Consider the following 57,671-nt stretch of genomic DNA (forward strand, 5'->3'; position numbering starts at 1 on the left):
TGCACACCTACATAAATAGTTTGCATGTTTGGTACAACGTTAGTATACGGACTCACTAATGGGTTTGCTTGTGCATCTGCATCAGCTTGCGTAAAGTAATACGTTACAGCGTATGCTGGATTACCGCCTGAAATTTCGTTGTTTTTTAGGGTTAAATCAAACTCATTAATGCCATCTGGTGTTGTGTCATCGCAGATTTCTAATGGAGTAGGGATAACAAATTCGGGATTGATGTTTACTATTATTTCAAAGTTAATAGTAGTAATGGTACAACCAGTAGTATTGTTTTCAACTCTAACAAAAATAGATTGTGGGTTATTTGAGTTTGTATATGGGCTTGTTAATGCATTCGTGTTATTGTCTGCATTAGTTTGTGTTTCAAAATAATTAATTGTAAAATTCGTTGCATTCTGAGTTCCTAATACTTCAGCATTAAATTGTGTTAAATCTATATTTGTAAGCGTTGGAGTATCGCTACAAACTTCAAGATTATTTACAGTATTGTTTTGTGGTAGAGGGTCTACAGTGATATTCATGTTTGCAATACCAAAACAATCATTAGCGTTTTCTACACGAATAAAAATAGTTTGTGTAAAAGGAACCGTATTAGTATATAAGTCTGGTAATTGATTGATTTCTAATTGTGCATCATTTGCTGTTTCATAATAAGCGACAGTTAAACCTGGAGGTAAAGTAGCTAATATTGTTGCATCAGCATTAGAAAGAGTGAATTGAGCAAAACCATCGTAATCGTCATCACAGATGTTTAATCCCGCATTATTAATATCTGTAGCAGTAACTTCTAAAACATATTCTGCAGTACGAAAACATCCTGTAGTAGTATTTTCTACACGAACATAAATGGTTTGAGGATTTGATGTATTTGTAAATGGACTAGGATTTACAGAATTTACTGCAGCTTGTGCATCTGCAAAAGTTAAATGATGTGTATAGGTAAAGTCTGAAGTATTACCATTAACCATTACGTTTTCATTTGCTTCATTTAAATTATATTCAGTAAAACCATCAGGAATACCATCTTCGTCACATTGTACTAAAGTTGCATTTTGCACTTCCGGTAAATCGTCTACAACAATATTAAATTGTGTTACAGTAAAACAGTCTGCTGCCGAACCTTCTAAACGAACAAAAATTGGTTGTCCATTAACAGTTGTATTTGTAAAAGTAGTAGGTGCTGCTATTGGGTTTGTGTTGTTTTGCGCATCTATTAAGTTTTCAAAATAGGTAGCAGTTGTATTTGCTTGTCCATTAATTAATGCTGCGTTTTGTGTTGTTAAATCGAATATTGTAAATCCATTTGTATCATCACCATCTGTATTATTATCGCAAATACTGTAATCTTGAATTGGTGTTGCTATGGGTTGTGCTTGTGCTATAATATTAAAAGATGTTGTTGTAAAGCAAGTACTTGTTGTGTTTTCTAATCTCACAAAAATTTCCTGTATATTAACATCTGTATTTGTGTATGTTCCTGGGTTTGGAATAGCATTGTTATTTGCTATAGCATCTGTTTGATTCAAGAAATAAGAAACTATAACATTAGTTTGCCCATTTATTAAGGCGGTATCTTGTGTAGTTAAATTAAATTCAGCAAAACCATCTCCATCGGCATCGCAAATTCCATAATCAGGAATAGCTGTTGCTTGTGGTTGAGAATTAACTATTAAGTTAAAAGGTGTTGAAGAAAACACATAACAGCTGTTGTTAACAGCAGTTGGTGTTACACGAATAAATATTTCGTCTGGATTTGTAATATTTAGAAAAGGACTTACTAAGGCATTATTTCCAGAATCTGCATCTGCAGCAGTTTCGTGATAAGAAACTGAGAAGTCTGCAGGATCTTGTGTGCCTAAAATAGTGTTAGTTTGAGAGTCTAAATTAAAAAGTTCTATTTGATCGTTTAAGTCGTCATCACATACTTCAATGTTTGGAGGCATGTTTATTATTGGTGTTGGATCCAAAAATAAGTTGAAATCTTGAATTGTAAAGCAGCCAGTATTTGTGTTTGTAATAGTTGCATATATAATTTGTCCATTAGTTAAGTTTGAATATGGACTTGTTATAGCATTTATACCAATGTTTGCATCACTTTCATTTTCGTAATAGAATACTTCTACATCTGTTTGTGAACCAATAATAAGAGGTGTGTTTTGTTCTAAATTAAATGAAGAAGAATTACCTGTATTACAAATAGTAATGTCTAAAGCATCTCCTATTGGATCTGTTTCACTAGTTGGAGCTTCACTAAACTGTGCTGTTCCTGTCCAATCTAAACTAAAAGGGCTATTACCTACAGGTCGATCTATAACTATGAAATAGGATTCTCCTGTAGTTGCATTAATTGCACTTACAAAACTATTTCCAGTTGCTCCTGGACCTTCTGTTACATCAGTTTCAGCGGTACTTAGGCCTGTTAAGTTATTTCCTTGCCCTGAGGCTTGTGGATTTGTGGTAGAGCATCTAATTGCAGCTCCCAAACTTCCGCAAACAGGATTTGGTCCAAAAATAAAAAAATCATAATCTTCAGTTATTGCCGTACTATTTGGAGATAATGTAAAGGCTAATGTTCCACTGGTTACAACGGTTACTTCTAACCAAAGACTATTGTTTTCATTACTACTACATGAGTCTGGGAATTCATTACTGTTATTTCCTGCTCCGTTAACATCTAAAACAACATCTGAATCACCACAAACAACAAGAGCATTAGCGCAATCGTTTGGTTGTTGTGCTAATACAGTAGTATATTGAAATAATAAAACAAGAGTAAGTAGTACTTTAAAGGTATTCTTTAACATTTAGTTTTTTTTAAATTTTGAGTGATAGTTTGTCAGGAAATAATATACTTGCTGAAAGCAAATTTACTATTATTATAACAATTGAAACTAACAAAGCCCTAACATATAGTATATAGGGCTTTGTTATTAAATAAGATTAAGGTGATAACTAACGTTTTAAAGTGAAATGGCTTTTAAATTCACGGCCATCTTCTAAGGTTACAGAAAACCAATAGTCGCTTTGCGGTAAAGGAATGCCGTTAAATGTGCCATCCCAGCCTCTACTATTTGGTTTTATTTGTGTTATAAGTTTTCCGTAACGGTTGTAAATGTATATAAGAGATTTGGGTTGGAAATCTTTTGAAATCCCATAAACTTGCCAGAAATCATTTATAGTATCTCCATTAGGTGTAAAATAATCTGGAAAATCGATAATTGAAAACTGTGCTTCGGTTGTACCGCAGTAGTTTACATCTTTTACATAAACGGTATGAATTCCTGGGCTAATATTAACAAATACATTGTTAGCTTGATAAGGTAAATTAGGGTTATCTAAAGTATATTCATAATTTCCTAAGCCAGTAGTAAATATTGTAGCAGTTGTTCCTGATGTTTCAATATTTGTAATTGTAGCAACTCCAGAAGAGTTTACTTGTACAATACGTTCTGCAAAACATCCTTCTGGATTTATAGTTGTTATAGACGAATTTAGAGTAATACGTACCGTGTAACTACCTTCTTGGTTTACTTGAATTTGTGGTGTTGTTTCGTTGGAGTCTATCCATAAAAAACTGTAACTACTTAATGGAAAAGTAAGGTTTCCAATATCTATTATTGTTTGTGCATTGTCGTCATTGTCACAAAAGGAAACTTCTTCGTAAGGTTCTATAGATGGTTTACTAATAACGGATAGTTCCATTTGACTAATACTATAACAATTTCCATTAGCATTATTTATTTTTAAGAAAACAGATTGATTATTAGAGTTAGGCGAATAGTTTATAGGGAATGAAATACTATTCTCGTTGTTATTCGCATCATCTAATGTTTCGAAAAAAGACAGAAAATAGTCAGGATTGTTTAAAATAGTATTAGGTATGTTACTTGTTAAATCAAAAATTATATTTGGATCTTCGGTTTCACAAGTTGTTAGTGTTTCTATATTTAAAATAGGAGGTTGTTCTGCAATTGTTAAAGTTCTGTATACAACTTGTGTTTCTCCTTGAGTATCAATTGTAATGGTAATATTGTAGGTTCCAGGAGCAGAGTATACGTGAGTTGCATTTACATTAGAAGAATTATTGTTAATACCTGATTCTGGATCTCCAAAATTCCAATTAATATTATCAATAATAGTAGAAGTATCTATGGAAAATAATGTAGTTTCTCCAAAACAAGTGTTCTCAAAAAGATTAGTTGCAAAAAAGTAGGATTGAATAAAAGGAGGAAGTCCTAAACGAGAAATTCTACCTCCTAATGAAATAGTTTCAGATTCGTACTCACAACTAAGACCTATTTCGTTAGGTTTTTTTATTACACAAATACTTGTTGCATTAGATTTTGCTACATAAATCCTTCCGTCTAATGCTTGTTGAAGTGCTCCTAAAAGGCCTGCTTCTTGAGCTATTATTACATCAGAATTTATTATATTTTGCTGTGTACCTAAAGTAAGATTGTACTGGTGAATTTTAGAATAGTCTGCATTATCTCTAATTATTTCTGTAATGTAAAGTAGCTTACTATCTGGAGAGAACTCGCATCCGTAAGGGCCTAAGTTTTCTGAAGTAAAATTATCTATAGTAATAGGATTTGTAATTGCTCCAGTTGCCGCATTAAAATCGAAAACCTGTACTTCGTTATTTGTATAAGATTTTACACAAGCTATTTTTTCTCTATTAGGAGATGCTTTTAAATAGCCTATAGTATTATTAATATCTCCAGAGTATACCGATCCAACAGCGCTAGTAACAGGTGTGGTATTTACTCCAGTATCATCAACCAAATAAGATTGAAATTCATTACTCTCCCATTTATGAGCAATAACCCAAATGCTTTCTCCATCTGCATTTTCTACTGCTGTTATTTTTTCGGTAGTTAAAGCTTCTAGAAGAATGTTTTTGTTTGAAGTTACTCTCCCTAAACCATTAGCTAAATTCATATCTACTTCAGAATACCTAAGTCCATATTCACCAGCTCTAGCATCTACTGTAAAAATGTAATATATATTAGTGCTATTTGGTTTTGGTATAATTATAGCAGATTGTGTGCTCGAATCGTCACCTGTTAAATCGTTTCCATTCACCATTACAAGGTGGTTTTTATTCCAAACTGTAACTCCATCTGTATAGAATAATAATTGACCTTGACTATTTGATATGGTAGAGCAGCCTTCTGATGTAGATATTTCGCCATTAGAATCTATTACTGGGAAGCCGCTATTAAAAGTTAAACCTGCTTTTTCTCCAAAAAACCAATTTGCTGTTTGGTTTTGAGCCTTGGCACTTAAAACCATAATAAAGCATAATAATATGAATGATTTCTTAAGCATAAAATGGTATTAGATAATTTATCGTTTTAAGGTGAAATGTTTTTTGTACTGTCGACCATCTTGTAAAGTTACTGAAAACCAATAATCACTTTGTGGTAAAGGTATGCCTTTAAATGTGCCATCCCAGCCTTTACTATTTGGTTTTATTTGAGCAATAAGTTTACCAAAGCGATCGAAAATTAGTATTTCGGAATTTGGCTGAAATAAATTTGAAACACCATAAACCTGCCAGGTATCGTTAATTGTATCTCCGTTTGGAGTGAAAAACAATGGAAAACCAATTACAGAAATATCTTGATTAATTTCACCGCAATAGTTTTTTATATCTCTAATACTTGCGTTGTAGATTCCTGGTTTTAAATTAATAAAAATATTACTAGTTTGATAAGGTGATGTAATTCCTTCTTGATTTGTTAGAGCATACTGGTATTCTCCTTCTCCGCTAGTTAAGATGGCAATACTGTTATTGTTTAGACTACCATCAATAATTTCAATATTTTCTATTGTTGCTATATTAGATGGTTCAACAATAATAGTTCTTGTGCTACTACAAAGAGTAGTGTTGTTAGAAACAGTAACTGTATAAGTACCTATTGTATTTATATCTATTGTTTCGGTACTTTCTGAATTAGACCAACTAAAACTATAATTTGTAGCATTATCGTTTAATCCAGCATCTAATGTAATAGTGTTTGGAAAATTGTTTAAGCAATAGAATATAGTTTCATTATTTGCTAATTCTGGTCTAGGAATAACAGTTAAATATACTTCGTTTATTCCATAACACGCATTATCGTTTTCAACACGAACGTAAATAGTTTGTGCATATGGAGTCGTATTCTCGTAAAGTGAATTTAGAGGATTGTTTTCTAAAAGTGCATCATTAGCATTTTCATAATATGCAATGTCTAATCCAGTTGGTAAGCCTGCTAGTATATCTATTGAGAAAGTGTCTAGGTTAAAAGTGTTTAAACCATCTTCACTCGCTAATTCGTCACAAGCAGGTGGTGCTGTGTAGTTATTAATTTGCGTGTCACTAGTTTCTAATATAAGTTCACTATAGTTAAAACAACCGGTTAAATTATCTTTAACTCTAACAAATATGGTTTGTGGGTTTGTGATATTAGTATAAGAATTAGCGTTTAACTCATTGCTGTTGTTTTGAGCATTGTTAAGTGTAGTATAAAATTGTATCGTTCTATCTGAAGTATTTCCGGTAATATCATCATTTGCTTGTGTAAGGTTAAAAACTGTAAATCCATCAACAGTTCCATCTTCGTCACATTGGTAAATATCTGTGTTAATGGCTTCTGGAATGGGATTAATTATTAAATTAATGCTTCCAGTAACAAAACAATTTAAATTATTGTTGTTTTCAACTCTAATAAAAAGTGTTTCGTTTATAGGTGTTTGGTTTATGTAATTATTAGGATAGTTATTTGTAGCTGTGTCTGCATCTATTTGAGTTTCATAATATGTAATAGTGAATTGATTTGGGTCTTGTGAGTCAAGAATACTAGTATCATAATCTGATAAAGTTAATGCAGTTTGTCCATCCATAGGATTAGCATCATTATCACAAATATTTATTGTATTATCAGCCGATAATATAGGAGTTTCAAATACCCTAATTTCAAAAGAGGTAACATCAAAACAATCGCTATTATTGTTATTGTATATTCTTGCGTATATAATTTGCGGGTTACTAGTGTTTTGATAAATAGCATTAATAGCATTGGTATTACTTGTTGCATCAGCCATAGATGTATAATACTTTACATTAAAAACTGTAGCGTCTTGACTGTCTATAATATTGGTTGTTTGTGCAGAGAAATCAAAATCCGAAACACCATCATTATTATCATCACAAATATTAATATTTCCAGGTTGAGTAGCTACAGGGATATCAAAATATGTAACAATAGCTTCTCCTTCAAGTAGGCCACAGTTATCTCCATTAGCTTCAATTTCTACCTTGTATATGCCATTACTTGAGACTATTAGGTCAAAATCGCTTTCAGCTAAAGGTAAGCCGTCTTTAGTCCAGGTGTATATAGCTCCAGGAATATCATCTGCTATTAAGGTGTAAGTGTCACCTGTGCATAATGCTAAATTAGTAGAGCTAGTACCATTTTGGATAATATCTATATCTTCACTAAAAAAAGAAGTAATAAAAGGAGGTAAACCTTGTCTAGAATCGTTTGTTAGAGTAATTGCATTGTGTTGATAATTACAAGCTAAACCAGGTTGATTAGGGTTGTTTACTACAGATAAAAAAGGATTTCCATTACTATATGAGTTGCTCATGGAACGATATAATCTTCCGTCTGGCCCCAATTGTAAACCACCTCTATAGGTTTGTCTTTCGTCAATTATAATTTGAGAGACTCCAATGTTTGTTGCGTTTAAATCGTATTGCAAAAGTGCACCATATTGGTTTGCAAAACTATTTGCATCTGTATTGTTATTAAAAGCAGAAACATATAGTAAATTATTATTTGGAGAAAATTCCACTCCGTACGAACGTAGTTGTGTTCCACTTGGAGAACTTATGTTGGTGCCAATAATTTGAGAATTACTAACAATCCCGGTGTCTGTATCAAAATCATAAAGAAATAGACCTTGTCCAACATTTGCGCTTACCAATTTTTCTCCATTTGGTGAGAATTTTAAGTAACCTCTTGCTTCGCTAATACTATTTCCTATTGTGGTTGATACAGGTGTGGTATTAACTCCTGTGCTTGTTACTTCGTATGCATGAAAAGTGTTGTTATTATCAGAAGTTCCATTAGCATTTGCATAAGTAATTACCCAAACGTCCTGTGTTTGACAATCTTTTAAAACAGCACTTAATTTTTCTGATGTATTGGAAAGTAATTGTGTGCCATTGTTATTTACAACATCACCTAAACCACCGTCTAATGTTAGGTCTACTTCGTAGAAATTAAAACCATAATCTATATTATCTAATGAAGGAGAATCTACCGTAAAAATATAATATATATTAGGATCGTTTGGTTTTGGTATTATAATAGCAGACTGTGTACTTGATGCATCTCCTTTTAAGCCATTACCATTTGGCATTATGTTATGGTTAGCATTATAAACAGTTCTTCCGTCTGTATATAAAAGTAAATTGCCGTTAGAATCTGAGATACTAGTACAACCTTCTTCAGTCGATAGTTGACCGTTATTGACAGCAGAAACAGTATTTGTGTCTAAATTAAAGTTTACACCAGCATTATCGCCAAAATACCAATTAGCGGCTTCTTTTTGGGCATTAGAGAATGCACAACAGAAAAATGTGGTTAGTAGTAATACAATCTTTTTCATTTTAACATATAAGCAATAGCTATCAAAGATATTGTAAAAAGCTTAACATATCTATAGCTTATATGTTAAAATAAAGCAGATTATAAATCTCTTTTTAATAATAGTTTATAAGAAAAGTAGATAAAAATAGCAGACCACCCCAGCACAATAGCAATCTCATACCAATGTACAGCATAATCGTAACTTAAGTCCTGTCCAGCTACACTTGCTATTTCTTTAACCGCACCTAATCTAGAGCCAGGCTCGTCTATTAAATTCCAAAGTGATTTAAAAGGTAGAAAGTTGTAAATGTTATCTACAATATCAGATTCTCTGTAAAATCCTTTAAATATTAGGTAACTAAAAAACTCAACAAAAAAGTAAACAACAATGGCACCTATTGCAAAAGCCGAACGCTTAATTAACATTCCTGCAAATAAACCTAAACAGAAGAAGCCAAAGAGCTTAATAAAAAAGGCTAATAGGTATTCTAAATCTGAAAAAATAATATTTGGTTCTGTATAACTTGAAAAAATAAGTCCTAAAATTAATGAGATAACAAATACAAATACGGTAGAAATTAAGGCGAAAACAATTACTGTGTAGACTTTGGATAATATCCATTCTTTTTTACTTAAACCATCAATTAAATTTTGCTTAATGGTTTTGTTACTGTACTCGTTTGCAACCATAGACACGATTACAATTAGTAAGAAAAACTTTAATAACCCAGCAACAAATGTGTTAAAATGCCAAATGTACGGGAAGTTAAAAATACCTTGTTCTGCTAAATGGAATTTAAACATTCCGAAATCGAATTTTATAGCAGAAATTAATGCAATAGAGGATAAAAGAATAAAATATGCTAGTATTAATACCTTACTTGCTTTATTATTCCACAGTTTTATAAATTCTATATTTAAAAGTCTAAACATGATCTTTTGGTTTTATACTGAAATAATTTCAGTGATGGTTTTTGGTGCTGAAATAGATTCAGCAAAATGGATTAGTTTTTAGTTGTTGTCTGTAAGCTGAAGAAATTGCTCTTCTAAACTTTCTTTTCGCATCACTAAATGAGAAATATATATACCGCTTTCTACTAATTGTTTATTAAATTCTGAAGCAGATAAAGGAGCATTTAAAAAAGCAGTAATTAAGCCATCCTTTTCTATGGTTTTTTCTATTGATTGATGTTGCTCTAAAAACTGAAGTAGTTTGGCTTCATTTTCACATTTTAATTCAAAGAAACCTTCGCTAGAAATCATTTCGTCTACACGACCAGAGTATAACTTTTCTCCTTTTCTAAGTACTACAACATGGGTACAAACTTTTTCAACTTCATCTAATAAATGCGAAGCTAAAAGTATAGTTGTACCTTGACTTGCAATTTGTTTTATAATCGCTCTAATTTGATGAATACCTTGAGGGTCTAATCCGTTTGTTGGTTCATCTAAAATTAAAATTTCTGGATCGTTAAGTAGGGCAGAAGCAATAGCTAAACGTTGTTTCATACCTAGAGAGTAGGTTTTAAACTTACTGTGTTTTCTTTCCGTAAGCCCAACAACTTCTAGTTTCTCGTCTATTTTAGAATAGTCTATGCCTTTAATTTTACAAACCAATTGGAGGTTTTTGTAGGCCGACATGTATGGGTAAAAATTTGGTCGCTCGATAATAGCTCCAACTTTTTTTAATGCTTCATGCGTGGAAATAGTACCATCAAACCATTTAAAATCTCCACTGGTTTTATTTACAACATTTAGTGTAATCCCTAAGGTTGTAGATTTTCCACTTCCGTTTGGGCCTAAAATGCCGTAAACATTACCTTTTTTAATGGTGAAAGAAAGATTTTTTACAGCAGTTAAATTGCCGTATTTTTTAGTAAGATTGCTAATTTGAAGGATGGTTTCCAAGATGATTGATTTTAGATACTAAACTGTATTTAAATAAAGGCTTAGTATAGATGGTTTTAAAGTAAGACGAAGCTAGGAAACTTTTGTTACAACATAAGTATTAATTTTCTAAATTTGAGAATTCTTAAAGTTATGAAAGATTTAAAAATTTCCAGAAAAAAACCGTCTTATCCAATTAATAAAAGATTGCATGGTTATTTAGACGAGTATAATAGAAACACACGTGCTTCTATGGATTATGATGACCTTTTAAGGTTTCAAGGTTCTATTACTGTTTACGATAAAGATGATAATGATACACTTTGGATTCGTGTGTATTATAGTGATTCAGATAGAGCAGAAATAGATTTAAGTCTTAAACGCGTGTATACAAAATTGCATAGTGATGGTAACGAAAAGACTATTCCGTTTTTAAATGTAGATGCTGTAGATTATTGCACTTTTGGTAATTCTAAACCTTTTCGAGTAAAAGTTAGAAACATATTAAACGATAATTACACCTATTTTTATGTTAAGAAAGCTGATGCTTCTCGTATTTATGGTTTAGAATTAGAGCACATGTTATCGCCTTATAATCTTAATTTTATGGTGTATAAAGATACGCTTATAGAAGAACATATTACAGGAATTCCTGGCGATGAATTTATAGAAAAAAAACTATCAAGTTGTACTCCAGCAGAGAAGTCGCAAATAGCGAAAGAGTTTGTAAAGTTTAACGAACGTTGTATGATTAGGTTACTTGGCGATATGCGAGCTTATAATTACGTTATTGTACCAACACATGATTTCGATCAGGTTATTTACAATATTCGTGCTATAGATTTCGATCAACAATGTTACGAAGGCAAGTTTAACGTTTATAGGCCACAGTTTTTTAAAGAGAATTTAAAAATGGTGCAATTGGTTTCTGGTAGATTTCAAAAAGAATCTATAGACCAATATAAAATGGAAGAGCGCTCTATAATAGCTAAAAGATTAATAAGCTTTCACGATAGAATAGATGCGCTTTTAGATTGTATGATAAACGATACTATTTCTACGCAAGATAATATAGAGTTACTTAAAAGTAAAATATACGATCATACGTTAGACGTAAAGTTTAAGAATAGTGATAATATGGGACACATTCTAAAAAGTGCTTTGCAGTTTGTAAAGCGTAATTATGAAGATGTGAACCTAAAAGATCTTTAGTTCCAGTTTTCGTCGAAATCTAAGTTATCGTAATCGTTAACATCGAAATCGTCATCAAATTCGTCTTTTTCTGCTTCAAATATTTTATCTGGAGCATCGTCAGGTACTTGACCTTGAACAAACATTAAGTTCGGGTAGTCTACACCTTCATCTTCTTCGGCAATATCAGCAAGTTCTACATAAAATGTCCACATGCTTAAAAAGTCGTAAACATAAATAAGTTTTGTTTGCGCTTCATGAACAGTGTCCGATAAAGACGTTTCGTTCATTAAACGCACTTCGTTCATGCCTTCGCTCATGTCAAAAAGAGAAATTTCTTCACCTTGATTCCATTGGTCGTCACTTAAATAAAAGGATGCCATTTCTGTACCATCAAAACCAAAAGACTGCGTAATAGTATTATGCAAATCTTCCATTGTATCTGTCTCTTTAATCTCTAAATCGCGGAAGATATCTTCTTCTGTATCGTTGTCTAAAATGACTCTAAATCTGTAAATCATGATTATATAAAATAGGTTTGCAAAGGTATGCGTTTTTATACTTACTTGCTAAATCTGTGTAAAGTAAATGTCATGGCGCTTAATAAGAAAAAAGCACCAATTTGGTGTGCTACACCTAACCATAAAGGGACTTGGTATATAATAGTTAAAACACCTAATAAAAATTGAAAACCAACTAGTATTAGTAATGCGTTAACTCCTTTTATTTGGTGATTTGTACGTGTTAATTTTTTAGATTGAACCCAAATAATTAGTATTATAATTACTACAAGGTAGGCAAATGTTCTGTGTACAAACTGAATACCACTTGGGTTTTCTATAAGGTTTTTATAAAAAGGACTAAGTACATAAACAGTTTCGTGCATAAATTTACTTTCGTTCATTAAAGGCCAATGGTTATGTAATAATCCCGCTTTTAAACCTGCAACAAAAGCACCATAAATAATTTGAAAAACTAATATAATATAACCAACAATTATAAGGTTTCTAAACTTTTTGTCGATAGCCTTTCTTTCTGGGAATATTAAATCTAGCGCAACCCATAGTGTTGCAGCAAACGTTAAGAATGCCGTTGTTAGGTGTGCTGCTAATCTAAAATGACTTACATCTGGTTTGTCTACCAATCCGCTTTTTACCATATACCAGCCTAAAAAGCCTTGAAAACCGCCAAGAAAAAGAAGGACGATACATTTTTTAATTGTCTTTCTTGTGAGTTGTTTAGTCGCTAAAAAGTATAAAAATGGAATGATAAAAACCATACCAATTAATCTACCAATAACTCTGTGTAGCCACTCCCAAAAATAGATACTTTTAAAATCTTCTATAGTAAAATGGGCATGCAATTTTTGAAACTCAGGATATTGTTGATACAATGCAAAAGCTTCTTGCCATTCTACTTCTCCAATAGGAGGAATGGTGCCTGTTATTAATTTGTAATTAGAAATAGATAAACCAGAATCTGTGAGTCTAGTAATACCTCCAACAATTACCATGATAAAGATTAAAATACAGCCAGTAAAAAGCCAGTAAATTACTTTTTTGTTATCCTTTTTCATATTAATCTAATATTTTTTTAAAGCACAAACTATTTTCCATGTCTTTGTATTGTCCGTAATTAGGAATAATACTGTACTCACAATTTTTATAAAATGAAACAGCTTCAACTTGTCGAGTTCCTGTTTCTAAAACTAAAGCTGAAAAACCACTTTCTTTAGCCCAAAGCTCTAATGTTTTTAGAATGTTGCGAGCAATACCTTGTCCTCTATAATTATGAACTGTAAACATGCGTTTAATTTCGGCAGTGTTATTATCGTTAAAAGCTTTAAAAGCACCACATCCAACAGGGATATTATCCTTGTAAGCAATAACAACATGTTTTAAAACGTCTATATTATTAAACTGATTATAAAAATCATGCTCATCACCATCAGTAATTTTTAAGTAACTGTCGAGTGCTTTTACTAGAGCAATAAAATCTGGATTTTCAGAATCTGTTTTTATAATATTCAGCATAATTAATCTGAAATTTTTAAACCTAAAGCTTTTCCTTTTTCTAACATTAAATTAAAAGCGGCTTCGTGTTCGTTTGGTATGTCTCCTTCTAAAATAGCTTCTTTTATAGCTTCTTTAATAAGGCCTATTTCTCTTGAAGGTTTTATGTTAAAAGTTTCCATAATTTCTTCACCAGAAACTGGTGGTTGAAAATTACGAACGCTATCTTTCTCTTCAACTTCAACTATTTTCTCTCTAACAATTTTAAAATTGTTATGATACTTGTTAAATTTCTTTGGGTTTTTTGTAGTAATATCAGCCTCGCAAAGCGTCATTAAGTCTTCTACATAATCACCAGCATCGAACACTAAACGTCTCACGGCAGAATCTGTTACAATATCTTGAGCTAAGACAATTGGTCGCGAGCTCATAAATACTAATTTTTGTACAAATTTCATTTTTTCATTAAGCGGCATTTTTAAACGCTTAAATAAATGATACACCATTTTAGAGCCTTCAAATTCATGAGCATGAAATGTCCAACCTACTTTTTTGCTAAATCTTTTTGTTGGTGCTTTTCCAATATCATGGAGTAGTGCAGCCCAACGTAACCAAACATCGTTTGTGTGTTTTGCAATATTATCTACAACTTCTAAAGTGTGGTAAAAGTTGTCTTTATGTTTTTGTCCTTCAACTTCATCAATGCCTTTTAAGGCTGTTAATTCTGGAAGAATATATTTTAATAATCCTGTTTCTTCTAAAAGTAAAAAGCCAATAGAAGGTGTTTTGCTTTCTAAAATTTTATTAAGCTCTACAACAATACGTTCGTTAGTAATTATCTTAATACGTTCGTTATTTCTTGTAATAGCATCAAGCGATTCTTTTTCAATTGTGAATCCTAATTGTGTTGCAAACCTTATAGCTCTCATCATACGAAGCGGATCGTCGCTATACGTAATATCTGGATCTAAAGGCGTACGAATTATTTTGTACTCTAAATCTTGAACACCATTAAACGGATCTAACAAATCACCAAAATTTGCTTCAGATAAATCGAGAGCTAATGCATTAATGCTAAAATCGCGACGGTTTTGGTCGTCTTGTAATGTGCCGTTTTCTACTACAGGATTTCTGCTGTTCTCGTTATAAGATTCTTTTCGTGCTCCAACAAATTCGACTTCTATATCGTTAAGTTTTAGCATTGCAGTTCCGTACGTTTTAAAAACTTGAACTTTTGGTTTGTTGGGAAGGTTTTTAGCTACTTGTTTTGCTAAAGCAATTCCGCTTCCAATGGCAACTACATCTATATCTTTTGCATCACCACGTTTTAATAAATAATCGCGAACAAAACCTCCAATAACATAACTGTCCAAGTTTAATTCGGCAGCAGATTTGGAAATTGTTTTAAAAATAGTGTGGTTTAGTGCTTCTTTGTAATTCATTTTATTTTTACTAACTAGCTATTCACGAATAATTTTTACACCACCACTATTACTTAATTTTATAATAGTTGAAGGGTTTCCTCCATTCTTTTGTCTATGCAAATTTACCACATAATCTACACCTTTTAAAATCACTTCATCTATTTCTTTAAAGGATTTAGGTGTCGGTTTTCCTGCAAGATTTGCAGATGTAGAAACTATTGGTCTCCCTAAATATCTAATCATTCTTTTGCAAAAATCGTGATCTACAATTCTTATTGCTAAAGTGTTATCATCTGCTACTAAATTTTCAGCAATTCCAGCTGGAGCATCGTAAATAACTGTGGTAGGTTTATCTGCAATATCTAAAATAGTATATGCCATTTTAGGTACATTATCAACATGTCTTTCTAACATGCTGTAGTTATTCACTAAACAAATTAGTGCCTTATTATCTGCTCTTTGTTTTAGTTTATATATTTTCTGTACCGCTTCAGCGTTTGTCGCATCGCAACCAATTCCCCAAACAGTATCTGTTGGATATAAAATTAGTCCACCGCGTTTTAAAACTTCTAAAGCTTTTTCTATTTCTTCTTTCATTATTTCTTGAGACATATTGGCCTTAATTTTGGAGTATGCAAAGATAATAAATATATGAGCGTTTATGTTTTGAATACTAATGATTTCGCCATATAATAAAAAAAATTATGTAGTTTTGTTTATACTATTTTATGGATCGATAAATATAAATGGAGAACGAAAGAATTAATGTTACCAAAACTTTTTTGCCTAAGCAAAGCGAGTATCAAAAAATACTTAGTAGGTCTTGGGATAAAAGTTGGATAACCAATAGAGGCGAATTGGTTTTAGAATTAGAAAATAAAATTAAAAGCCAATATAACATCACTAATATTCTTGCTACCACAAATGGAACGTTGCCATTACAAATAGCTATTAAATGTTTAGGTTTAAAAGGAGATATTATTACAACTCCTTTTAGTTATGTTGCAACCACCTCTAGTATTATTTGGGAAGGTTGCACTCCTGTATTTGTAGATATAGATATCGATACGTTTAATATAGATCCCTTAAAAATAGAAAGTGCAATAACTCCAGATACCTCTGCAATACTAGCTACACATGTTTTTGGGAATCCTTGCGATATCGATGCTATAGAAAAAATAGCAAAAAAGCATAATTTAAAAGTTATTTACGATGCTGCACATTGCTTTGGTGTAAGCTATAAAGGGCAATCTATTTTCGAGTACGGCGATGTAAGTACGTGTAGTTTTCATGCTACTAAAATATTTCATACTGGTGAAGGCGGTGCTTTATTTGCAAAAAATAAAGCCTTGTTTGATAAGTTATACTATCATCATAATTTTGGACATAAAGGAGCTACAGATTTTCATGGATTGGGTGTAAATGCTAAAATTAGTGAGCTGCAAGCAGCAATGGGATTAGCTGTTTTTCCTTATATAGATTCTATTTTCGAAAGAAGAGAGACGCTTTATAAATTATACAAAAAAGAATTAAAAGGAAAAGTTAAGTTTCAAAAAATAGAAAGTAATTGCGACTATAACTATTCTTATATACCAGTAGTTTTAAAGTCTGAAGAGCAATTACTTCAGGTTATAAAAGAGCTGAATAATAACAATATATTTCCAAGACGTTACTTTAATCCTTCATTAAATACAATCGATTACGTTAATGGCGATGTTATGCCAATTTCCGAAGATATTTCTAATAGAATAATGTGTTTGCCACTTTATTATGATTTAAAAGAATCTCAGGTAAAGTCTATTGTTTTTAAAATGCTAAACGTACTATAAAATGAAATTAGATCAAATTATAAGTTTTTTAGAAACGAATAGTATTCCATTTCAAGTAAATTCTACAAATACTATTACATCTTACAAGCCAGCAAGCTTAAAGAATGTAATAGAAAACGGAATATATTTTATTATGGGAGATATTAATATTTCTAATATTAATAACAGTATAATCTTTACTTCGGAAGCAAAAAACGAATCTATAAACGCTACCAACATTAGTATTTCGGTAACTAATCCGCAATTAACACATTATAAGTTGTGTGGAGTATTTGCAGAAAAGAGAAAAACTAATATTCATGAAACAGCAATTATTGATAAAGATGCTGTAATAGGAAATAATGTATATATAGGTCCTTATTGTGTTTTAGAAAAATGTGTTATTGGAGATAATGTGGTTTTAAATAGTCATGTTGTAATTTATAACAATACAGAAATAAACGATAAAGTGTTTATAGATAGCAATAGTTGTATTGGTGCAAGTGGTTTGGCTTGGATTTGGGATGAAGATGGAAATAGAATTATGCAACCACAATTAGGAGGCGTAATTGTAGAAGCAGATTGCCATATTGCAACAGATGTTACTATTGTAAAAGGTTCTTTGTCTGAAAACACATGCATAGGTAAAGGCACTGTTATTGCCCATGGTACTAAAATAGGACATGGTGCACAAGTTGGTACAAATGTGCATATGGCGAATAATGTTAGTTTGGCAGGTAATGCAGAAATTGGTGATAGAACTTTTTTGGGAAGTGCGTCTATAATATCATCAAACATTAAAATCCCTCATAATACTATCGTTGGCGCAGGAGCCATGGTAAACAAAAACTTTGATGAAGAATTTTGTACTTTAGCGGGCATACCAGCTAAAGTTCTTAAAAGAGAAAATTATAAAAATAAACCTAAAGGAGCTCCAAAGCCTTTTAATTAAATAATATGAATACAAGTTATATATCTAAAAGTAGTAAAATAGGAAAGAATGTTCAAATAGGATTCTTTTGTGTTATTGAAGACAACGTAGAAATTGGAGATAATACAATTATCGAAAACTATGCAATGGTTTTAAATAATTCTAAAATAGGATCTAATACTAAAATAGGTACCTATACAAAAGTAGGTAAGAATGCTGTAGTTGGTGATAATTGTAGTTTTACATCTTATTGCGAAATTAGAGATAATTGTAAATTAGGAAACAATGTTTCTATGGGAAGCCGTTGTACATTATCTGCAAATACAATTGTAGAAGATGATGTTATTATGAAATACGGTTTTGTAGTAACAGATACTCCAAACCTTAACCAAAACGAGACTAAGAAAACTGGTGTATTAAAACGCAATAGTAAATTTGGAGCAAATGTAGTTATTATGCCAGCTGTTACTATTGGTGCTAATGTAGAAATTGGAGCTTGTTCTCAGGTTAGACATGATGTGCCAGATGATGAAATATGGTACGGAAGTCCTGCTAAATTTTACAGAAAAGTATAGTCTTAAAATGTACTAATAATGACATTAAATTAAACATTTTCTTTTTTAATCTTTATTAAGCAAAATACATTTCTAATGGATGATAAAGAGATTTATTTAATAGGAGTAGGGAACTATACAGAAGTTATTATAGAGTTAGCCATAGATTGTGGTTACACTATAAAAGGTTTGTATCATTATAATAATGATAGAACAGGAGAACTGGTTATGGACATAACTATTATTGGTAGTATTGAAGATTTATATAAATCGAATTTAAAAGGAAAGCAATTTGCTGTTACAATAGGTGAAAACCAATTACGAAATAAAGTTGCCACAAAAATAAGAAACCTAAAAGGTGATACCCCAAACTTAATCCATCCCTCTGCCGTTATTAGTAAATCGGCAACCTTAGGTCTAGGCTGTTTTATTCATTTTAATGCAGTAGTTTGGACTAAAGCAAGTTTGGGTAACGATTGTTTGATAAGTCCAAATACTATGGTTGCGCATCATGCAACAATGAGTGATGCTTGCTCTGTAGCTTCATTCTCTGTAGTGGGAGCTTACTGTACAATAGGAAAGCGCGTACTTTTTGGAGTTAATTCTATCGTTTTGCCTAAAGCATTAACCATTGGCGATGATTGTATTGTTGGCGCTAAAGCAAATGTTACAAAATCGTTTCCAGCTAATTGTTTGCTTGTAGGAAATCCAGCAATAAAAATTAAAGATTTAAATTAAATGACGCCATTACTAAGTATTTGTTGCACAACATATAATCAGGAAAAATATATTGCACAAACTATAGATGGATTTCTAAATCAAAAAACCGATTTCCCTATAGAAATAATAATTCATGACGATGCTTCTACAGATGGCACTCAAAAAATTATTAAAGCTTACGCTGAAAAGGATGCAAGAATAAAATTAATTCTCCAAAAGAAAAATCAGTACTCTCAAAATATAAAGCCTTTACCTAATTTTTGTTTCCCAAAAGCTGAAGGTAAATATATTGCTTTGTGCGAAGGTGACGATTATTGGATAGACGATTTAAAACTACAAAAACAAGTGCGTTTTCTGGAAGCTAATCCAGACTATGTAGTGTCTTGGACTAATTATAAAATTCTAAAAAATAACGAAATTATTGAAAATGATTTTAGTTATGATGAAGCTGAGGTAACCATAGATTACAACAATTTATTTACGCCATATTCTACTTACACTTTAACAACGGTATTTAAAAAAGAAGCATTAGATATAGAGTTGTATAAAACATTAAAACATTCAAAAGACAACTCGTTATATATTATGTTTTTGCAAAAAGGAAAAGGGATTTTTCTTAATTTTTATGGAGCAGTATATAGAATACATGATGGAGGTGTGTATTCTTTAAAATCAGATTTCTTTAAACATTATTCTTCATATTTAAATATAAATGAGATTACCAAAGTAATTCCAGAATCTCAAACTAAAAATATTAAAAAAGTTCTTAAATCGTTAGCTAATGGCGCTGCATTTTCAGCTTTAAAAGCAACATATACTGGAGAAAAACTAACCGAAGTTCAGGCGCAGTTTATGGAAAATCATTTTAAAAATGTGCCATTTAAAACAAAGTTTAAATACTATAAAAGAATTTTTAAATACAAGTTTTTAAAATAAACATTTAAAAAAGAGAACAATAGCATCAAGAGTTGGGATTTTATAAAAATAACCCGAATCGTTTTTAATAAATTTATAGTAAGCCCTACTGTTTTCTTTACAGTTTCTAATAGTTCTTATCATTACCTTATCTATATGGGCAATAAATAACTCTTGATTGTAAACTTTTTTATCAGCGTTTAAAGCTATAATTTTTTTGGAGGCTTCAACAGTTTTGATTATTTCATCCTTAGTTAATCCTCTAGTTAAATTAACAGCTTTTAAATAAGAATCAATATTTGCATCGTTATAAGAAATTCCCAAATTAAGGAGTTGTTTTTTCTTAATAATAACCTCAGATTTTTTTAAATTCTCAGCCTTTGTTTGGCTAATATTATTAGGGTGCCATCTGTACTTTAATAATGATTCTGGAATATTATAAAACTTAGTTTCAGCTATTAACTGACTCCAAAGCCCGTAATCTTCTGCAGGGACATATTCGTTTTCGAAACGTAATTCGCCTAAATGAGATTTTTTAAACATTACTGTAGGATTACCAATACAGCAGTTGTTTAACATTTGTATTTTCATCTTGTCATGAGTTTCTTCATGCTTAACGGTTTTGTTCTCTTTGTCTCCAAAAAAGGTAAACCATGTACCACAAACACCATAATCTGGATTACTTTTTAAAAAGCTTAATTGTTTTTCAAAACGTTTAGGTAATGCAATATCATCAGCATCAAGCAAAGCAATATATTCTGTTTCTGCAAGTGTTATACCTTCGTTTCTTAAATTTGCCGGACCAGCATTTTTAGACTTGGTAATTACTGTTATTCTAGAATCTCTTTTTTTATAATCTTCAAGAATAGAAGCGGTTTCATCTTGAGAATTATCATTTAAAATTAATAACCTAAAATTGGAAAAAGTTTGATTTAAAACACTGTCAATTGACTCTGCTATAAATTTTTCGCCATTGTAAACTGGCATAATTACTGTAAGTTCAGTCATAATTATTTAAATAAAAATTTTAATTGCTGAGCAATGTTTTTTCCGAAAATAAAAGATTTAGAGACTTCTTTGTCTTTAAAGTTTTTTATAATTTCATTAAAGTTCTTGCCTTCAATGTATTCAAGAGTTGGCCATTCTTTTTTATCAAAAGGATGAAAATCTTTATGGTCTTTGTAATTGTCTTTGTTTATAGATTTCCAAAATTCAAAAAAGGAATCGACATCAAAATCGATGTTATGTCCCCAATTATCTAATTTAAATTTTAGTTCTTTTTCGTCTCTACTCCAAGATTGGTGTATAGAGATAAATGGAACGTACCATTTTTCTTGATCCTTGTTTTTTCTAGCTCTAGTAAAGTTAGCTTTTGTTGTACCTAAATAATAATTAGTGTACGTTGGGCAGTATAAAATACCATCGTCAAGAACTTTGTAAACATCAACCATGAAAGAACAAATTTGAACAGGTTTTCTTCCTGTTAATTTCTTTTCATTTTTTCTTAAATAGGCTGTAAATCCTTCAAAATCTACAAAATATTCATCGGCATCTATTTGAATACAAATACCATCTCCCATTTTATCAGCAAGCATATTTCGCTCTCTGGTGTCATTCTCCATAGCATTAAGAGAAGCATCATAAAAATCGTCTTCGTAAATGGTAATCTTATTGTCGGTATCAAACTCTTTAACCCATTCAAAAAAGCTTGGATCTACTGTAAACGTGTTTCCAGACCAAGTTTGTCTATTAATATCTAGCGCCAAAGTAATAGCATTTGTATGCTTGTAAACTAAGGGAATAGAGATTTTTAAAAGTTCATAATCGTATGCTACTAAGAAACCAACGTTTATTTTCATAATTTTTATTAAAGTACGAATATAAATAATTTTAGAATTTGTAAGTTGCAAAAAGTCAATTAATACCTTTTATGCAAACTAAATTAGTAACCGTAGTCATTCCTATTTATAAAACGAATTTAAAGGATTGGGAGCAAATGTCGTTAAACCAATGTTTTAAGGTTTTAGGAGCATTTGATATTGTCTTTGCGCATCCAGAAAATTTAGACGTATCGTCCTTAAATACAGATAACAAAGCGAGAACAGAAGCTTTTCCAGATCATTATTTTAAAACTGTTTTTGGTTATAATAGTTTAATGTTATCTCAAGAGTTTTACCAACGTTTTTTAGATTTTAAATACATGTTAGTCTATCAATTAGACGCTTTTGTTTTTAAAAATGAATTGTTAGAATGGTGCGAAAAAGGATACGATTATATTGGTGCACCTTGGATAGCATCGCCAAATACGCCATTAAAGAAAGTATTAAGCCTATTCGATTCTAAAAAGAAAAAAGAACGTGCTAAAATATTTTTTAAAGTTGGTAATGGTGGATTTTCATTAAGAAACGTTACTAAAAGCTATGAAATAGCTAAAGCATTAAAAGCAGAAATTGAAGTTAATTTAAAACGCGAACAAAACGATTTTTATATAATGGAAGATGTTTTTTGGTCTATAACCGTACCAAAACATTATCCAGATTTTAAAATTCCTGAGTATAAAGAAGCCTTAGATTTTGCTATGGATAGAAAACCGGATTTAGCTTTAAAATTAAATAATAATAAATTACCGTTTGGATGTCATGGTTTCGATAAGCCGAAGGTTGAAGCCTTTTGGAAAGATATCTTAGCTTCAAATTATGTAGGTTAGAAATTTGCAATATATTTGTTTAAGTTCCAAAAATTAAAGACTTCTATATTTGTTTAGCACATGCGTAAAGTAATAAATTCAACATATACAAAACATACTAAAACTCTAGACGACCTTATATTAAATTATGAGACTAGAGGAGAGGCTTTTGGTAATCAAGATAGAAATAGTCTGCGTCTTTTTAAATTAGAAGACAAAACATTAAATGTAAAGTCTTTTAAAAAACCAAATGTTGTAAATAAAGTAGTCTATAAATTTTTTAGAAAAAGTAAAGCGCAGCGTTCTTTTGAGTATGCTAATAAGCTAAAAGAATTATCTGTAGGTACACCAGAACCAGTAGCTTTTTACGAAATTAATTCAGGGATATTATTCGGTAAAAGCTATTATATAAGCGAACAATTAAACGACGATATTACCTATAGAGAATTAACATCAGATTTTAATATTCCTAATTATGAAGAGATCTTAAGAGCCTTTACAAGGTTTACATTCGATTTACACGAAAAAGGAATTAATTTCTTAGATCATTCTCCTGGAAACACATTAATTAAATATAATAACGGTGATTATAAATTTTATTTGGTGGATTTAAACCGAATGAATTTTGAAAATATGACCTTCGAAAAGCGTATTAAAAACTTCGCAAAGCTTACAATTCATAAGAGTATGATTGAAATAATGAGTGATGAGTATGCTAAATTAATTAATGAGGATTACGAAAAAGTATTCAATTTAATGTGGCATGAAACACAAGGGTTTCAAGAGTCTTTTCATAGACGTAGAAGAATAAAGCAAAAAATTAAGTTCTGGAAAAAATACGATTAAGTTCTGTTTTTTCTAAGCAACCACAATTTTACATAGCGCATAAATACAACATAACCTTGCACGTAGCCAATGGTTAAGCCCACAACACCATCGCGAAAACCACTTTGTATAAAGTAGTGTTTTACAAAACCCCAAAAAGGTTTTATAACAAAATGATAAGGAGTTAAACTTCCTGTTTTTTTGTCGTAATCTTTAGCTTGTAATGTAGCATAGTTATCCATTTTTTGCATGTACTGGTTAAAGCTACGGTAAGAATAATGTAAGAATTTTTGTTTTAGTTGTCCAACACTTCCATTAACAATAAGTGCTTCGTGTACATGGCGATTATCGTATTTACAAACGTCTCTTTTAAAAAGTCTAATAACACTATCGTTTCTCCAACCGCTATAATTAACGCGCTCTCCCATAAAATGGTTTATGCGTTTTATATTAAAAGCATCGTGTTCAATTTTATCTTGATTTAAAATAGAAAGCACCTCGGTTTTTAATTCTGGAGTAACACGCTCGTCTGCATCAACTAATAAAATCCACTCGTGTTTGGCTTGAGTAATAGCATGGTTTTTTTGAGTGCCATAAAAATCAAACTTACGTTGTATAACCTTTGTTGCTAAAGCGCTTGCTTTTTCAAACGTACCATCATCACTAAAACTATCAATAACCAAAATCTCGTCCGCGAAATCTACCGATGCTATAACTGCTTCAATATTATCAATTTCATTTTTAGTTGGTATTATAGCTGTTAGCTTCTGCATTTAATGGTTTGTAGTTTGTTGTAAAAATAGATTTAATTTGTCATCAAAAAAGTCTGGAGAAAATTGTTGGTAAAGCTCTAAAGCTTCTTTTTTCATTTCCTTTTCTGTAGTATTGCTATAAATTCCTGGCTTATAATCTTTTAAATGCACAGAGACGTTTTGTTTATCGTCTTCAAAAAGACTCCAATCATCTTTACTAATCCAAGGCGAAAAGATTGCAAATGTTTTTATATCTAGCGCTTTTGCCATATTTACAGCACCACCCTCGTTACCAATTAAAGCATCACAATGTTTGGTAATCGCTAAAAATTCACGAAGGTTTTTTCCAAAGACATTAAAGAAAATAAGTTTTTGCGTTTCAGGTTTGCATAAATCATAAATAGCCTGAGCTTGTGCTTTCTGGTTAGGAATATAATTAAAGAGTAACTGACCTCCAGTTTGTTTGGCAATACGATCTATAACCTTTGCCATAAAAGTAAAAGGATAGGTTTTGTTAGTGCCACTTCCTAAAACACTAATCATGTAAAGCGGCTTACTAAAATCTATATCATGGTCTTTTAAAAACTGTTTACTATTGGCAACCTCTTCAGGAGTTAAATATATTTTAGGTTTCGCTTGGGTAGTTTCAATACCTAACGGATTTAATAATTGTAAACGGTTTACAATAGCTAAACCAGACTTAGATTCTGTTTTGTTAAGCCTTTTAATATTGAAATTGTATACAAACGTAGTATAATGCTTGTAGTAAGAAATCTTTGTTTTTGCACCAGAAAAAAGAGTGATAATATTGCTGGAAATTTTAGAATAAACATCTATTATAACATCATATTTTTTCTGCTTTAAAGCTTTAGCAAATTTTAAAAGTGCAAGTTTACTGTTTTCTTCAGCTTTAGTAAACAAAACAAAATTATCAATGTTTTTATTATTTTCAACAACAGCTAATGTATGAGAATTGATAAGGTAATCTAACTGAGCCTCTGGATATTTTGCACGTAAAGCTTCAAATAATATGCTTGTGGTAAGCACATCACCAATCATTTTTTGTTGAATAACTAATATTTTCATCTTTTTTAAGGCCTTAACATTCAGTAGTTAGTTTGCAGTCTTTAGTCAAATGTATTTACTATTAACTAAAGACCACCTACTAATTTACTTACTAATTAAACAGCAACGTTATATTCACGAAGTGCATCGTTTAAAGAAGTTTTCTTGTTAGTACTCTCTTTACGCTTTCCAATAATTAAAGCACAAGGTACTTGAAACTCTCCTGCAGGAAACTTTTTAGTATAACTTCCCGGAATTACTACAGAACGCGCAGGTACAACACCTTTAGTTTCTACAGGCTCATCACCAGTAACATCTATAATTTTAGTACTCATTGTTAAAACAACATTAGCACCCAAAACAGCTTCTTTTTCTACTTTTACACCTTCTACAACAATACAACGCGATCCAATAAAAGCACCATCTTCAATAATAACTGGAGCAGCTTGTAATGGCTCTAAAACACCACCAATACCAACACCACCAGATAAGTGTACATTTTTACCAATTTGTGCACAAGAGCCAACAGTAGCCCAAGTATCTACCATAGTACCTTCGTCTACATAAGCGCCAATATTTACATAACTAGGCATTAAAATGGTGCCAGCAGAAATATAAGCACCATGTCTTGCAACCGCATTTGGTACCACACGAATTCCTTTTTCTTTGTAACCCTTTTTTAATGGAATTTTATCATGATATTCAAAAATACCAACCTCTAAAGTTTCCATTTTCTGAATAGGGAAATACAACACTACAGCTTTCTTAACCCACTCGTTTACCTGCCAACCATCCGTAGTCGGTTCTGCAACGCGTAAAGTACCTTCATCAAGTAAACCCACTACTTTTCTAATAGCAGCCTGTGTAGCATCTTCAGTTAATAAATCTCGGTTATCCCAAGCAGATTCTATAATTTGTTGTAAATCTTTCATCAAAAAATGTTTTGTTTCCGTAAAAACGGTAATTCATATTAAATTTAATTCTTTGGGCGTGCCCTAAAGGTCAGGCTTTCCGCTATATCTTTTTTGCTTTTAATGGCAAAAAAGGATGCCGCTTCAATCCTTCACGCAAATATAACCTCTATTTATAATTTGGCATAATATTTATGTATGTAGTATAGAATAACTAAATTTGCATAAAAATTAACAATGGCTCAAATTCTAGCAATAGATTATGGTAAAGTAAGAACAGGATTAGCAGTTACAGACGATATGCAAATTATTGCCTCTGGACTAACTACAGTGCCTACAGGAGAGTTGTTAGATTTTATAAAAAAATATACTAAAAAAGAAAACGTAGAGTTGTTTTTAGTGGGCGAGCCCAAACAAATGAACAACGAAGCCAGCGAAAGCGAAGTTTTAATAGCTCCTTTTATAAGTAAGCTAAGAACTTTTTTTCCAGATATCCCAGTTAAACGTGTAGACGAACGTTTCACTTCTAAAATGGCAGTACAAACCATGATTGATAGCGGATTAAAGAAAAAACAAAGACAAAACAAAGCATTGGTCGATGAGATTAGTGCAACAATAATATTACAAAGTTACCTTTACAATAAATAATAATATGGTATTACCAATAGTCGCTTATGGCGATCCAGTTTTAAAAGTAAAAGCGAAAGAAATCGCAAAAGATTATCCTAATTTAAAGGAGTTAATAGCAAATATGCATGAAACAATGCATGGTGCTTTTGGTGTTGGTTTAGCAGCACCACAAATAGGTTTACCTATACGTATGTTTTTGGTAGATGCCTCTCCTTTTGCAGATGATGATATTCTTGACGATCAAGAGCGTGCTTTCTTAGAAACGTTTAAACACACCTTTATAAATCCTGTTATTCTTGAGGAATCGGGAGACGAGTGGGCTTTTAACGAAGGCTGTTTAAGTATTCCAGATGTTCGCGAAGATGTGTTTAGAAAACCAAACATTAAAGTAGAGTTTTTAGACGAAGATTTTAAAAAACACACTATGGAATTAGATGGTTTGGCTGCAAGAGTGTTCCAGCATGAGTACGACCATATCGAAGGTGTACTGTTTACAGATAAATTATCTAGCCTAAAAAAACGTTTAATAAAAGGAAAGTTACTTAACATTTCTAAAGGGAAAATTGCTGTAGATTACAGAATGAAATTCCCTAACATGAAAAAGAAGCGTTAAAAACTTGCAAAACAAAATCGAGTACAAGATATTTGCGCTCCTTAATAAAAAACAAATATGGCATTAGATAAAATATTAGCAATTTCAGGAAAACCAGGTTTATACGAATTAATCACTCAAACTAGAGGTGGTTTTATTGCAAAATCTTTATTAGATAATCGTAAAATTTCTGTTGGAATCCAACAAAACGTTAGTATACTAAGCGAAATAGCTATTTATACTTTAACAGAAGAAGTGCCATTACGCGAGGTTTTAGGTAAAATTAAAGCTAAAGAAAATGGAGAGCAAACTTCTGTAAGTCATAAAGAATCTAAAGATAAATTAGAAGAGTATTTCTTCGAGGTTTTACCAGATTACGATGAAGATAGAGTTTACGCAAGCGATATCAAAAAAGTAATACAATGGTATAACATGCTTCAAAAAAATGATTTATTAGATTTAGAAGCACCTAAAAAATCTGACGAAGAAGAATAGAAATTCTACTTCAATACTATAAATTAAAATCCAGCTTTCTAGTTGGATTTTTTTTGTTTTAAATATCTTTACAAAAACACTTTTTATATGAATTCTAGAGCCAATCAATTAAAAGCATTCGATCGTTTATTAACTATTATGGATGAGCTTCGTGAGCAATGTCCTTGGGATAAGAAACAAACCATGGAAACCTTACGTCATCTAACGATAGAGGAGACTTACGAGCTTGGTGATGCTATTTTAGATAATGATTTAGAGGAAGTTAAAAAAGAAGTTGGCGATTTACTATTGCACCTTGTATTCTATGCGAAAATTGGAAGTGAAACCAACAGTTTCGATATTGCAGATGTATGTAATTCTATTTGCGAAAAACTAATACATAGGCATCCACATATTTATGGAGATGTAAAAGTAGAGGATGAACAAGAGGTAAAACGTAATTGGGAAAAACTAAAACTAAAAGAAGGAAGAACAAGTGTTTTAGAAGGTGTACCTAAAATTTTACCAGCTTTGGTAAAAGCAAGCCGTATTCAAGAAAAAGTTTCAGGAGTTGGTTTCGATTGGGAAAAGCCAGAACAAGTTTGGGAAAAAGTAGAGGAGGAGCTTGAGGAGTTTAAAGTAGAGGTTGCTAAAAACGATACAGATGCTATGGAAAGCGAATTTGGAGATGTTTTATTCTCATTAGTTAATTATGCGCGTTATAAAAATATAAACCCTGAAAACGCTTTAGAAAGAACCAACAAAAAATTCACAAAACGATTTCAATACCTAGAATCTAAGGCAAAAATTCTAAACAAAGATTTAAAAGACATGACACTTGCTGAAATGGATGTTTTTTGGGAGGAAGCCAAAAAACTATAATTAGAAAAATCTATTTTCATGATTTTTCAAATACTCACTTTTGGGAGGAAGCCAAAAAACTGTAATTAAATATTTTTTTATTCAGGTAAATTTTATACCTGTTTTTCTTCTGTAATAGGCTTTTTGGACTTTTAAGATATTATTCTACCTCATAAAATAAAACTTTTTTCACTCTTCGTGATCCAAAAGAGAAATGTCTGCGTATATAATACAAATGGTCTATACCTTTCATAGGAAAATTGGTTAATAGCGTAAACTTTTTAATAGATCATTTTATAAAAAAAAATTATTTCTAGTAAGCGAAATAGAAATAATTGGTTAGTTTAGTTAGGAGCCAAAATCCTGTTTGATTTATAATCGAGCAGGATTTGGTTTTTAAAATAGTTTTGTAAAATAAAAAAAGTGCTCATTTGTAATGAGCACTTTTTTATGAATTTTTATGAATGAAATTAAAATCGATAACCAATACGTAAATGTAGATTTACACCAACATCTGCTTCATCTAAAAAAGTGTTTTCTTCTTCAAAATATTTAATGTAACCAATACCAATTGCGGTTTCGTAATTAAAGTGTTTACCAATATTTCTCCTAATTCCCCAAGTGGGTATTATTGTAAGATCACTAATGAAATTATAATTAGAGTTTATAGATGTAAGTAGTAAATCTGGATGGTAATTTGTTTTAATAGAAACAAAATTTCCACTATTACCATCTATTCGTTTAGACTTGCTAACTCTTTTGTTTAAATTATAATACCACCTTGGTTCTATAGTTATTGATGGCACTGCAAATGCACCAGAACCTTTAACGAGACTGCTACTATAAAAACCAATTTCTACTCCTATTTCTGAGCGTAAAGCAATAGAATTAGATAATCTAGCTTCATTATGTCCCCAAATACCTAATATTCCTATTTGCGCACCAAATACCGATTTTTCAACGCTTGCGTCTTGTGCTTTTACTGTTGATAAAGCAAAAAAGAATGCAAAAACGATTACAATTTTTTTAATCATTTATTCGGTTTCTGTTTCTTGTTCTGCAGCCTCAGTAGCGGCTTTTTCTTCAGCTTCAGCTTTCGCTTTAGCATTTTCCATAACCTTGATTTTTTTCAGCTTAGCTTTCCAAATTTTTAAAGATTCAGTATGCTTTTTAATATTATCGAAAACAGACTTTACAAGCGGATTTTTCTCGTCTGGGTGTTTGAAAAATAATAAATTGTTTTCCAATTGGTTTATTTCACCATTAATTTCGCTAATTTTCTGACGAATAAAGTTGTATTCATTTTCTAAAGCTCTTTGGTCTTTAGCAGAAGATAAATCTTGAAGTTTGTTTTCAAATTTCATCATTTCAACTTCATTTTTATTCATATCTAAAGCGCCAAATAAAGTGTCTAATGCTTTATTAAAATCACTTTCAATTTTCCTTTTATTTCCAGGAACGCGACCAATAGTTTTCCATTTTGCAATGTAATCTTTAATGATAGCTAAATCTGCTTTTTGCTCTCCAGACAATTTTGTTTCTGTAACGGTTTTTAAAAAAGCTTCTTTTTCAGTGTATGCTTTTTCTTCCTCAGCACTTGCTTCATTTTTTTTAGCATGAATACGATCGAAATAATGGTTACAAGCAGCTCTAAATTTCTTCCAAATTTTATCGCTATCCTTTCTTGGTACATGACCAATTTTTTTCCAATCGCCTTGTATTTTTTTCATTAACTGCGTTGTAGCCTCAAAATCGTCACTGTCTTTATTAGCTTCTGCAATTTTAATTAACTCTAGTTTTTTATCTAGGTTATCGTATTGGTCTTTCTTTAAACTCTTGTAATACGAGTTTTTTTTGTGGTTAAATTCGCGTACAGCAACTTTAAATTTAGTCCAAGTTGCCTCGTTAACTTTAAGTGGTACTTTACCAGCTTTAAAAAATTCTTCACGAAGCATTTCTACTTCTTTTATCTTTTTTTGCCAGTCTTTATGCGAGTTTCCTGGATCATTGGTTTTTTCTTCAATAATTGCAATAATACCATGTTTAAACTCTAAATTCTTCTCGTAAAGGCTATCTAAGTGGTTGTAATATTCTTGACGTTTGTCATTAATAATCTTTGTAGCTTCTTTAAAACGATCCCAGATTGGTTCTCTATGTTCTCTTGCAACAGGACCTAATTCTTCTTTCCACATTTTGTGTAAAGCTTGTAGTTCTCTAAATGCACGATTGTTATTTTCTTCTTTTGCTAATTCTTCGGCACGCTCAATAATTTTGGTTTTCTTTTCAAGATTATGTTCAAAATCTTTATCGCGTAAATCTCTATCTAAGTGTAATAAATCGTAAAAACGTTCTACATTAAAATGGTAGCTATTCCAAGCATTATTATACTTGTCTCTAGGTATAGAACCTGCAGCTTTCCATTGGTCTTGTAGTTCTTTAAATTGCTTATACTTTGTGTTCATAGTTTCGTCAAGGTCCGTAAGGGCCTTAATGTCTTCTATAATTTGAAGTCTCGTAGATAAATTATCTTTTAAGCCTTTTTCTAGACTTTTAAAGTGTGCTTTTATTTTCTGACGATACTCTTTGTAAACATCATTAAAACTACGTTTTACTGGTATAGTGTAATGAAAATCTATTTCGTTACCACCTTGATCTAAAAACTCTAACTTTTTCTCTTCTACAAGAGCATTGAACTTTTCGTTAAATTCGTTCTTTATGGCTTCTACATGCTTTTTTATAGCTTGTATTTTTTGGTTTTCAACCAGTTTTTCTAGCTCGATAACTAAAGCATCCAAAGACATTTCACTGTAGTCTTTATCTTCGATATTGTGACGGTCGCTTGTACCTTCATCTTCTGCATCTTCAGCATTAGAATCATCAATTTCGTTAATTACATCATCGTCAGTACTCTCTTTTTGAGTCTCTTGTGATTCTGTTGTTTCTTCAGCGACCTCTTCGGTTGTTGCTTCAACGTTCTCAATAGATGTGTTTTCTAGTGCTTTGTTTTCTTCGTTTCCGTCTGCTTTATGCAGGTTATCTTGCTCTGACATTTTATAAAATGTTATTTGTTAAATATAATTTTGACTTTAAAGATACTAAAACTTGAGTTTTAATATGGCTTTCAAGTTGTTTTTTGGTTAAAACGCTTTCTTTTATTTGTTCCAAATTTGCCAAGATTTCTCAGCTTGTAATTCTAACATCTTTTCTCCATTAATAATAGACGCTTTATTTTGCCTGCCTAATCGTAGAAATTTTGTTTCTGAAGGATTATAAATTAAATCGAATAAAATGTATTTTTCATTAAGTGCTTGATATGGAATGTTAGGACAAACATCAACATTCGGAAAAGTACCTAATGGTGTGCAGTTAATAATTATTTGATACGAATTAATAATGGTATCGGTAAGATCGTTATAAGTAAATTTGGCTCTTTCTGAAGCTGTTCTCGATACAAAACAATACTCAATATCAAGAGTCTTTAAAGCATATGCAATAGCTTTACTTGCGCCACCTGTACCTAAAATTAATGCTTTTTTATGATGTGCTTTTAGTAAAGGTTTTAACGATTTTTTAAAACCATAATAATCTGTGTTATAGCCAACGTAATTTCCTTTTTTTGTAATTTTTATAGTGTTTACCGCACCAATAGCTTTAGCTGTTTTATTCAGTTTGTCTATAAAAGGCATGATGCTTTCTTTATAGGGAATAGTAACGTTAAAGCCTTTTATGTCTTTTTCTTGTTTTAGTTTTTCTTGAAATAAAATAATGTTTTCTAAATCGAAATTCTCGTAGCTTGTATTCTCAATACTTTCTATTTCAAATTTATTTTTAAAATAATTTTTCGAAAATGAATATGAAATATCTTTTCCTATTAAACCAAATCTACGCATATGTGTGTCTTGTTTTTCTGCCATACCATTCTAAACCTAAAACAACTGCAACGCCAACAATAACATAAAATATGGCAATGTATGTTTCTGTATTAAGTTCTGGAATAAAACGGCTATAGTTTTCAATAATATGTTTTCCTCGAGTATCTAAAATTTCTGCACCATAACTGTCAGTTTTAAAAACAGTTTCTTTCCATGGCCAAACAACGCCTAGAGAACCTACAATAAAACCAATAATTGAAGCCGTTGTAACGCTTTTGTAATGTTTTAAAATATAACTGAGTATATGTGAGAATGTAACGAGGCCAACAATAGAACCTAAAGTAAAAACACTAAGAACCTTAAGCATTCGTAAACGTTCTATATTTGCCGTAAAGCTGAAATTTCCTATAATAATTTCGGAAAAAGTATCAAAAAGCGCATTTACAGAATCTACCAAAAGCAATACATAGTTTCCTAAAAGAATTAAGATGAAGGAACCCGAAAAACCAGGTAAAGTCATCCCAGAAACACTAATAATTCCACACATGAATACAAACCAAAGATTATCGTTTTCCATTGCTGGATCTAGAAAACTGATGCTAATACCTATAATTGTTCCAATAATTAGCGATAAATATGTAGTGATTTTCCAGTCTTTAAAATCTTTGCTAATGTAATAAATGGAGCCGATAATCATTCCGAAGAAAATACTCCAAACATAGAGTTCGTAATGTTTTATAAAGTAATCTAATATTTTAGAAACACTAAAATAACTCACTAACATTCCTAAGAATAAAAGGCTTAAAAATCTACCATTTATATAGTTAAAGAACACTTTAAATCTACCGCTAAACAACAGTTTAAAAGCAGTGATGTTTACACGTTTTAGTGAGTGAATAAACTCTTCGTAAAATCCTGCGACAAAAGCAACAACACCTCCAGACACACCAGGAACTTTATTGGCAGCTCCCATTCCTAGTCCTTTTAAGATTAAGAAAAGTTTATCTTTAAATGTTCGTGTGCTTTGCATTATCCTTTTTTTGAACCTACTTTTTCTAAAATAAAAATGGTTAAGAATCCAGCAATCATTAATCCTATAGACAATTGTAATTGCGGATTAATACCATTAATTTCTGAATATAAATTAGGTGAAATACTATCTTCTAATACTGTTTTATAACTTTCGAAATTATTAGTGTTTTTCTGAAAAACAGAAAGTGTACCAAGATCTGATATTGATTCGAATGGAACAATTGTTCCTGTTTGGTCATTCATAACAGATGTTGTTTTTTTCCAAGGCCACATTTTGTTTAGAGAGCCTAAAATAAAACCTGTTAATAAGGCTAAAGTTGTATTGTGGTAGTTTTTAAATAACCATTTTAATAAACGACTAAAACTTAGTAAACCAACAACAGCACCAACTGCAAAAATCGCTATTTTTTTTAAATCCCAATCGTGTACAGCATTACTTAATGCTTTATAGGCACCCAAAATAATTAAAATAAAAGATCCTGAAATTCCTGGTAAAATCATTGCACAAATAGCAATGGCTCCTGCAAAAAATAAAAACCAAGGATTATTGTTTACTGCAAGTGATGGTAAACTAGTAATATAAAATGCGAGTGCTGCACCTAAAATTAATGTTACAATAGTACCTATATTCCATTTGGTAATTTGTTTTCCTACAAAATAAATGCTGACTACAATAAGACCAAAAAAGAACGACCATATTAAAACAGGATGTTGCTCTATTAAATATTTTGCTAATCTCATAAAAGAGGCAAAACTTATTATAATTCCTGTAAGTAAAGCAAGTATAAAGTTTCCGTTGGCTTGAGTCCAAAAGGCTTTTAATCCGTCTTGTTTTAGCGTTTTAAAAAGTGCTAAATTAATATTACTAATAGAGGATATTAACTCTTCATAGATGCCCGAAATAAACGCAATTGTACCTCCAGAAACACCTGGAACTGCATCTGCAGCTCCCATTGCAACACCTTTAAGTGCGATTATAAAATAATCTTTAAAATTTCTTTGCATGTTTTAATTTTCTATCAAATCAAAGGTATGCAAATATTTAGGCTTTTGTAAATGCTATTGTTTCTTTTTTAATAAGTTTTTTACAAGTTTAGAGTTGTAAATTTCTGGAAATAACTCTTCTAGAATAATAATATGTTTAGCATCAAAACGCATAGCATTTCTAAAATGATAAGTTGCTTTTTCTGTTTCAAATAACTGAAAGTATAAACCTGTTAATCTAAATTCTATTTCAGCATTTTCTGGAAAAAAGTCCTGAGCTTGAATTAAATTTAATGCAGCTGCTTCTGCTTCTCCTAATTCTGCTAATAAATCACTTCTAACTAACCACGATTCTAATTCGTAATGTTCTAACTCTAATACTTCTTTGTAGCCACGTTCTGCTTCTTCAAGAAAATTTAACTTGTGGTTTATTTTGGCATAGTAATTCCAGTAAGTTACATTTTCACCATCAATATTTATAGCTTTATTTATGTAATGTAATGCTTTTTCGTAGTTTTCTTGTTTACAACAAAACTTGGTTATTGCAATCCAACCTTTATCTAAAAGAGGATCTTCATGTACTGTTTTGTAGTAGTAATGTAAAGCTAAATCATCGTTGCCTAATTTTTCATGACAACTAGCAATTCTAAGTAAAGCAAAAGATGTTGGATCTTCTAAAGAGAGTGTAATGCTGTAGTTCTCAATAGCTTCATTGTGTAAGTTGAGTTTTTCTAAAACTTTCCCTTTTTCTATATATGCTCCAACAAAAGTATCGTCCGAAATAATAGCAAAATCGTAAGCATTTAATGCTTTTTCGTATTCTTTAAGCTCATAATATTGACGACCAAGTTGGTGCCAAGCTACTTCGCAATATGGGTTTTTGTCTAAATAAGTATTTAGGTATTCTATGGCTTCGCTGTTTTTGTCTAAAAAATCGAAGCAATAAATAATATTATAAAGCGATGCGTAATCTTCTGGATTAGAATTTAAACACTTCATAAAACTATCTCTAGCCTTATCGAATTGGTCTAAAAATAAATATTCCATTCCTATAAGTGAGTATAAATCTGCTGTATCTTCGGCAAGACTTAATGCACGTTTTAAAACATCTATAGCTTCGTCGTGTTTGTTTTCTTTAGAGAAAATATTGGCTTTTTGAATATAAATTTCTTCGTTTGAAGGCTCAAGAATATAGAGCTCGTTTAAAAGTGAATTAGCTTTTCCTAATTCATTTTCAAAAACAAAAATTTCAACTTTAAAAAGTTTTAAACTTACAGAGCTAGGGTGCTGTTGTAAACCTAGTTTTATTGCTTTTTTTGCAAGAGCAACTTTACCTTGATTAAGGTAATGATGAATAATATTTTCGAACTCACTAGAGTCAAAAAACAAAACATTGTTTGTTTTAAGCATAGACTCAAATTTAGTAAGCGATACGTTATTATTTTCTTCTTCTTGACTAAAATCCATAGGCATTAATTTAACGCATTTAATAAAATAAAAGTAACGCTCAAAGCGCTATTTTTAATGGGTTGCAAACAAATGTTTTTAACAAAGTAATGAACAACCATTAGGTGTTGCGTGATTTTTATTGCTTTATCATTGATAATTAATAGGTTGCTATTGCCTATTTAACTAGTATGCTATTTAATACTTCAATAATAATGCCACAGCCTTTTATAATTTCATCGTTGCTAATGGTAAGTGGAGGAGTAATTCTAATGGCTTTTGGTTCGAATAATAGCCAAAAAAGAATTAAGCCGTTATCTTGTGCGTTTAATATCAGTTGATTAACTATTTCTGCGGAAGGTAACATAGCAGCTAGCATTAATCCTTTTCCTCTAATCTCATTTATTAAAGGATGTTTTAAGTGTGTTCTAATTAACTGCTCTTTTTCTAGAGTTTGTGACATTAAGTCACTTTCTATTATTTCTTGTAATGTGACTAAAGCAGCCGAAGCTATAACAGGATTACCTCCAAAAGTAGTAATATGTCCTAGTTTAGGATTGTCCTTTAAAGTTTCCATTAATTTGGTTGAAGCGGTGAATGCTCCAATAGGTAAGCCACCTCCTAGGCCTTTTCCTGTTACTAGAATATCTGGAATACAATTGTAGTTTTCGAAGCCAAATAATTTACCTGTTCTACCTATTCCTGGCTGAATTTCGTCTAATATTAATAATGCGCCAACCTCGTTACAGCGTTCTCTAACTTTTTGTAGATAGTTGTTTTTAGGTTCAATAAATCCAGCACCACCTTGTATGGTTTCTAAAATTACACAAGCTGTTTTTGTAGTAATGTGTTTTAAATGTGCTTCGTTATTAAAAGTAATATGACTAATTTCTGGAAGTAATGGTCTAAAAGGAGCTTTGCGTTCCTCAAAATCCATTAAACTTAGCGAACCCATTGTATTACCATGGTAAGCACTATGTGCTGCAATTATTTCGGTTCTGCCAGTTGCACGTCGTGCTAGTTTTAATGCACCTTCGATAGCTTCTGTTCCAGAGTTTACTAAATATGTTTTTTCTAAAGAATTGGGTAGGTTTTTTGCTAATAACTCGCAGAGATCTACAGCTGGTTTTTGGATGTATTCTCCATAAACCATAACATGTAAATACTTATCTATTTGAGTTTTTATTGCTGAAACTACTCTTGGGTGTGAATGTCCTAAAGGGCAAGCAGAAACACCTGCAACAAAATCTAAATAGGGTTTATTGTTGGTGTCGTATATATACGATCCTTTGGCATGAGAAATCTCCATGGCCAAAGGATGTGGTGTTGTTTGTGCTTGGTATTTAAAGAAATCGTCTTTCATTATTCCTTTTCTAATTCTAATATTTTTCCAACTGAAGGTTTTACGTTTTTTGGCTTCGTTTGTTTTGGAAGGTTCCTTTTTAGTTCCTCTTTTTTTACTTGTTTACTAGGAAGTTGTCTTGATGCTTTTAAAGGTTTATCATCGCGATCATCTCCAAAACGGACTTTTGGCTTGCTTTCTTGGTCGGCCAAATCAATACGGTTTAATAAATTTTCATCAAAAAATTCTTCATCAGGAACAGCCGGCGCTAAGCCTTTTATTATCGGTAATTCTAAAGGTGGATCATCTTTAAATAAATCTTCAACGCTTAATGGTCTTTCATCTTCTCGCCAATCGAAATCTTTTAATCTTAATGCTCCTTTTAATATATCTTCTTCAGGATATGTGTTCGCTTCAGGAGCAATTAGTCGTTTGTAATAATAAATATCTCCAGCTTCAAAATAGATTTCAATATTTGCAGAACGTGCTTTGTCTAAGCCAATAAATTCATCTTCTTCATTTCTAAGAATAAAAACGGATTCTGCATTTTTATAGATGTTAACCTGTTTCATTTGGTTGTTATCATCAAATAAGCTAACAAGTCGCTTTCCCTTTATTTGGCTATAATAATCTGTGCTTAATGTGTCTTTGCTAATAATAAACGCATTTTCGAAAACAATTAATGAATCGATTTTTTCGGTTTCGGTATTAGATTTTAAATGAATAGTATCACCTGTAATTTGGTTTGTTAAATTCCAGAGAATAGGTCTTCTTTTTACAGCAAATGCATCTTTAGCATCTAAACGCGATAGATTAATTAGTTGCGTTAAACCTGTTTGATGATTAAGATGTATAGAATCTGATTTTCCACTAATATCAGATTTAAACAATTTTGCATTTCTAAAAGCTCTAGTTATTCTATTATCTTCTTTTCCGGTAATCATTAAAGTATCAGAATGAATATAAATGGAATCGTTGTCTTGAACCGAAATCGCTAATGCACGTTTAGTAACAAAAGCGGAATCTTTAGATTTGTAAACTTCTGCATAATGACCTTTAATAATACTATTATTTATGGTGTCTGTAATTGTAATATTGTTTGATGCCGATGCAAAATCTTTATTTCTATCAAAAAACATACTATCTCCAACAACTACACGATTATCGTAGTCTATTCTTGAGTTTTTTGTAAAGTAACCAGTGTCGTTGTTAGTGTTGTAAAAACCACGTTCGCAATAAACAGTACTTGTTTCTCCTACAATTTTTGAAGGTCCATACATATAAGCATGTCCTGTTTCCGAAAAGAAATCTAATTGGTTTGTAGTTAGTACGTATTCCGGATTTACTAGTTTTACAGTATTTAGAAAACGGTATTTTTTTTGAGACATATAGTAACGACCAACAGTACTTGTAATTGTTCCTGAAGAATCTCTAACCACCATTCCTTCTTCATTATAAAAGGCTTCTTGTTTAGCACGATCGAAAAAGAGCTTGTCTGTAGTTAATACAGAGCTAGGTTCTGTTAAAACAACATCACCTTTAGCATAAGCTAGTTGTGTTTTTCCGCTATATTCAGCATATCTAGCAACCATAGTAATGGTGTCTCCTTGTATCATTTTTACGTTTCCGTAAGCTTCTACAAAATTTTCCTTACCATATAAAACAGCTTGATCGCAATACATATCTATACCATCATGGTATACGTGTACTTGTCCGGCATCGCTACGCGTTAGGATTCTTGCGCCAGGATAATTTTTTTCGTCTATTTCTCCAAAAGCTCCAGAGTCTTTAATTTCTATGTTTTTGCGTTGTTGAGCAAAACTATTGAAAGAGATTAGACTAAGTATAAATACTATTATTAAGTTTTTAAACATCTTGTAATTAGTGTTTCAGCAAAAATAACGATTAATATGAGTTCGCATTCTCTATTAGGAAAATTTTAATATGAAAAAACCTGTCTAAGTATTAACTTAAACAGGTTTTAAAATGCTATTATAGATTGAAATTAATCTCTAAAAATGGTTTGTTTTCTATCTGGTCCAACAGAAACAATTGTAATAGGAATTTCTAATTCTTTTTCAAGAAACTCTATATATTCGTTTAATGCCTTTGGTAGTTGAGAGTACTCAGTCATTCCTGTTAAGTCTTCACTCCAACCATTAAATTCAGTATAAACTGGCTCTACATTTTCTGGCTCGATATTAAACGGTAAATGTTCAATAGTTTCACCTTTATATTTATAAGCAGTGGCTACTTTTAAGGTTTTAAAACCAGAAAGCACATCACTTTTCATCATCATTAATTGTGTAACACCATTAACACGACATGTGTATTTTAAGGCTACTAAATCTAACCAACCACAACGTCTTGCTCTACCTGTTACTGCTCCAAATTCTTGACCAACTCTAGCCATTTCTTCACCATCTGCATCAAAAAGCTCAGTAGGAAAAGGTCCAGAGCCAACACGAGTAGTGTAAGCTTTAAAAATACCAAAAACTTCTTTTATTTGGTTTGGTGCAATACCTAAACCTGTACAAGCTCCAGCTGCTGTTGTGTTTGAAGATGTAACAAATGGATACGTTCCAAAGTCAATATCTAAAAGAGAACCTTGTGCTCCTTCTGCTAAAATAGTTTTTCCATCTTTTAACGATTGGTGTAAATAGGCTTCACTATCTATAAATTGTAATTCTTTTAATCTTTCTATAGACTCAAAGAATTCAACTTCCATTTCTTCTAAATCATACTGTATTTTTACATTGTGAAAAGCAATCATAGCTTCGTGCTTGTTTGCTAATTCTCTGTATTTTTCTTTCCAGTCTGGCATCTCTAAATCACCAACACGAATACCGTTTCTACCGGTTTTATCCATATAAGTTGGACCAATACCTTTTAAAGTAGAACCAATTTTGGCTTTTCCTTTAGAGGCTTCACTTGCAGCATCTAATAAACGATGCGTTGGTAAAATTAAATGTGCTTTACGTGATACAATTAGTTTTGCTTTGTAGTCAATATTAAACTGATCTAAGCCTTCTAATTCTTTAATAAATACTACAGGATCGACAACAACGCCATTTCCGATAATATTCATTGAATCTTTATGAAAAATCCCAGAAGGAATCGTTCTAAGTACATGTTTTATACCATCAAATTTAAGAGTATGTCCTGCATTTGGACCACCTTGAAATCGTGCGATAATGTTGTAATTCTTGGTTAATACATCAACAATTTTTCCTTTGCCTTCGTCTCCCCATTGTAAACCTAGTAGTAAATCTACTGCCATTGTAGTAAGTTTTTTTAGTTGTCTTCTATTTTGTTTTTTGTACCATAAAAATAGAGTGAGTGGTTTGTGATTGTGATATCAAAAACTTCTTCTATTGTTTTTTTTATGGATTGTATTCTAGGATCGCAAAACTCGATAACTTCACCGGTGTCTGTTAAAATAACATGATCGTGTTGTTTATCGAAATACGATTTTTCGTAATGTGCTTGATTTTTTCCAAATTGGTGTTTACGCACCAAACCACAGTCTAAAAGTAATTCTATGGTATTATAAAGTGTAGCGCGACTTACACGATATTTTTTGTTTTTCATTTTTAAATACAAAGATTCAATATCAAAATGTTCTTTGTTATTATAAATTTCTTGAAGTATAGCGTAACGTTCAGGTGTTTTTCTGTGACCATTACCTTCTAAAAAAGCTGTAAAAACATTTTTTACAATCTCTTGATTTTTTGTGTCTGTATTTGCGCTCATAATTTAAACGACAAATTTACGTATTTTTTTGGGGTAATTCTACAATTTTAAGAGATAGAATAACGTGTTATTAAGCAGTTATTAACAAGAATGATTTTATGCTCGTGAAACCTTCTCGATACCGTTAATTTTTTTTAGGTTATCCATTAATTTTTTAAGCAAGGCTTTGTTTTTAACACTCACATTAATTTTACCAGAAAACACACCGTGATTACTTTGAAAACTAATACTAGTCATGTTTACATGCATGTTTTCTGAAATGACCTTAGTAATATCGTTTACTAAACCTAAATTATCTATTCCAGAAAGGTTAATATTGGCATAGTATTCCTGTTTAGAGGAGTCAATCCACTTAGCAAGCATAATTCTATAGGCGTAATTAGACTGCATGCTTAATGCATTAGGGCAGTTTTTTTTATGCACTTTTATGCCATCATTAATAGTAAGGAATCCAAAAACGGGATCGCCAGGAATAGGATTACAACAAGTCGCTAATTTATAATCTAGGGTTTCTTCTTCTTTACCAAAAACAAGCATATCGTAACTGCTTGTAATTTCGTCTTTTTCTAATTCTTCTTTTGAAATCGAATTTTTTCGATTCATTTTATTCTTAATAAAACTAACCAAGGCATTACTTCTCGATGCCGCATAGTCTTTAAGCATTGGATTACTTATAGTACCAATACCAACACGGTAGAATAAATCTAAGCTGGTTTTAAGTTTAAAGTGGCTAACCATTTCATTAACCGATTTTTCATCAAGAGATATTTTAAGTTGTTTTAGTTTTCTACGTAAAATCTCTTTACCATCTTCGGCAATAAGCTTTTCGTCTTCACGCAATAGCGATTTTATTTTACCTCTAGCTCGAGAGGTTGTAGCATAATCTAGCCAGTTTGAATTTGGTTTTATATTTTCACTTGTTAAAATATCGACTTGATCTCCGCTATTAAGTTCATGACTTAGTGGTACTAGTTTTCCATTTACTTTTGCGCCACGTGTTTTCATACCTATTTCTGTATGAATACTGAATGCAAAATCTAAAGGTGTTGCACCTTTTGGGAGCGATTTTAAATCTCCTTTAGGTGTAAAAACAAATATTTCTTTAGAGTAGAGGTTAAGTTTAAATTGTTCTACAAAATCAACAGCGTTTGTAGAGTGGTTTTCTAGTGCTTCTTGAAGCCTATTAATCCACATATCTAAATTATCTTCTTTATCGTCGTTATTTTTGTATTTGTAGTGCGCCGCATAACCTTTTTCGGCAATCTCGTTCATGCGCTCACTTCTAATTTGTACTTCTACCCAACGTCCTTTAGGACCCATTACTGTAATATGTAACGCTTCGTAACCTGTAGATTTTGGAGAAGAAATCCAATCTCGTAATCGTGTTGGATTTGGTCTAAAGTGATCTGTAACGACTGAGTATATTTTCCAAGCTAAGAATTTTTCATTTTCCTTATCGGATTTATAAATAATTCTAACAGCAAACTTATCGTATACCTCATCATAGGAAACGCCTTGTTTCTCCATTTTTCGTTTAATAGAAAAAATAGATTTTGGACGCCCTTTTATTTCATAATTTAAACTTTCTTTATCTAAAGATGTTTTTATAACGCTATTAAATTCTTGAATGTAAGCATCTTGCTCTTGCTTGCTTTCTTTTGTTTTATGCAGAATCTCGTTATAGATTTCTGGCTCTGTATACTTTAAACTTAAATCTTCAAGTTCTGTTTTAATATTATAAAGACCAATTCTATGCGCTAAAGGCGCATAAATGTATAAGGTTTCGCTTGCAATTTTCTCCTGCTTGTCTGGACGCATGGAATCCATGGTTTGCATGTTGTGGAGTCTGTCGGCTATTTTAATAATAATAACACGTACATCATCATTAAGTGTAAGCAGCATTTTTCTAAAATTCTCTGCTTGAAGCGACACGTCCATGTCTTTCTCCTTACTTAAAGATGAAATTTTAGTTAAACCATCTACAATTCTTGCAACGGTTTCACCAAATAGTTTTTCAATATCTTTTACAGTATAGTCATCACTATCTTCTACAACATCGTGAAGTAGAGCGGCTGCAATAGAGGTGGCATCCATTCCTATTTCTGAAGCCACAATACGTGCTACAGCAATAGGATGAAATATATAAGCTTCACCACTTTTTCTACGCTGCGTTTTGTGTGCATCTACGGCAACATCAAAAGCTTTACGAATTAGTTTTTTATCGTCATCTGTTAACGATGTGTAACTAACCTTTAATAAGTCTTTATAGGCTTTTGCAATTGTTGCGTTTTCTTTTTCTATTTCTGCTTCCGTCATATAAATAAAAATAAGAATTAAATATCAATGTGCAAGCCCTTTTTTTTATTTTTTAAATGAAGAAATAAAGATGAGTAGAAAAGTTGTGGTTTTAATTAATCTTCCTTGTAGACTTCTAAATTTAAGCCTAATCCGTAATTGTTTAAGCCTGCTTTAAGTAAGTTCGATTTTTCAACATTTTGTTTGTCGAAAAGTGTCCATTGTCCGCCGTTTAAGAAAATACGTCTTACAAAGGTTCTTTTCTCTGAAATTTCGTCTGTAAAAGGTAATAGTGGTCTAAACGTAGTCGATACTTTAACAATACCGCGTTTTGTTTTAATTTCTTGATATTTTTTATTGGGTAATAATTTTCCTTTTGCATCTGTATAACCCAATACTTGAAGTGAAATAAATAAACCGTTTTTAGGCATGTAGATATCGTTTTCAGTAATATCAAATTCTAAAATCTTATCATTTTTTTCGTTTGCTATAAATACAATATTCTCGTATGTTAAAACATCGCCAGGTAAACCGTTGTTGTTTTTGTAAAAATTGACTTTAAATAAAGTAGAGAACGGTCTTTTTTTAGACGATTTCCTTTTGCGTTTATCCCAATCTTTAGCTTCTACTTTTATTGGAATTTGTAAGCTAGATAATCGTTTTGTTTTATTTGAATTGTTAGGGAAATACACCGCGATTTCACTTTCTATTGTTGGTAGCCAGCATTTGTAATAATCTTCGTGTACAGTTGGTTTTATTTTATCTATTTTAAATTTACCTTTTGGTTTGGTTAAAAAGACTTCGTCAAGTGTGTTTATACTTGACTTCATTGTGATTGTAGGAGGTAAATTATGAGTGGCTAATTTTAAGTCGTTAAAACCAATTGCAGAAATATATAGAGAATCTATATCCTTATACAGTTTTTGGGTAAAATGGAATTTACCTAAATCGTCTGCAAACAAACCATTACCATTGCCAAAGGAAATGGTAGCGTAGGAGACAGGCTCTTCAATCTCAGAAATTATGGTGGTGTTTTGTGCTTCAGAAAAAAATGAAGCACAAATAAAACAGAATATATAGAATAGGTTTTTCAATGTGTAATGTGTTTTAATTTTTTATATAACAAGTGTACTGGTTATTTTGAAGCCTCTATCTACTTATCAATCTTAGTTTCTAATAAAGCTAATGGCACAGAACCGGTTTCTAGTACTTGATTATGAAACTGTTCAATTTTAAATTTATTGCCTAAAGTTTCTTCAGCTTTGGCGCGTAATTCTCTAATTTTTAACTGACCAATCTTATAAGATAATGCTTGTCTAGGATTAGGTTAATTGTTTTGTCCACATTTGATTAATAGGCGTTAAATCTTCACGAAAATTTAAACGCTCTAAATTAATGTTACAATCCCAAATTAATATATCACGACTTAGCTGTTGTGTGCTGTTTAATTGGCTGTCTTTGTAAGATTCGGCTTTAGTTTAAAACCTTGATAATAGTTTTTTTCTTCTGTTGAAAACCAGGACTAAGAGTGTTTGGAAGCTTGTTGTTATATCTATTGTCACCAGCAGAAGTCGTATTTAATGGATTTAATTTTAATCCTTCTTCATAAAAAAGGTCTAGCATAGCACTAAACTCTGTGTTTTTTTCTGAAGTTATTTCGGTTGTTGTTTCTGTAGTTTTATCGTTTTTACATGAAGCAAGTAAAACGATGATACAGAAAATAGATAAGTAGTGTTTCATAAATATTAAAATTTTGAAACACTAAAATACAGATTTTAAAAATGAACAAAGATTAATACCAGCGTTTTTTCTTCTTTTTAGAGGCTTCGCTTTTACGTCCTTTTCTGTGTTTAGAACCTTGTTTTTTATGTACAACAGGTTTTTCCTTTGGATCTAAAGGATGCGGATGATCTTCTACAACATCCAATTGTAAACTAATAAGTTGTTGTATAGCCTTAACATATTCTTTTTCGTCTGCCGAACATAAAGAGTAAGCAGTTCCTGTATTTCCTGCTCTTGCCGTTCTACCAATTCTATGTACGTAAGTTTCTGGTACGTTTGGCATATCGAAATTAACAACAGCATCTACATCGTCTACATCAATACCACGTGCAGCAACATCTGTTGCAATTAAAATATCGACCTTATTCTTCTTGAAATTATTTAAAGCTTCTTGTCTTAGTGTTTGGCTTTTATCACCATGTATACTATCGGCTTTATAATTATTTTTAAGTAGTGTTTGTTCTAATTTATCGACACCATATTTAGTACGACGAAAAATAATTACTCTACCATTTATAGTGCTGCGCAGTAAATGTAAGCATAATTCTATTTTGTCTTTTTTAGGAACATAATATAAAGCCTGATTTACATTTTTAGAGGTTGAAGAATTTTGTGATACTTCAACACGTCTTGGATTATTTAAAATTGTTTCAGCTAATTGTTCCACCTTGTAAGGCATAGTTGCCGAAAATAAAAGTGTTTGCTTTTCTTTAGGACATAGTCTTTCAATTTTATTAACATCGTCTATAAAACCCATGTCAAGCATTAAATCTGCTTCATCTAAAACTAAAGTTTCTACATAGTCCAAGTTTACAATATCTTGCTTATGTAAATCTAGTAACCTTCCAGGTGTTGCAATTAAAATATCTACACCTTTTTTTAGTGTTTCTTTTTGCGGTTCTATGGAGGCACCTCCAAAAACTACTGTAGATTTTAGATTGGTATGCGTAGCGTATTCTTGAAAATTTTCTTGAATTTGAATGGCTAGTTCACGAGTTGGACTAATAATTAACGCGCGAATTTTCTTTTGGCTTTTACCAGCATCTTGCTTATCGTACAATAATTGTAAAATAGGTAAGGCAAAAGCAGCCGTTTTTCCTGTTCCTGTTTGGGCAGAAGCAATCACGTCTTTTTTATCTAAAACCAACGGAATCGTACGCTCTTGAATAAGTGTTGGGTTATCGTAGCCTTTCTCGGCAATAGCACGAAGTAATGGTCTGTTTAGTTTTAGATCTTTAAATGACATGTAATAAATATTTGCTGCAAAGGTAGTTCTATAATTTAACTTTTCGTCACCTCAATTGTATATGTCGCAACTATATCATTATTAATTTTTAAGTGTACATCGTAAAAACCTTTATGATTAAATTTATGTTTAAAGGTTGTTATATTATTTTCAGTTTTAAGATCATAAATATTAAAAGCATGTTCGCTGTTTCCTAAAAAGTGAACTAAAGTTATTTTATCTGTAGCTTTGTTTTTTAAGCTTTTAAAACTAAAAGTAACTTCGTCTTCTTTTTTAATAGTATTATCCATCTTTTCTGGACTTACAGGAATTATTTTCTGCTTAAAAGTTTCACCATAAACTAGAGGAGAAGCTATAAAATTAGATTGTATTAATTCATTATTTAGTAACCACTTTTTATTTAAAGGATAGTGGCTTTTAGCAAATAAAATAGGATCTGTTAAAAAGTAACCATCATTATAATCGTTTATAAAAAGAGCATTTGCAACCAGATAGCCACTAGACCAAGTGGCATCGCATAAATACCATTTGTTATTTAGTTTTACAGCATTCCAAGAATGGTTTGCCATTTCAAGACTATTAATGTTTGCGGTTGTAGAACGTCCATAACCATCTACAATTTTACATTCTATATTAGCGAAAAAGCATAGTTCTTTAATTAAGTAAGCGTAACCAGTACACATGGTTTTTTTATTATTAATTAATCTTTTGTAAACTGTTTTCTTGTACTTGTTATTCCATTTTATGTAAGCTAAACTATCGTTGTTTAGTTTTTTGCGTTGCTTACTTACTTTATCATTTTGATAGATATCACCTTTAATATTATTACAGACCCAAGTGTAAATAGCTCTAAATTTTTCAACATCGGTTGGAAGCTTGTATGTAAGATTATGTGCAAGTAATGGCAAATTATTTAAATCACTTCCTTTATACAGTTTCGCTACATTATTTGCAATAGTAAAATCGGTAGATTTAAAATCTGAAATCTGTGCAATCGCATTATTAAAAATTAAAAGCGAGAATAAAAGAAGTGTGTTTTTCATATTAAAAAAAAAGAATTATTTAGTTCTATTAGACTTGTAAACTTCTTTTACAGCAATCTTTCCCATTAAAATAACAGAGTCCATTTCCATGTTTACTTTCAAATCGATGGTTTTAGAAGCATCTTTACTTTCAATTACTATTTTTTGAGAATCCATTCCTACAGAGCTAAAAATTAATACGTCTCCTTTTTTTAATTTTTGAGGAAATGTAAAGTTACCATCAAAGTCTGATGTTGTTCCAATACCCGTACCTTCAAGTAAAATATTTACACCAGGTAATGGCAAAGAGTCTTCAGAGATGTTTCCTTTTACAAGAATATTATTTTTAAATTTTGAAGTATTAATTGCTAAATCGCTATCAGAAGTTTTCGAGATTGTTTTAGCATCTTGAGCTTGAGCCATGTTAAAAGTAAACAACGATAAACAAGCCAAGCCAATGCCAGTTAATAGGCTGTATCTTTTTCTTTGTTGTGGTATTGGGCTAGGAGTGTTAAGCTGACTCGCTTTAAACCTACCACAAGTATCTTGCTTGTTTTCTGTTTTAAAATATTTTGCAATTTCTGAGTTTTCAAATTTTGTAAAATCGATGACTTCCTTTTCACAAGAGCCACAAAAACCACCTTTTGGTGTTGGAGCAAATTTATTAAAGTTTTCTTGGCAAGGTGTTTTAATGTTTAAGCTAAGTTGATTTTTCATGGTGTACGTTTTATGTGTTAATATACATCAAACATATACTTAACGTTAATAGTATAAAATGAAGAACGCGTAAACCATGCGTTTCAGTGAGTGAAACGCTTCTTTTAATGAGTTTAGAGAATTGGAAGATTGAATTTGATACCGTTTTAATTACCTAATAGCTTAATTAAAAACAGATTTATACTTTATGGTCACGTTATTTAAATTAACAGACAGAGACTTTAACCACAATAATTGATTGCTAATTAAATGTGCTTCTTGAAGATTTAAAAGCGTTTTATTGTCTATTTCCGTTTGTCCGGCTTCGATATCACTATCGCGTTTTAAAGATAAATTATTATAACGTTTTTGAAGTTTTTCGTGCGCTTGGTGTATTTCTTTTTCTTCGGAAAAGTGAACGGTTTCATTAAGTTCTAATTTTGAAGCAGCATGTTTTAAAGATGAGGTAATATCTTTAATAATGGTATCGAATTCTTCTGAAGCTGGTGTTGTATTATGATTTAATACATAACTACCAATAGACGCTATCGCAGATAATATGGTGTGGTTTAAAGTTACCATATCGTAAATTAAAGCAGATTCTTTCTGTTTAGATTTTGGATCTTGTGTTAAACGTTGAAAAGCAGCATTTAAATTACTCATTGCTAGAAAAGCCTTTTTTCTTGAGACTTTGTACTCTAAACTATTTTCTTCTTTATTATGGTATAGATGTTTTGTGGCTTCTAAGTAATCACTGTTAGTAGTAATTACGTTTAATATTACCGAATCTAAGTTTTTATATTCCCAGCTCGGGAATAATAAATAGTTTGCTAAAACCGCAATTCCGGCACCTAAAACGGTATCGATAACACGATATTGAATAACTGTAAAAGCATTAGGATCTATAAGTGCGTAAACAAAAACGATGTTTAAGGTTATAAAAGCAGCACCAGCTTTATAGCTTTGTTGTATTAAAGAAAAGGCGAAGGTTAGTGAGATAACTGCCAATACCATATACACAATGGTGTTTTGTGTAATTAAAACAATTGCTGTTGCTATTACAGCTCCAATTATGGTACCTATAATTCGATTTTTAGAACGTTCTTTGGTTAGTCCATAGTTAGGACGCATGATAACTATAATGGTTAAAATAATCCAATAGGCGTTTTTAATATCTAATAAACTACCTAATAGAAAACCAAAAACAATAGCAATAGTTAGTCTTAACGCATGCCTTAACATTGGCGATTTTAAACTAAAATGCTGTAATAATATATTAAAACTATAATCTTGAGACGTTAAAAAAGGTACAGACTCCTTCGTTTTTAAAAAGGCTTTAGAGTTGTTTTTTACTTTTCTTAAAACGCGTCTAATCGCTTTTACTTCTTGTAGTAGTTGCTTTTGGTAATCTTGAAGATTTCTTAACGAAATTGCACCTTCGCGAGCCTTTGGTAAAGAAATTTCATCTACATAGTCCAATATGGCTTTATCAGTCTCTTTATAGATATCGTTAAATAATTCTATATCTGGTAACTTGCCTTTTTTTATTAATAATTCGGATAAAGCAATAAGGTGTTTTCCCATTTCTTTATTCATTTTCTTAAAGCTATTCAAGTGCTTTTTTCGTAAACCAAATAAAGAATCTATTTTAGAATAGTCTAGAGAATTAGCTAAAGCCAATTCGAAAATATCGACTAAAGATATAAATATTAACAAACGTCTTTCGTTAGAGTGGGATCTTCCAGAGCGTTTTCTGCCTTCTAAAAGTAACTCCCTTAATGTTTCGTGTTTCTCACTTATTTGCGTTTGTAGAATTAATGCTTTTTTAGAAAACTTTTCACGCTTATTAGGCTTTACCAATAGCTTGGCTCTAACTTTTAAAAACTGTCCGGTAAGTTGTAGCGTATCAGACAGTATTTGGTCGTCGTCTTTTTTAGGAAAAATCCAATTGGCAAATAATGAAAAACTTAAATACCATAAACCTCCTAAGCCTAAAAGACCAACATGTATAGCAATCGATTTTATGTCTGGTTTGTCTATTGCTAAAGCTAAAACAATTGCCAATAAGCCAGAAAAAGAGATTAAAGAAGCTCTAAAACCATATGCAGATATTAAACTAATACCAAAACTTAAAACAGTAATAGCAATTACCAGTAAAACAAAAACAGGTTTGGTTATAAGTATTATAAAGGTTATTAATATGGTTAATGCAATACTAATAAAGATCCCGTTAATTTTACGTCTTAAACTTCCTGGGACATCGCTTGGAGCATTTAAAAAAATACCAAGAGCAATTGCAGGAGCATAAGCAAATAGGTCTAAAATATTAAAAACGAATAAAGGTAAAACTATAGCAATTGTAAGTAGAACACCTCTATAAAAGCTAGAGCCTTTAAGAAATAATTCGGTAGTTTTTATATACGCTTTTAACTTGTTTTGCATAGTAACTCAAAGATAGTTTTTAATGCCTTTTATTGAGATTAATTTTGTGTTATTTATAATTGTAACAATCCAAAATCTTTAAGTTTTTGCATTTGTTTAGAAAACCAAAATAATTCAAAATCTTCAAACTGAGTTTCAAAATCCTTTTTTAATGCCGAAAAAGATAAGGCTTTACCATGCGAAGGTTTCAATGTTTCTAGTGTGTCTAATAGCCATTCGCCTTCTGGTTTGTTTACTGTAATTTGAAGACTTTCGGTTTTATCGTGAAACGTCATTTCTAACAATTCATTAGTAAATCCTTTTTTAGTTTTTGTGCGTTCTGCAACTAAAGGTAAATGCCCTAAATAAACAATTTTAGCTGTTGGTTTTGTGCTTAATGTGGTTTCGGTATTTAGGCAATCTTCAATATAATATGGTGTAATTGTACTTTCAGGAATATCGAAATCGAACCATTCTTGCAAGTCCATATCAAAACCAATACCATGCATGAAATTGAACAATGATTTTTTTAAGCCGAAGCTGAACATATTATGGTCTATACCTGTTTTGTCTGTAAAATCGATATCGTTATTGGCAAACGAAATAGACTTGTAATTTGGTGTAATACCATATTCTGAAGGATTTAAACCAATAGGACTATGTGCGGTTAATGCAAACTGATGCCAAAAACCAGATTGAATAATTCCTAATTCAAACAATTGCCTTACCATTTCTAAACTATCAATAGTTTCTTGTATCGTTTGTGTAGGATAACCATACATTAAATAGGAGTGGACCATAATATTGGCCTGCGTAAAATTACGCGTTACTTGTGCCACTTGTTCTACGGTTACACCTTTGTCTATAAGTTTAAGCAATCTATCGGAAGCGACTTCTAAACCACCAGAAACGGCAATACAGCCAGATGCTTTTAGTAAGTAGCATAAATCTTGTGTAAAGTTTTTTTCGAATCTAATATTGGTCCACCAAGTAACCGTAAGCTTTCGTTTTATAATCTCTAAAGCCAATGCTTTCATTAAAGCAGGAGGTGCAGCTTCATCTACAAAATGAAAACCATTTTCGCCAGTTTGTGCAATTAATTGCTCCATTCTGTCTACTAAAAGTGCAGCAGCAATAGGTTCGTAAATTTTAATATAATCTAAAGAGATGTCGCAAAAGGTGCATTTTCCCCAATAACAACCATGTGCCATGGTAAGTTTATTCCATCGGCCGTCGCTCCATAAACTATGCATTGGATTTGCAATTTCTATAACAGAAATATAATCTTCTAATAACAAATCTGAATAATCCGGAGTACCAATTTCCAATTGTTTGTATTCTGGTTTTGTGGTATTATTTTTATAAACAACTTTGTCGTTTTCGAGTATAAAAGTGCGTTTGAATTGTTTTTCTAAGATTTCTTCGCTCTGCTCTGAATGGCATACGTTTTCAAAAAGTAACTCTATTGGTAATTCACCATCATCTAGTGTAATAAAATCGAAAAAATTAAAAACACGTTTGTCTGTTACTTGTCGTAATTCGGTATTAGGAAAACCACCACCAATGGCGATTTTAATTTCAGGGTAATTAGCTTTTATATACTGTGCACATCTAAAGGCGCTGTACAAATTACCTGGAAAAGGTACTGAGAAACAGATTAGTTTTGGCTGTACCGTTTTTAATTTATCTTCTAAAAGCGTAAGTGTTATCTGGTCTATAAAAGTAGGTTCGTTTTGTAAACTATCGTAAAGTTCATCAAACGCATTGGCACTTTGACCTAAACGTTCGGCATACCTGCTAAATCCAAAATTAGGATCTATACATTCAATAATAAAATCGGATAAATCTTCAAGATACAAGGTAGCCAAATGCTTGGCTTTGTCTTGCATTCCCATTTCACCAAATGCCCAATCCATATCTTCTAATTGCTCGAATCTAGAAGCTTGTGGTAGAAAATTTGTAGTACAAATTTGTCTGGCTAAGGTTTGGTTTTTTCCTTGTAAAAATAAAATAATAGCATCTAACGGTTGTAAATAATCGTCTTTTAAAGTATAGATGCGTTGGCAATTTTCGCTTGAAATGGTATCGTTGTCAATAGCTAAATCAAATAGTTTTTCGAATGTTTTTTTACTGAATAACTCCAGGATAACCTCAATACCTAAATCCATCTGAAAAGCAGAAATGTTTTTAGTATTTAAAAACCCTTTTAAATATGCGGTTGCAGGATAAGGTGTGTTTAATTGTGTAAAAGGTGGCGTTATTAGTAAAAGGTCTTTCAATTGAAAAATTTTAATTCGAGAACAAAGGTAATTGAAAATTGATTAGTACGCGACTGTGTTTAAGGATGAGAAAGCGACTGATTTTCTATAGATTATTGACCTTGCAATAATTAGAAATTACTTCTCATTATTTAAAATAGTAGCAACTGCTTGTTTGTATTTTACAGGATTACCAGCTTTTTTAATGGCTTTGTATGTTTTTTGCGGATTAGAAAACGACTGAGAAAAGAACTCCCAAAAGCCTAACATTTTCATTTTTATTGGTGTTGGTCCAGATAAGTATTCATCGTATTGTTGATAGATAGTATCGTGGAATTCACTAAAAATCTCCCAACGGTTTTTAGGGTATGCTGTTGTGTCGTTTTTAATCATGCTTGGTAAAAACGGATCTGCAATTAATCCACGACCAATCATAAAATGATCGATACTTGGAAAACGCGCTTCCATCTTTTTAAAAGCATCTACACTAGTAATATCGCCATTGTAATATAACTTGTGTTTTGTACCTGCTATGCAACGCTCGAATGCGTCTAAATCTACAGGACCTTTGTATAGTTGTTTTCCAATTCTAGCATGAATAGCAATGTTTTTAAGCGGATAGCTATCAAGAATAGGGAAGGTGTCTAAAATTTCTCCAGCGTGTTCGTATCCCATTCTCATTTTCATGGATACTGTAATATCACTTTCGTTGTGTGCTTTTTTTAGAATCTCGTCAATTTTTGTAGGATTACAAATTAAACCAGAGCCCATTCCAGATTTTGTAACCATAGGATATGGACAACCTAAATTCCAGTTCAGTTCTTTATAGCCTAAACTTTGCACATATTTTACAACAAACAAAAACTCATCTGCATCATTTGTCATTACTTGCGGAATAACATTTAATGTCGTGTTGTTTTCTGGTTGTAAATCTAATTGATACGATTGCTTAATCTTCAATTTCCCGTTTAGCCTAATATAAGGCGCGTAAAACGTATCGATACCACCAAAATAATGATGAAATGCGTTACGAAACCTAAAGTCTGTAAAGCCTTGTAAAGGAGAAGAAAGTAAAGTAATTGACATCTAAAAATATTAGTTGCGCAAATATAGTTTAAAAAGAAAAACCACTTCTGTATGGAAGTGGTTTTTAAAATATAGATTGTATTACTTATTTAAAATAAAGATAGAGGACTATAATAAGGCAAATTACTAATGCTATTATAATATAGTTTTGCTTTGTCCTCCCTGTATTATATGACCGTTTTTTCTTCTTTTAGGTTTTGATATTTTAGTGTTTTCTGCCTCAAAATCAAAACGCGGATGTTGTATTTCAATTTCGGATTGACCACTATAAAAACCAGGGTCATTAACTAAATTATCTGCAATATCCTTAGCTTCTTTTAAACCTATTTGTGCTTCTTCTCTAATGTATTTAATGGCGTTTAGTGTTTCGCCTTTGGCAATTAAAGCATTTGCAACTTGTAAATCTAAAACGGTATTATTAATACTAATGTTCATGTGGTTATTTTGTTGCTTTTGTAAAAGCTTCTAAACCACCAACAACAGGTAATGTTAATCTTGTATTGTCTAAATCTACAGTTAGTTCTGTACCTGGTTTTGGGTGTAATGTAAACTCTTTGTCACTAGAGAAAATAATAATTCCTATTTGTTGTCCAGCTCTTATAATTTGATCGTCTGGTTGTAATTTAAAAGTAACATCGTAAAATTTACCTTTTTCTAATGGCTCACTATCTCTTATAGATTTATAGTTTTGTGGATCTGCCCAACCACGTGTAATAATATTATCTGTAATTACTTTTGCATCGTTCTCGTAAGGTAAAGACACTAACATTATAGATAAGTTTGCAGCTGGTTTGCTACTCGATAAGCTAATAGTAACTTCTGCTTCACCAGAAATATGTAAATCTCTTGTAAGATTAGGTGTTGCATATAATAATCGGTTTTTAGAACCTGCAATTTGTGCATGCTCTTTAGCCGAAATTCTAAAGTCATCTACCAGAGTTTCTGTTTTCTGTCTTTTATTCTTTTTAGTGGTTAATGCTCCAATAGTATTTCCTCCTTTGTTTAAAAACAAAGTCACATCTTTTGCATTAGGATTTGGATACGCATCGTAAGCAGTAGGATTATCATGTTTATCGTTTTCTCTAACAATCCAAACTTGTTTATCATTCTCTACACCGTTATCTACACCGTGTAAATAATGTGTAAACCAACGGTTCATCATTGTCATTGGTGGTGGTCCACCATGTCCGTTTTGGTGATAGTATAATTGCGTTGGTAATCCCATCGCTTTTGCTTTTTGGTAAATACGGTTACTATGTTCTGGCATAACGTTCCAATCGTTAAAACCATGAGACATTAATAACGCCGCTTTCATAGGTGCCATTTGGTTTAAATAATCTCTATTATTCCAAAAGTCGTTTAAATCTCCTGTTTGTCTGTCCATACCATTTTTCATTTCGGTATCTCTAACACGTTTGTTGTTTCCTGGACGTTTATCTTCAGCTCCACTGTGTACAAAATCGTAAAGCACATCTATATCTTCACCTAAATAACCGCCTGGAGAACGTACTAAACCGTTAGATCTGTAGTAGTGGTAAGATGAGGTATTTGGTGCAATTGGAATAATAGCTTCTAAACCTTCAACACCAGTAGTGGCAGCAGCTAGAGGTAAAGTTCCGTTGTACGATGTACCTGTCATCCCTACTTTTCCTGTAGACCAAAAAGCTTCAACAGGTTCTTTACCATCTCTTTCTGTAAAACCTTTTGCTCTACCACATAACCAATCGATTACTGCTTTAGGAGCTAAAGCTTCGTTAGGTCCACCTATAGTTGGAGCACCATCACTTAATCCTGTTCCAGGAGAAGACGAATGCACCACGATATAACCACGTGGCACCCATTTTCTAAGGTGAGAATTAGATATAATTGGGCGTTCGCCTCTACGTATTACTTCTGGGTGTACGCGTTCTTTACCAATGTCTCCAAGCTCGTGTTCAACATCCCACATAACACCAGGAACATCTGCTGCTACTCCTGCAAAATAAGGACTTGTAACATAAATTACTGGTAATTTTAAACCTTCGGTATCTGTTTGTTTTGGTCTTGTAACGGCAACATGCATACGGTCTGGTTTTCCATCTTCGTCTGTATCGAAAGTAGTTTCAACCCAAAGGTCGTGTCTAATCCAATCGTTAGTGTCTGTAAAACCTTGAACGGGTTGTGCTTCTCCATCTGCAAAAACAGGAACCGTTTTGTCTTGTGCAAAACCAATAGTTACTGTTAAAAATAAGATTGAAAATAAGCCTAATACATTGTACTTTTTTGTCATGATATCTGCTTGTATAGTTTGTAGGCTACAATTTAGTTGTTTTATTTTGAATAGTGGAGCGGTTAAATGTTAAGGGAATTATAAATTTAACTAGAGTAGAAGTGAAGTGTTTTGTTTTTTTTAGCGCTGCTAAAATTTAATAATTATAGAATTAAAACAACTCTTTTTTAGGCTGTTAAATCTGTCTTATCTTCTTTTTTTTCTAAGGTTACTTTACAAGCCGGAAGTGCTTCTTGTTCTAATGCAGCATATAGTTTATCTATTTCAATAGGCTTCCACAGTATTTTATTAAACAACTGTGAGGTCTCTTTATTTTTACTTGTCATTACATCTGCAGTTATTGCAAAAATAGGAGTGTGCGTGTTTTTATTTGCTGTGCTTCTAATTAATCGGGTTGCATCTAAGCCATTTAATTCTGGCATGTGTAAGTCCATTAAAATAAAATCGTACTCTTTCTTTTGTGCGTATTCAACAGCTAGTTTTCCATTAGTAACATGCTCCGTTGTTACTCCCCATTTAGAAAGCACCTTTTTTATAAGTACGGCATTCATTATAGTATCTTCTGCTAATAGAACGTTTTTGTTTTTTAATTGCGGATAAATGGGTTTGTTTTTAATGAGTTCAAGCTGCGTTACTTTTTCTAGCTTAAGGTTAAAATAAAACTCAGAACCTTCTTGAAGTGTACTTCTAACTTGAATTTTACTATTGTGAAGTTTTACTAGTTTTTTTACAATTGCTAATCCTAAACCTGTACCGCCTTGCTTACGCGTCATTACAGGTTTTATTTGAGAGAAACTTAAAAATATTTCTGAAATATCTTTTTCCGATATCCCTTCTCCTGTGTCTTTTACACTAATTTGTATGGTATCGAATTGCGGTTCTTCTTTTAATAGTTTTAAACTAAAGGTTACTTGACCTTTATCGGTGAATTTTATAGCGTTTCCTATAAGGTTACTTAGTATTTGGGTAAGCTTAGTTTGGTCTATAAGATAGTTTCTATCCTTCGGGATTTTATTATCTAAAACTAAAGTTAAGTCTTTTGTTTTTGCAAGGTTAAGGTGCAGATTAAGTATTTTAGTAGAAAGCGCGTTAAAGTTTCTATTTTCTAAATCTAAAGCTGTTTTTTTAGAGTCTAGCTTGGTAAAATCGAGAACATTATTTACAATGTTTATTAAATTATCTGATGCAAACTGTAAACTTTTAATTAACGATTTACTTTCGCCACGAACTTGATCGTCTAAAATAGAAACTATTGTTGTAATAGCATTT

General features: G+C 31.6%; 49 protein-coding genes and 1 pseudogene (1 of these 50 running past the window's edge). 12 read left to right on the top strand and 38 right to left on the bottom strand.

The features are described from left to right. The 5 genes from Q0935_RS15180 to Q0935_RS15200 form a co-directional block, all read right to left on the bottom strand. On the bottom strand, positions 1 to 2,819 hold a 2,819-nt coding region (locus Q0935_RS15180; RefSeq protein WP_299388079.1), incomplete at its 3' end, for a hypothetical protein. 148 nt (positions 2,820 to 2,967) lie between these two features. Further along, positions 2,968 to 5,346, bottom strand: a complete 2,379-nt coding sequence (locus tag Q0935_RS15185) for a T9SS type B sorting domain-containing protein (protein ID WP_299388082.1) — start codon at positions 5,344 to 5,346, stop codon at positions 2,968 to 2,970. An 18-nt stretch (positions 5,347 to 5,364) separates the two neighbouring features. After that, positions 5,365 to 8,679: a T9SS type B sorting domain-containing protein gene (locus Q0935_RS15190; RefSeq protein ID WP_299388085.1), complete on the bottom strand. Its 3,315-nt coding sequence runs from the start codon at positions 8,677 to 8,679 to the stop codon at positions 5,365 to 5,367. Between the two features lie 80 nt (positions 8,680 to 8,759). Then, complete coding sequence (locus Q0935_RS15195) at positions 8,760 to 9,593, bottom strand: ABC transporter permease subunit (protein WP_299251241.1); 834 nt, start codon at positions 9,591 to 9,593, stop codon at positions 8,760 to 8,762. Positions 9,594 to 9,671: 78 nt separating this feature from the next. Continuing rightward, positions 9,672 to 10,568, bottom strand: coding sequence for an ABC transporter ATP-binding protein (locus Q0935_RS15200; RefSeq protein WP_299388089.1), 897 nt, complete (start codon positions 10,566 to 10,568; stop codon positions 9,672 to 9,674). 132 nt (positions 10,569 to 10,700) lie between these two features. On the opposite strand from Q0935_RS15200, the gene Q0935_RS15205 reads away from it, so the two are divergent. Next, positions 10,701 to 11,759, top strand: a complete 1,059-nt coding sequence (locus tag Q0935_RS15205; RefSeq protein ID WP_299388093.1) for a hypothetical protein — start codon at positions 10,701 to 10,703, stop codon at positions 11,757 to 11,759. Here Q0935_RS15205 and Q0935_RS15210 read toward each other — a convergent pair. From Q0935_RS15210 to Q0935_RS15230, 5 genes are read right to left on the bottom strand one after another with little or no spacing between them, the layout of a single operon-like run. After that, the gene (locus Q0935_RS15210; protein WP_299388096.1) at positions 11,756 to 12,259 is read right to left on the bottom strand and encodes a hypothetical protein; all 504 of its coding nucleotides are present in this window, start codon (positions 12,257 to 12,259) and stop codon (positions 11,756 to 11,758) included. The genes Q0935_RS15205 and Q0935_RS15210 overlap by 4 nt on opposite strands. A 41-nt stretch (positions 12,260 to 12,300) precedes the next feature. Next, positions 12,301 to 13,314 carry a COX15/CtaA family protein gene (locus Q0935_RS15215; protein WP_299251245.1) on the bottom strand — a complete coding sequence of 338 codons (1,014 nt, stop codon included), beginning with the start codon at positions 13,312 to 13,314 and terminating at the stop codon, positions 12,301 to 12,303. A 1-nt stretch (position 13,315) separates the two neighbouring features. Then, positions 13,316 to 13,771: a GNAT family N-acetyltransferase gene (locus Q0935_RS15220; RefSeq protein ID WP_299388101.1), complete on the bottom strand. Its 456-nt coding sequence runs from the start codon at positions 13,769 to 13,771 to the stop codon at positions 13,316 to 13,318. Between the two features lie 2 nt (positions 13,772 to 13,773). Next, entirely contained in the window at positions 13,774 to 15,192 is a 1,419-nt protein-coding gene (locus tag Q0935_RS15225; RefSeq protein ID WP_299388104.1) for an HD domain-containing protein, read from the bottom strand. Between the two features lie 18 nt (positions 15,193 to 15,210). After that, positions 15,211 to 15,786: an L-threonylcarbamoyladenylate synthase gene (locus Q0935_RS15230; protein ID WP_299251248.1), complete on the bottom strand. Its 576-nt coding sequence runs from the start codon at positions 15,784 to 15,786 to the stop codon at positions 15,211 to 15,213. A gap of 134 nt (positions 15,787 to 15,920) precedes the next feature. On the opposite strand from Q0935_RS15230, the gene Q0935_RS15235 reads away from it, so the two are divergent. The 5 genes from Q0935_RS15235 (at position 15,921) to Q0935_RS15255 (ending at position 20,123) form a co-directional block, all read left to right on the top strand. After that, positions 15,921 to 17,003, top strand: coding sequence for a DegT/DnrJ/EryC1/StrS aminotransferase family protein (locus Q0935_RS15235; protein WP_299251249.1), 1,083 nt, complete (start codon positions 15,921 to 15,923; stop codon positions 17,001 to 17,003). A gap of 1 nt (position 17,004) precedes the next feature. Continuing rightward, complete coding sequence (locus tag Q0935_RS15240; RefSeq protein WP_299388107.1) at positions 17,005 to 17,934, top strand: hypothetical protein; 930 nt, start codon at positions 17,005 to 17,007, stop codon at positions 17,932 to 17,934. Between the two features lie 5 nt (positions 17,935 to 17,939). Next, positions 17,940 to 18,488 carry a DapH/DapD/GlmU-related protein gene (locus Q0935_RS15245; protein WP_055435550.1) on the top strand — a complete coding sequence of 183 codons (549 nt, stop codon included), beginning with the start codon at positions 17,940 to 17,942 and terminating at the stop codon, positions 18,486 to 18,488. Between the two features lie 75 nt (positions 18,489 to 18,563). Then, positions 18,564 to 19,205 (top strand): NeuD/PglB/VioB family sugar acetyltransferase, encoded by a 642-nt coding sequence (locus Q0935_RS15250; protein WP_299251251.1) that lies wholly within the window; start codon positions 18,564 to 18,566, stop codon positions 19,203 to 19,205. Beyond that, on the top strand, positions 19,206 to 20,123 hold the full coding sequence (locus Q0935_RS15255) for a glycosyltransferase (protein WP_299251252.1): 918 nt from the start codon (positions 19,206 to 19,208) through the stop codon (positions 20,121 to 20,123). Here the strand turns inward: Q0935_RS15255 and Q0935_RS15260 are convergent. Both Q0935_RS15260 and Q0935_RS15265 read right to left on the bottom strand, forming a co-directional pair. Then, a complete protein-coding gene (locus Q0935_RS15260; protein ID WP_299251253.1) occupies positions 20,115 to 21,110 on the bottom strand; it encodes a glycosyltransferase family 2 protein in 996 nt (331 codons plus the stop codon). The two genes, Q0935_RS15255 and Q0935_RS15260, sit on opposite strands and share 9 nt — an antisense overlap. 2 nt (positions 21,111 to 21,112) lie before the next feature. Beyond that, complete coding sequence (locus tag Q0935_RS15265; protein ID WP_299388112.1) at positions 21,113 to 21,961, bottom strand: hypothetical protein; 849 nt, start codon at positions 21,959 to 21,961, stop codon at positions 21,113 to 21,115. 71 nt (positions 21,962 to 22,032) lie between these two features. Here Q0935_RS15265 and Q0935_RS15270 point away from each other — a divergent pair, with 71 nt between their 5' ends. Continuing rightward, complete coding sequence (locus Q0935_RS15270) at positions 22,033 to 22,809, top strand: DUF5672 family protein (protein ID WP_299251255.1); 777 nt, start codon at positions 22,033 to 22,035, stop codon at positions 22,807 to 22,809. Positions 22,810 to 22,869: 60 nt separating this feature from the next. Further along, positions 22,870 to 23,634, top strand: coding sequence for a lipopolysaccharide kinase InaA family protein (locus Q0935_RS15275; RefSeq protein ID WP_299388115.1), 765 nt, complete (start codon positions 22,870 to 22,872; stop codon positions 23,632 to 23,634). Here Q0935_RS15275 and Q0935_RS15280 read toward each other — a convergent pair. From Q0935_RS15280 to Q0935_RS15290, 3 genes are all read right to left on the bottom strand, one after another. Then, on the bottom strand, positions 23,631 to 24,386 hold the full coding sequence (locus Q0935_RS15280; protein WP_299251257.1) for a glycosyltransferase family 2 protein: 756 nt from the start codon (positions 24,384 to 24,386) through the stop codon (positions 23,631 to 23,633). The two genes, Q0935_RS15275 and Q0935_RS15280, sit on opposite strands and share 4 nt — an antisense overlap. Continuing rightward, positions 24,387 to 25,451, bottom strand: a complete 1,065-nt coding sequence (locus tag Q0935_RS15285) for a glycosyltransferase family 9 protein (RefSeq protein WP_299388121.1) — start codon at positions 25,449 to 25,451, stop codon at positions 24,387 to 24,389. 95 nt (positions 25,452 to 25,546) lie between these two features. Further along, on the bottom strand, positions 25,547 to 26,362 hold the full coding sequence (locus Q0935_RS15290) for a 2,3,4,5-tetrahydropyridine-2,6-dicarboxylate N-succinyltransferase (protein WP_299251259.1): 816 nt from the start codon (positions 26,360 to 26,362) through the stop codon (positions 25,547 to 25,549). Between the two features lie 216 nt (positions 26,363 to 26,578). Here Q0935_RS15290 and ruvX point away from each other — a divergent pair, with 216 nt between their 5' ends. From ruvX to mazG, 4 genes are all read left to right on the top strand, one after another. Further along, positions 26,579 to 26,989 carry a Holliday junction resolvase RuvX gene (ruvX, locus tag Q0935_RS15295; RefSeq protein ID WP_299251260.1) on the top strand — a complete coding sequence of 137 codons (411 nt, stop codon included), beginning with the start codon at positions 26,579 to 26,581 and terminating at the stop codon, positions 26,987 to 26,989. Between the two features lie 4 nt (positions 26,990 to 26,993). Beyond that, positions 26,994 to 27,584, top strand: a complete 591-nt coding sequence (def, locus tag Q0935_RS15300; protein WP_299251261.1) for a peptide deformylase — start codon at positions 26,994 to 26,996, stop codon at positions 27,582 to 27,584. A 57-nt stretch (positions 27,585 to 27,641) separates the two neighbouring features. Beyond that, a complete protein-coding gene (locus Q0935_RS15305; RefSeq protein WP_299251262.1) occupies positions 27,642 to 28,058 on the top strand; it encodes a DUF5606 domain-containing protein in 417 nt (138 codons plus the stop codon). 87 nt (positions 28,059 to 28,145) lie between these two features. Continuing rightward, positions 28,146 to 28,919 carry a nucleoside triphosphate pyrophosphohydrolase gene (gene mazG / locus Q0935_RS15310; RefSeq protein ID WP_299388125.1) on the top strand — a complete coding sequence of 258 codons (774 nt, stop codon included), beginning with the start codon at positions 28,146 to 28,148 and terminating at the stop codon, positions 28,917 to 28,919. A gap of 449 nt (positions 28,920 to 29,368) precedes the next feature. Here mazG and Q0935_RS15315 read toward each other — a convergent pair whose 3' ends face one another. The 23 genes and pseudogenes from Q0935_RS15315 to Q0935_RS15425 form a co-directional block, all read right to left on the bottom strand. Beyond that, the gene (locus Q0935_RS15315; protein ID WP_299388128.1) at positions 29,369 to 29,932 is read right to left on the bottom strand and encodes a hypothetical protein; all 564 of its coding nucleotides are present in this window, start codon (positions 29,930 to 29,932) and stop codon (positions 29,369 to 29,371) included. After that, positions 29,933 to 31,948: a DUF349 domain-containing protein gene (locus Q0935_RS15320; RefSeq protein WP_299251266.1), complete on the bottom strand. Its 2,016-nt coding sequence runs from the start codon at positions 31,946 to 31,948 to the stop codon at positions 29,933 to 29,935. 102 nt (positions 31,949 to 32,050) lie between these two features. Next, on the bottom strand, positions 32,051 to 32,788 hold the full coding sequence (locus Q0935_RS15325; protein WP_299388198.1) for a shikimate dehydrogenase: 738 nt from the start codon (positions 32,786 to 32,788) through the stop codon (positions 32,051 to 32,053). Continuing rightward, the gene (locus Q0935_RS15330; RefSeq protein ID WP_299388131.1) at positions 32,781 to 33,800 is read right to left on the bottom strand and encodes a DUF368 domain-containing protein; all 1,020 of its coding nucleotides are present in this window, start codon (positions 33,798 to 33,800) and stop codon (positions 32,781 to 32,783) included. The genes Q0935_RS15325 and Q0935_RS15330 overlap by 8 nt, the downstream gene beginning before the upstream one ends. After that, positions 33,800 to 34,807: a DUF368 domain-containing protein gene (locus tag Q0935_RS15335; protein ID WP_299388134.1), complete on the bottom strand. Its 1,008-nt coding sequence runs from the start codon at positions 34,805 to 34,807 to the stop codon at positions 33,800 to 33,802. The genes Q0935_RS15330 and Q0935_RS15335 overlap by 1 nt, the downstream gene beginning before the upstream one ends. A 54-nt stretch (positions 34,808 to 34,861) precedes the next feature. Continuing rightward, positions 34,862 to 36,253: a tetratricopeptide repeat protein gene (locus tag Q0935_RS15340; protein WP_299388138.1), complete on the bottom strand. Its 1,392-nt coding sequence runs from the start codon at positions 36,251 to 36,253 to the stop codon at positions 34,862 to 34,864. A 157-nt stretch (positions 36,254 to 36,410) separates the two neighbouring features. Beyond that, on the bottom strand, positions 36,411 to 37,595 hold the full coding sequence (locus Q0935_RS15345) for an aspartate aminotransferase family protein (protein WP_299388141.1): 1,185 nt from the start codon (positions 37,593 to 37,595) through the stop codon (positions 36,411 to 36,413). After that, positions 37,595 to 39,448, bottom strand: coding sequence for an OstA-like protein (locus Q0935_RS15350; RefSeq protein WP_299388145.1), 1,854 nt, complete (start codon positions 39,446 to 39,448; stop codon positions 37,595 to 37,597). Before Q0935_RS15350 ends, Q0935_RS15345 begins: the two co-directional genes overlap by 1 nt. Before the next feature lie 131 nt (positions 39,449 to 39,579). Beyond that, positions 39,580 to 40,854, bottom strand: coding sequence for an adenylosuccinate synthase (locus Q0935_RS15355; protein WP_299388148.1), 1,275 nt, complete (start codon positions 40,852 to 40,854; stop codon positions 39,580 to 39,582). A gap of 14 nt (positions 40,855 to 40,868) precedes the next feature. Continuing rightward, positions 40,869 to 41,327 (bottom strand): Fur family transcriptional regulator, encoded by a 459-nt coding sequence (locus Q0935_RS15360; protein ID WP_299388151.1) that lies wholly within the window; start codon positions 41,325 to 41,327, stop codon positions 40,869 to 40,871. Between the two features lie 96 nt (positions 41,328 to 41,423). Next, positions 41,424 to 43,643 carry a RelA/SpoT family protein gene (locus tag Q0935_RS15365; protein ID WP_299251283.1) on the bottom strand — a complete coding sequence of 740 codons (2,220 nt, stop codon included), beginning with the start codon at positions 43,641 to 43,643 and terminating at the stop codon, positions 41,424 to 41,426. 95 nt (positions 43,644 to 43,738) lie between these two features. Continuing rightward, positions 43,739 to 44,716 carry a hypothetical protein gene (locus tag Q0935_RS15370; RefSeq protein WP_299251284.1) on the bottom strand — a complete coding sequence of 326 codons (978 nt, stop codon included), beginning with the start codon at positions 44,714 to 44,716 and terminating at the stop codon, positions 43,739 to 43,741. Positions 44,717 to 44,775: 59 nt separating this feature from the next. Then, positions 44,776 to 44,931, bottom strand: a pseudogene (locus tag Q0935_RS15375) (DUF885 family protein); the annotation flags it as partial. 164 nt (positions 44,932 to 45,095) lie between these two features. Beyond that, positions 45,096 to 45,362 (bottom strand): hypothetical protein, encoded by a 267-nt coding sequence (locus Q0935_RS15380; protein WP_299388155.1) that lies wholly within the window; start codon positions 45,360 to 45,362, stop codon positions 45,096 to 45,098. A gap of 52 nt (positions 45,363 to 45,414) precedes the next feature. Next, the gene (locus tag Q0935_RS15385) at positions 45,415 to 46,650 is read right to left on the bottom strand and encodes a DEAD/DEAH box helicase (RefSeq protein WP_299251288.1); all 1,236 of its coding nucleotides are present in this window, start codon (positions 46,648 to 46,650) and stop codon (positions 45,415 to 45,417) included. Between the two features lie 35 nt (positions 46,651 to 46,685). Further along, complete coding sequence (locus tag Q0935_RS15390) at positions 46,686 to 47,693, bottom strand: transglutaminase domain-containing protein (protein WP_299388158.1); 1,008 nt, start codon at positions 47,691 to 47,693, stop codon at positions 46,686 to 46,688. Between the two features lie 15 nt (positions 47,694 to 47,708). Continuing rightward, positions 47,709 to 48,389, bottom strand: coding sequence for a carboxypeptidase-like regulatory domain-containing protein (locus Q0935_RS15395; RefSeq protein ID WP_299388160.1), 681 nt, complete (start codon positions 48,387 to 48,389; stop codon positions 47,709 to 47,711). Between the two features lie 162 nt (positions 48,390 to 48,551). Further along, on the bottom strand, positions 48,552 to 50,810 hold the full coding sequence (locus tag Q0935_RS15400; RefSeq protein ID WP_299388163.1) for an FUSC family membrane protein: 2,259 nt from the start codon (positions 50,808 to 50,810) through the stop codon (positions 48,552 to 48,554). A 53-nt stretch (positions 50,811 to 50,863) separates the two neighbouring features. Next, complete coding sequence (locus Q0935_RS15405) at positions 50,864 to 53,068, bottom strand: radical SAM protein (protein WP_299388166.1); 2,205 nt, start codon at positions 53,066 to 53,068, stop codon at positions 50,864 to 50,866. 117 nt (positions 53,069 to 53,185) lie between these two features. After that, positions 53,186 to 54,133 carry a tRNA-dihydrouridine synthase gene (locus Q0935_RS15410; protein WP_299251298.1) on the bottom strand — a complete coding sequence of 316 codons (948 nt, stop codon included), beginning with the start codon at positions 54,131 to 54,133 and terminating at the stop codon, positions 53,186 to 53,188. Between the two features lie 135 nt (positions 54,134 to 54,268). Further along, complete coding sequence (locus tag Q0935_RS15415) at positions 54,269 to 54,568, bottom strand: hypothetical protein (RefSeq protein WP_299388168.1); 300 nt, start codon at positions 54,566 to 54,568, stop codon at positions 54,269 to 54,271. A gap of 4 nt (positions 54,569 to 54,572) precedes the next feature. Further along, a complete protein-coding gene (locus tag Q0935_RS15420) occupies positions 54,573 to 56,402 on the bottom strand; it encodes a Xaa-Pro dipeptidyl-peptidase (RefSeq protein ID WP_299388170.1) in 1,830 nt (609 codons plus the stop codon). 167 nt (positions 56,403 to 56,569) lie between these two features. Continuing rightward, positions 56,570 to 57,671, bottom strand: partial view of an ATP-binding protein gene (locus tag Q0935_RS15425; RefSeq protein WP_299388173.1) — the end only. It continues 1,163 nt past the right edge of the window; the window shows 1,102 of its 2,265 coding nt (coding positions 1,164–2,265); its start codon lies off the right edge, out of view; the stop codon is at positions 56,570 to 56,572.

It is taken from the genome of uncultured Lacinutrix sp. (genome assembly GCF_947500605.1).
In the GTDB taxonomy this organism is placed as follows: Bacteria; Bacteroidota; Bacteroidia; order Flavobacteriales; family Flavobacteriaceae; genus Lacinutrix.

Coding starts and splice junctions, on each gene's coding strand:
- Q0935_RS15185 (WP_299388082.1), bottom strand. CDS start 5,346: ATGCTTAAGAAATCATTCATATTATTATGCTTTATTATGGTTTTAAGT.
- Q0935_RS15190 (WP_299388085.1), bottom strand. CDS start 8,679: ATGAAAAAGATTGTATTACTACTAACCACATTTTTCTGTTGTGCATTC.
- Q0935_RS15195 (WP_299251241.1), bottom strand. CDS start 9,593: ATGTTTAGACTTTTAAATATAGAATTTATAAAACTGTGGAATAATAAA.
- Q0935_RS15205 (WP_299388093.1), top strand. CDS start 10,701: ATGAAAGATTTAAAAATTTCCAGAAAAAAACCGTCTTATCCAATTAAT.
- Q0935_RS15210 (WP_299388096.1), bottom strand. CDS start 12,259: ATGATTTACAGATTTAGAGTCATTTTAGACAACGATACAGAAGAAGAT.
- Q0935_RS15215 (WP_299251245.1), bottom strand. CDS start 13,314: ATGAAAAAGGATAACAAAAAAGTAATTTACTGGCTTTTTACTGGCTGT.
- Q0935_RS15220 (WP_299388101.1), bottom strand. CDS start 13,771: ATGCTGAATATTATAAAAACAGATTCTGAAAATCCAGATTTTATTGCT.
- Q0935_RS15225 (WP_299388104.1), bottom strand. CDS start 15,192: ATGAATTACAAAGAAGCACTAAACCACACTATTTTTAAAACAATTTCC.
- Q0935_RS15230 (WP_299251248.1), bottom strand. CDS start 15,786: ATGTCTCAAGAAATAATGAAAGAAGAAATAGAAAAAGCTTTAGAAGTT.
- Q0935_RS15235 (WP_299251249.1), top strand. CDS start 15,921: ATGGAGAACGAAAGAATTAATGTTACCAAAACTTTTTTGCCTAAGCAA.
- Q0935_RS15240 (WP_299388107.1), top strand. CDS start 17,005: ATGAAATTAGATCAAATTATAAGTTTTTTAGAAACGAATAGTATTCCA.
- Q0935_RS15245 (WP_055435550.1), top strand. CDS start 17,940: ATGAATACAAGTTATATATCTAAAAGTAGTAAAATAGGAAAGAATGTT.
- Q0935_RS15250 (WP_299251251.1), top strand. CDS start 18,564: ATGGATGATAAAGAGATTTATTTAATAGGAGTAGGGAACTATACAGAA.
- Q0935_RS15255 (WP_299251252.1), top strand. CDS start 19,206: ATGACGCCATTACTAAGTATTTGTTGCACAACATATAATCAGGAAAAA.
- Q0935_RS15260 (WP_299251253.1), bottom strand. CDS start 21,110: ATGACTGAACTTACAGTAATTATGCCAGTTTACAATGGCGAAAAATTT.
- Q0935_RS15265 (WP_299388112.1), bottom strand. CDS start 21,961: ATGAAAATAAACGTTGGTTTCTTAGTAGCATACGATTATGAACTTTTA.
- Q0935_RS15270 (WP_299251255.1), top strand. CDS start 22,033: ATGCAAACTAAATTAGTAACCGTAGTCATTCCTATTTATAAAACGAAT.
- Q0935_RS15275 (WP_299388115.1), top strand. CDS start 22,870: ATGCGTAAAGTAATAAATTCAACATATACAAAACATACTAAAACTCTA.
- Q0935_RS15280 (WP_299251257.1), bottom strand. CDS start 24,386: ATGCAGAAGCTAACAGCTATAATACCAACTAAAAATGAAATTGATAAT.
- Q0935_RS15285 (WP_299388121.1), bottom strand. CDS start 25,451: ATGAAAATATTAGTTATTCAACAAAAAATGATTGGTGATGTGCTTACC.
- Q0935_RS15290 (WP_299251259.1), bottom strand. CDS start 26,362: ATGAAAGATTTACAACAAATTATAGAATCTGCTTGGGATAACCGAGAT.
- ruvX (WP_299251260.1), top strand. CDS start 26,579: ATGGCTCAAATTCTAGCAATAGATTATGGTAAAGTAAGAACAGGATTA.
- def (WP_299251261.1), top strand. CDS start 26,994: ATGGTATTACCAATAGTCGCTTATGGCGATCCAGTTTTAAAAGTAAAA.
- Q0935_RS15305 (WP_299251262.1), top strand. CDS start 27,642: ATGGCATTAGATAAAATATTAGCAATTTCAGGAAAACCAGGTTTATAC.
- mazG (WP_299388125.1), top strand. CDS start 28,146: ATGAATTCTAGAGCCAATCAATTAAAAGCATTCGATCGTTTATTAACT.
- Q0935_RS15315 (WP_299388128.1), bottom strand. CDS start 29,932: ATGATTAAAAAAATTGTAATCGTTTTTGCATTCTTTTTTGCTTTATCA.
- Q0935_RS15320 (WP_299251266.1), bottom strand. CDS start 31,948: ATGTCAGAGCAAGATAACCTGCATAAAGCAGACGGAAACGAAGAAAAC.
- Q0935_RS15325 (WP_299388198.1), bottom strand. CDS start 32,788: ATGCGTAGATTTGGTTTAATAGGAAAAGATATTTCATATTCATTTTCG.
- Q0935_RS15330 (WP_299388131.1), bottom strand. CDS start 33,800: ATGCAAAGCACACGAACATTTAAAGATAAACTTTTCTTAATCTTAAAA.
- Q0935_RS15335 (WP_299388134.1), bottom strand. CDS start 34,807: ATGCAAAGAAATTTTAAAGATTATTTTATAATCGCACTTAAAGGTGTT.
- Q0935_RS15340 (WP_299388138.1), bottom strand. CDS start 36,253: ATGGATTTTAGTCAAGAAGAAGAAAATAATAACGTATCGCTTACTAAA.
- Q0935_RS15345 (WP_299388141.1), bottom strand. CDS start 37,595: ATGAAAGACGATTTCTTTAAATACCAAGCACAAACAACACCACATCCT.
- Q0935_RS15350 (WP_299388145.1), bottom strand. CDS start 39,448: ATGTTTAAAAACTTAATAATAGTATTTATACTTAGTCTAATCTCTTTC.
- Q0935_RS15355 (WP_299388148.1), bottom strand. CDS start 40,854: ATGGCAGTAGATTTACTACTAGGTTTACAATGGGGAGACGAAGGCAAA.
- Q0935_RS15360 (WP_299388151.1), bottom strand. CDS start 41,327: ATGAGCGCAAATACAGACACAAAAAATCAAGAGATTGTAAAAAATGTT.
- Q0935_RS15365 (WP_299251283.1), bottom strand. CDS start 43,643: ATGACGGAAGCAGAAATAGAAAAAGAAAACGCAACAATTGCAAAAGCC.
- Q0935_RS15380 (WP_299388155.1), bottom strand. CDS start 45,362: ATGAAACACTACTTATCTATTTTCTGTATCATCGTTTTACTTGCTTCA.
- Q0935_RS15385 (WP_299251288.1), bottom strand. CDS start 46,650: ATGTCATTTAAAGATCTAAAACTAAACAGACCATTACTTCGTGCTATT.
- Q0935_RS15390 (WP_299388158.1), bottom strand. CDS start 47,693: ATGAAAAACACACTTCTTTTATTCTCGCTTTTAATTTTTAATAATGCG.
- Q0935_RS15395 (WP_299388160.1), bottom strand. CDS start 48,389: ATGAAAAATCAACTTAGCTTAAACATTAAAACACCTTGCCAAGAAAAC.
- Q0935_RS15400 (WP_299388163.1), bottom strand. CDS start 50,810: ATGCAAAACAAGTTAAAAGCGTATATAAAAACTACCGAATTATTTCTT.
- Q0935_RS15410 (WP_299251298.1), bottom strand. CDS start 54,133: ATGTCAATTACTTTACTTTCTTCTCCTTTACAAGGCTTTACAGACTTT.
- Q0935_RS15415 (WP_299388168.1), bottom strand. CDS start 54,568: ATGAACATTAGTATTAATAATACCGTTTTAGATTTACAAGTTGCAAAT.
- Q0935_RS15420 (WP_299388170.1), bottom strand. CDS start 56,402: ATGACAAAAAAGTACAATGTATTAGGCTTATTTTCAATCTTATTTTTA.